The sequence below is a fragment of the Promicromonospora sp. NPDC090134 genome (genome assembly GCF_044746965.1).
Taxonomy (GTDB): Bacteria; Actinomycetota; Actinomycetes; order Actinomycetales; family Cellulomonadaceae; genus Promicromonospora.
In genome coordinates this window covers 1-57,259 of the sequence record NZ_JBIVCZ010000017.1, presented here as the reverse complement: position 1 = coordinate 57,259, position 57,259 = coordinate 1, and the positions used below count along the sequence as shown (strand labels likewise).

The 57,259-nt window shown below is 71.9% G+C and carries 52 protein-coding genes (1 of these 52 cut by a window edge); 16 read left to right on the top strand and 36 right to left on the bottom strand.

What is annotated here, in order from left to right; genetic code table 11:
* Positions 1 to 2,506, top strand: the 3' portion of a protein-coding gene (locus ACIPN7_RS29080; RefSeq protein ID WP_400550574.1) for a glycosyltransferase. Its footprint begins 221 nt before the window's first position; 2,506 of the gene's 2,727 nt are visible here — the last part of the coding sequence; its start codon lies off the left edge, out of view; it ends in the stop codon at positions 2,504 to 2,506.
* Positions 2,507 to 2,573: 67 nt separating this feature from the next.
* Here ACIPN7_RS29080 and deoC read toward each other — a convergent pair whose 3' ends face one another.
* The 11 genes from deoC to ACIPN7_RS29025 form a co-directional block, all read right to left on the bottom strand.
* Complete coding sequence (gene deoC / locus ACIPN7_RS29075) at positions 2,574 to 3,326, bottom strand: deoxyribose-phosphate aldolase (RefSeq protein WP_400550572.1); 753 nt, start codon at positions 3,324 to 3,326, stop codon at positions 2,574 to 2,576.
* Positions 3,323 to 4,480, bottom strand: coding sequence for an adenosine deaminase (locus tag ACIPN7_RS29070; RefSeq protein ID WP_400550570.1), 1,158 nt, complete (start codon positions 4,478 to 4,480; stop codon positions 3,323 to 3,325). Before ACIPN7_RS29070 ends, deoC begins: the two co-directional genes overlap by 4 nt.
* Before the next feature lie 59 nt (positions 4,481 to 4,539).
* Positions 4,540 to 5,457 carry a hypothetical protein gene (locus ACIPN7_RS29065; protein WP_400550568.1) on the bottom strand — a complete coding sequence of 306 codons (918 nt, stop codon included), beginning with the start codon at positions 5,455 to 5,457 and terminating at the stop codon, positions 4,540 to 4,542.
* A 95-nt stretch (positions 5,458 to 5,552) separates the two neighbouring features.
* The gene (locus tag ACIPN7_RS29060; protein ID WP_400550566.1) at positions 5,553 to 6,935 is read right to left on the bottom strand and encodes a thymidine phosphorylase; all 1,383 of its coding nucleotides are present in this window, start codon (positions 6,933 to 6,935) and stop codon (positions 5,553 to 5,555) included.
* Complete coding sequence (locus tag ACIPN7_RS29055; RefSeq protein ID WP_400550564.1) at positions 6,932 to 7,378, bottom strand: cytidine deaminase; 447 nt, start codon at positions 7,376 to 7,378, stop codon at positions 6,932 to 6,934. The genes ACIPN7_RS29060 and ACIPN7_RS29055 overlap by 4 nt, the downstream gene beginning before the upstream one ends.
* A 2-nt stretch (positions 7,379 to 7,380) precedes the next feature.
* Entirely contained in the window at positions 7,381 to 8,679 is a 1,299-nt protein-coding gene (locus tag ACIPN7_RS29050; RefSeq protein ID WP_400550562.1) for an ABC transporter permease, read from the bottom strand.
* Complete coding sequence (locus ACIPN7_RS29045; protein ID WP_400550560.1) at positions 8,676 to 10,028, bottom strand: ABC transporter permease; 1,353 nt, start codon at positions 10,026 to 10,028, stop codon at positions 8,676 to 8,678. Before ACIPN7_RS29045 ends, ACIPN7_RS29050 begins: the two co-directional genes overlap by 4 nt.
* Entirely contained in the window at positions 10,025 to 11,548 is a 1,524-nt protein-coding gene (locus ACIPN7_RS29040) for an ABC transporter ATP-binding protein (protein WP_400550558.1), read from the bottom strand. The genes ACIPN7_RS29045 and ACIPN7_RS29040 overlap by 4 nt, the downstream gene beginning before the upstream one ends.
* Before the next feature lie 134 nt (positions 11,549 to 11,682).
* Positions 11,683 to 12,765 carry a BMP family protein gene (locus ACIPN7_RS29035; protein WP_400550556.1) on the bottom strand — a complete coding sequence of 361 codons (1,083 nt, stop codon included), beginning with the start codon at positions 12,763 to 12,765 and terminating at the stop codon, positions 11,683 to 11,685.
* Positions 12,766 to 12,919: 154 nt separating this feature from the next.
* On the bottom strand, positions 12,920 to 14,149 hold the full coding sequence (locus ACIPN7_RS29030) for an amidohydrolase (protein ID WP_400550594.1): 1,230 nt from the start codon (positions 14,147 to 14,149) through the stop codon (positions 12,920 to 12,922).
* A gap of 160 nt (positions 14,150 to 14,309) precedes the next feature.
* Positions 14,310 to 15,443: a mannose-1-phosphate guanylyltransferase gene (locus tag ACIPN7_RS29025; RefSeq protein ID WP_400550554.1), complete on the bottom strand. Its 1,134-nt coding sequence runs from the start codon at positions 15,441 to 15,443 to the stop codon at positions 14,310 to 14,312.
* A gap of 270 nt (positions 15,444 to 15,713) precedes the next feature.
* Here ACIPN7_RS29025 and sdhC point away from each other — a divergent pair, with 270 nt between their 5' ends.
* From sdhC to ACIPN7_RS29005, 4 genes are all read left to right on the top strand, one after another.
* Positions 15,714 to 16,097, top strand: coding sequence for a succinate dehydrogenase, cytochrome b556 subunit (sdhC, locus tag ACIPN7_RS29020; RefSeq protein ID WP_400550552.1), 384 nt, complete (start codon positions 15,714 to 15,716; stop codon positions 16,095 to 16,097).
* A complete protein-coding gene (locus ACIPN7_RS29015) occupies positions 16,097 to 16,561 on the top strand; it encodes a succinate dehydrogenase hydrophobic membrane anchor subunit (RefSeq protein ID WP_285102741.1) in 465 nt (154 codons plus the stop codon). The genes sdhC and ACIPN7_RS29015 overlap by 1 nt, the downstream gene beginning before the upstream one ends.
* A 68-nt stretch (positions 16,562 to 16,629) precedes the next feature.
* A complete protein-coding gene (sdhA, locus tag ACIPN7_RS29010; RefSeq protein ID WP_400550550.1) occupies positions 16,630 to 18,462 on the top strand; it encodes a succinate dehydrogenase flavoprotein subunit in 1,833 nt (610 codons plus the stop codon).
* Complete coding sequence (locus ACIPN7_RS29005; protein WP_400550548.1) at positions 18,462 to 19,223, top strand: succinate dehydrogenase iron-sulfur subunit; 762 nt, start codon at positions 18,462 to 18,464, stop codon at positions 19,221 to 19,223. Before sdhA ends, ACIPN7_RS29005 begins: the two co-directional genes overlap by 1 nt.
* A gap of 83 nt (positions 19,224 to 19,306) precedes the next feature.
* Here ACIPN7_RS29005 and ACIPN7_RS29000 read toward each other — a convergent pair whose 3' ends face one another.
* Genes ACIPN7_RS29000 through sigE form a run of 7 tightly spaced genes read right to left on the bottom strand, consistent with a single transcriptional unit; the run spans position 19,307 to position 25,379 of the window.
* Positions 19,307 to 20,248 carry a YihY/virulence factor BrkB family protein gene (locus ACIPN7_RS29000; protein WP_400550546.1) on the bottom strand — a complete coding sequence of 314 codons (942 nt, stop codon included), beginning with the start codon at positions 20,246 to 20,248 and terminating at the stop codon, positions 19,307 to 19,309.
* Between the two features lie 10 nt (positions 20,249 to 20,258).
* Positions 20,259 to 20,798, bottom strand: a complete 540-nt coding sequence (locus ACIPN7_RS28995; protein ID WP_400550544.1) for a 2'-5' RNA ligase family protein — start codon at positions 20,796 to 20,798, stop codon at positions 20,259 to 20,261.
* Positions 20,795 to 21,868: a tryptophan--tRNA ligase gene (gene trpS / locus ACIPN7_RS28990; RefSeq protein ID WP_400550542.1), complete on the bottom strand. Its 1,074-nt coding sequence runs from the start codon at positions 21,866 to 21,868 to the stop codon at positions 20,795 to 20,797. Before trpS ends, ACIPN7_RS28995 begins: the two co-directional genes overlap by 4 nt.
* A gap of 40 nt (positions 21,869 to 21,908) precedes the next feature.
* A complete protein-coding gene (locus ACIPN7_RS28985) occupies positions 21,909 to 22,295 on the bottom strand; it encodes a twin-arginine translocase TatA/TatE family subunit (protein ID WP_400550540.1) in 387 nt (128 codons plus the stop codon).
* 56 nt (positions 22,296 to 22,351) lie between these two features.
* Positions 22,352 to 23,842, bottom strand: a complete 1,491-nt coding sequence (locus ACIPN7_RS28980; protein WP_400550538.1) for a trypsin-like peptidase domain-containing protein — start codon at positions 23,840 to 23,842, stop codon at positions 22,352 to 22,354.
* Positions 23,839 to 24,777, bottom strand: coding sequence for a zf-HC2 domain-containing protein (locus ACIPN7_RS28975; RefSeq protein WP_400550537.1), 939 nt, complete (start codon positions 24,775 to 24,777; stop codon positions 23,839 to 23,841). The genes ACIPN7_RS28980 and ACIPN7_RS28975 overlap by 4 nt, the downstream gene beginning before the upstream one ends.
* Complete coding sequence (sigE, locus tag ACIPN7_RS28970; protein WP_400550535.1) at positions 24,774 to 25,379, bottom strand: RNA polymerase sigma factor SigE; 606 nt, start codon at positions 25,377 to 25,379, stop codon at positions 24,774 to 24,776. Before sigE ends, ACIPN7_RS28975 begins: the two co-directional genes overlap by 4 nt.
* 175 nt (positions 25,380 to 25,554) lie before the next feature.
* Between sigE and ACIPN7_RS28965 the strand changes: the two genes are divergently transcribed.
* On the top strand, positions 25,555 to 26,127 hold the full coding sequence (locus tag ACIPN7_RS28965) for an O-methyltransferase (RefSeq protein WP_350224564.1): 573 nt from the start codon (positions 25,555 to 25,557) through the stop codon (positions 26,125 to 26,127).
* A 64-nt stretch (positions 26,128 to 26,191) separates the two neighbouring features.
* Here ACIPN7_RS28965 and ACIPN7_RS28960 read toward each other — a convergent pair whose 3' ends face one another.
* The 4 genes from ACIPN7_RS28960 to dapE form a co-directional block, all read right to left on the bottom strand.
* Positions 26,192 to 26,359 (bottom strand): DUF3117 domain-containing protein, encoded by a 168-nt coding sequence (locus tag ACIPN7_RS28960; RefSeq protein WP_084467633.1) that lies wholly within the window; start codon positions 26,357 to 26,359, stop codon positions 26,192 to 26,194.
* Between the two features lie 170 nt (positions 26,360 to 26,529).
* Positions 26,530 to 27,474: a dihydropteroate synthase gene (gene folP, locus ACIPN7_RS28955; protein ID WP_400550533.1), complete on the bottom strand. Its 945-nt coding sequence runs from the start codon at positions 27,472 to 27,474 to the stop codon at positions 26,530 to 26,532.
* 12 nt (positions 27,475 to 27,486) lie between these two features.
* Entirely contained in the window at positions 27,487 to 28,338 is an 852-nt protein-coding gene (locus ACIPN7_RS28950; RefSeq protein ID WP_400550532.1) for a TIGR00730 family Rossman fold protein, read from the bottom strand.
* Between the two features lie 9 nt (positions 28,339 to 28,347).
* Positions 28,348 to 29,496 carry a succinyl-diaminopimelate desuccinylase gene (gene dapE, locus ACIPN7_RS28945; protein ID WP_400550530.1) on the bottom strand — a complete coding sequence of 383 codons (1,149 nt, stop codon included), beginning with the start codon at positions 29,494 to 29,496 and terminating at the stop codon, positions 28,348 to 28,350.
* A gap of 42 nt (positions 29,497 to 29,538) precedes the next feature.
* Between dapE and dapD the strand changes: the two genes are divergently transcribed.
* Together dapD and ACIPN7_RS28935 are read left to right on the top strand one after the other, a co-directional pair.
* Positions 29,539 to 30,486 carry a 2,3,4,5-tetrahydropyridine-2,6-dicarboxylate N-succinyltransferase gene (gene dapD, locus ACIPN7_RS28940; RefSeq protein ID WP_400550529.1) on the top strand — a complete coding sequence of 316 codons (948 nt, stop codon included), beginning with the start codon at positions 29,539 to 29,541 and terminating at the stop codon, positions 30,484 to 30,486.
* Positions 30,487 to 30,575: 89 nt separating this feature from the next.
* Positions 30,576 to 31,544: a hypothetical protein gene (locus tag ACIPN7_RS28935; RefSeq protein WP_400550527.1), complete on the top strand. Its 969-nt coding sequence runs from the start codon at positions 30,576 to 30,578 to the stop codon at positions 31,542 to 31,544.
* A 65-nt stretch (positions 31,545 to 31,609) separates the two neighbouring features.
* Here ACIPN7_RS28935 and ACIPN7_RS28930 read toward each other — a convergent pair whose 3' ends face one another.
* The 5 genes from ACIPN7_RS28930 to ACIPN7_RS28910 form a co-directional block, all read right to left on the bottom strand.
* The gene (locus ACIPN7_RS28930; protein WP_400550525.1) at positions 31,610 to 33,427 is read right to left on the bottom strand and encodes an ABC transporter ATP-binding protein; all 1,818 of its coding nucleotides are present in this window, start codon (positions 33,425 to 33,427) and stop codon (positions 31,610 to 31,612) included.
* A 2-nt stretch (positions 33,428 to 33,429) separates the two neighbouring features.
* Complete coding sequence (locus tag ACIPN7_RS28925) at positions 33,430 to 34,428, bottom strand: ABC transporter permease (RefSeq protein WP_400550523.1); 999 nt, start codon at positions 34,426 to 34,428, stop codon at positions 33,430 to 33,432.
* A gap of 27 nt (positions 34,429 to 34,455) precedes the next feature.
* Positions 34,456 to 35,976, bottom strand: coding sequence for an ABC transporter permease (locus ACIPN7_RS28920; RefSeq protein WP_400550521.1), 1,521 nt, complete (start codon positions 35,974 to 35,976; stop codon positions 34,456 to 34,458).
* A 195-nt stretch (positions 35,977 to 36,171) separates the two neighbouring features.
* Entirely contained in the window at positions 36,172 to 37,986 is a 1,815-nt protein-coding gene (locus ACIPN7_RS28915) for an ABC transporter substrate-binding protein (RefSeq protein ID WP_400550519.1), read from the bottom strand.
* A gap of 234 nt (positions 37,987 to 38,220) precedes the next feature.
* Entirely contained in the window at positions 38,221 to 38,676 is a 456-nt protein-coding gene (locus tag ACIPN7_RS28910) for a cold-shock protein (RefSeq protein ID WP_400550517.1), read from the bottom strand.
* A 219-nt stretch (positions 38,677 to 38,895) separates the two neighbouring features.
* On the opposite strand from ACIPN7_RS28910, the gene ACIPN7_RS28905 reads away from it, so the two are divergent.
* Together ACIPN7_RS28905 and ACIPN7_RS28900 are read left to right on the top strand one after the other, a co-directional pair.
* Complete coding sequence (locus ACIPN7_RS28905; RefSeq protein ID WP_400550515.1) at positions 38,896 to 39,477, top strand: histone deacetylase; 582 nt, start codon at positions 38,896 to 38,898, stop codon at positions 39,475 to 39,477.
* A 9-nt stretch (positions 39,478 to 39,486) separates the two neighbouring features.
* Complete coding sequence (locus ACIPN7_RS28900; RefSeq protein ID WP_400550513.1) at positions 39,487 to 40,026, top strand: GNAT family N-acetyltransferase; 540 nt, start codon at positions 39,487 to 39,489, stop codon at positions 40,024 to 40,026.
* On the opposite strand, the gene ACIPN7_RS28895 is transcribed toward ACIPN7_RS28900, so the two are convergent.
* From ACIPN7_RS28895 to ACIPN7_RS28865, 7 genes are all read right to left on the bottom strand, one after another.
* Complete coding sequence (locus ACIPN7_RS28895) at positions 40,008 to 40,796, bottom strand: GNAT family N-acetyltransferase (RefSeq protein WP_400550511.1); 789 nt, start codon at positions 40,794 to 40,796, stop codon at positions 40,008 to 40,010. The two genes, ACIPN7_RS28900 and ACIPN7_RS28895, sit on opposite strands and share 19 nt — an antisense overlap.
* 43 nt (positions 40,797 to 40,839) lie before the next feature.
* Positions 40,840 to 42,681, bottom strand: a complete 1,842-nt coding sequence (locus ACIPN7_RS28890; protein ID WP_400550509.1) for a BCCT family transporter — start codon at positions 42,679 to 42,681, stop codon at positions 40,840 to 40,842.
* Between the two features lie 175 nt (positions 42,682 to 42,856).
* Entirely contained in the window at positions 42,857 to 43,819 is a 963-nt protein-coding gene (locus tag ACIPN7_RS28885; protein ID WP_400550508.1) for a carbohydrate ABC transporter permease, read from the bottom strand.
* Entirely contained in the window at positions 43,809 to 44,699 is an 891-nt protein-coding gene (locus ACIPN7_RS28880) for a carbohydrate ABC transporter permease (RefSeq protein WP_400550506.1), read from the bottom strand. The genes ACIPN7_RS28885 and ACIPN7_RS28880 overlap by 11 nt, the downstream gene beginning before the upstream one ends.
* A gap of 2 nt (positions 44,700 to 44,701) precedes the next feature.
* Positions 44,702 to 46,015 (bottom strand): ABC transporter substrate-binding protein, encoded by a 1,314-nt coding sequence (locus ACIPN7_RS28875; RefSeq protein WP_400550504.1) that lies wholly within the window; start codon positions 46,013 to 46,015, stop codon positions 44,702 to 44,704.
* A 27-nt stretch (positions 46,016 to 46,042) separates the two neighbouring features.
* A complete protein-coding gene (locus ACIPN7_RS28870) occupies positions 46,043 to 47,665 on the bottom strand; it encodes an FAD-dependent oxidoreductase (RefSeq protein WP_400550502.1) in 1,623 nt (540 codons plus the stop codon).
* Positions 47,662 to 48,780 carry a LacI family DNA-binding transcriptional regulator gene (locus tag ACIPN7_RS28865; RefSeq protein ID WP_400550500.1) on the bottom strand — a complete coding sequence of 373 codons (1,119 nt, stop codon included), beginning with the start codon at positions 48,778 to 48,780 and terminating at the stop codon, positions 47,662 to 47,664. The genes ACIPN7_RS28870 and ACIPN7_RS28865 overlap by 4 nt, the downstream gene beginning before the upstream one ends.
* A 284-nt stretch (positions 48,781 to 49,064) precedes the next feature.
* Between ACIPN7_RS28865 and ACIPN7_RS28860 the strand changes: the two genes are divergently transcribed.
* From ACIPN7_RS28860 to ACIPN7_RS28840, 5 genes are all read left to right on the top strand, one after another.
* Positions 49,065 to 50,777: a DUF1349 domain-containing protein gene (locus tag ACIPN7_RS28860; RefSeq protein WP_400550498.1), complete on the top strand. Its 1,713-nt coding sequence runs from the start codon at positions 49,065 to 49,067 to the stop codon at positions 50,775 to 50,777.
* Positions 50,778 to 50,843: 66 nt separating this feature from the next.
* Positions 50,844 to 51,875, top strand: a complete 1,032-nt coding sequence (locus ACIPN7_RS28855) for a metalloregulator ArsR/SmtB family transcription factor (protein ID WP_400550496.1) — start codon at positions 50,844 to 50,846, stop codon at positions 51,873 to 51,875.
* Between the two features lie 25 nt (positions 51,876 to 51,900).
* On the top strand, positions 51,901 to 52,326 hold the full coding sequence (locus ACIPN7_RS28850; protein WP_400550494.1) for an arsenate reductase ArsC: 426 nt from the start codon (positions 51,901 to 51,903) through the stop codon (positions 52,324 to 52,326).
* A gap of 77 nt (positions 52,327 to 52,403) precedes the next feature.
* Positions 52,404 to 53,129 (top strand): aquaporin, encoded by a 726-nt coding sequence (locus tag ACIPN7_RS28845; RefSeq protein ID WP_400550592.1) that lies wholly within the window; start codon positions 52,404 to 52,406, stop codon positions 53,127 to 53,129.
* On the top strand, positions 53,126 to 54,838 hold the full coding sequence (locus tag ACIPN7_RS28840) for an FAD-dependent oxidoreductase (RefSeq protein WP_400550492.1): 1,713 nt from the start codon (positions 53,126 to 53,128) through the stop codon (positions 54,836 to 54,838). The genes ACIPN7_RS28845 and ACIPN7_RS28840 overlap by 4 nt, the downstream gene beginning before the upstream one ends.
* Positions 54,839 to 54,883: 45 nt before the next feature.
* Here ACIPN7_RS28840 and ACIPN7_RS28835 read toward each other — a convergent pair whose 3' ends face one another.
* Positions 54,884 to 56,401: an FAD-dependent oxidoreductase gene (locus ACIPN7_RS28835; protein WP_400550490.1), complete on the bottom strand. Its 1,518-nt coding sequence runs from the start codon at positions 56,399 to 56,401 to the stop codon at positions 54,884 to 54,886.
* Positions 56,402 to 56,484: 83 nt separating this feature from the next.
* On the opposite strand from ACIPN7_RS28835, the gene ACIPN7_RS28830 reads away from it, so the two are divergent.
* Complete coding sequence (locus ACIPN7_RS28830) at positions 56,485 to 56,862, top strand: ArsR/SmtB family transcription factor (protein ID WP_400550488.1); 378 nt, start codon at positions 56,485 to 56,487, stop codon at positions 56,860 to 56,862.
* Positions 56,863 to 56,881: 19 nt separating this feature from the next.
* On the opposite strand, the gene ACIPN7_RS28825 is transcribed toward ACIPN7_RS28830, so the two are convergent.
* The coding region (locus tag ACIPN7_RS28825; RefSeq protein WP_400550486.1) for a chromate transporter at positions 56,882 to 57,259 on the bottom strand (378 nt) is incomplete at its 5' end.

The window sequence follows — 57,259 nt, the reverse complement described above, 5'->3', positions numbered from 1 at the left end:
GGTGTGGTCCGCCCCCGACCGCGCCGCGGACCGCCCGTTCCAGGAGCGTCCCGAACCCCTCTCCGGTGACGCCGTGGTCACCGCCGCCCTGCGCCGCGGCCTGCCGATCGACGAGGCCGTCACCACGTCCATCCGCACCGCCGGCAGCCTGGACACCGCCCAGTGGCGGTCGCTCTGCCACTCGCTCATGGCGCGTCCCGAGACGCGCCGCGCCGGGGTCGCCGGGGCCGCGCTGATCGCGCAGCGCGTGGGCCTGCGCGAGCTCGCCTGGGACCTGCTCCGCCAGCTCGGGCCGGACGACGCCGCCCGCCTCGCCCCGGCGGAGTACCTCCGGGCGGGCATCGCCATGGCCAGCCCCGACGTCGCCCGCACCGCGGCGACGTGGGTGCGGCACGGGATCGTGTCCGACGCCCCGGTGCTGCTCGACCTCGCGCGGCTGCTGTTCATCGCCGACGAGGCCGCGCTGGCCGCCGGGGCCCTCGACGCCGCACGCCACGGGGCAGGACTGTCCGACCAGGTCCAGGCCTCGATCGACCACCTGGCGCCCTGGATCGAGAAGGCGCACCGGCCGGCCGCACCGGCCCGGGTGCCGGCCGGGCACGTGTCGTTCGCCGTGCTCGACTACAAGGCGCCCGACGAGAACGTGGCGTCCACCAACATCGGCGACACGATCCAGACCGTCGCGAGCCTCGGCCACCTGCTGCGGCACGAGGGCCTGCGCCTGCACGGCGACGCCGCCGTCACCGAACCCGTCAGGCTCCTCGCCGACCGCGTGCGGCCCGCGCACGTCGTGCCGGGCCCCGGCGCGGACGTCGACCTGACGCTGGTCCAGCGGGACATGTCGCGGCTGGACGCCGTGCCCGAGAACACGTGGATGCTGGCGTACGGCTGGTACATGCACAGCCAGTTCGACCTGCGCTTCGACTTCCCGTTCCACGAGAACCTGCAGCCGCTGTTCGTGTCGTTCCACATCAACAAGCACGCCGTGCTCACGCCCACCGCCGTCGACTACCTCCGGGCCCACGGGCCGATCGGCTGCCGGGACTGGACCACGGTGCACCTGCTGCTCAACGCAGGCGTCCCGGCGTTCTTCAGCGGCTGCCTCACCACCACCGTCGACACCGTGTTCCCGGCCGGCTTCACGCCCGCGCCCGCCGGGGCGCCGGCCGTGTACGTGGACACGCCCGTCCCGGAGCACGACGCCGCGGGCGAGTCCGTCACGCACCTCTACCCCGAGGTGCGCCACAACTCCTTCGCCCGCAACGTGCGCGACGCCGTCGACCTGCTCGACGCCTACCGCAGCCGGTACTCACGCGTGGTCACGTCGCGCCTGCACGCGTTCCTGCCCGCGTGGTCCATCGGGGCCGACGTCGACTTCCGGCCCCGGAACGACGCCGACATCCGGTTCGCGGGTCTGCTCGACGCCGACGAGGCGGGCCGGCGCGCCATGCAGCGCCGGATCCGGGACGTCGTCGCCCCCGCGATGGCCAGGATCCTCGCCGGGGCCACCCGCGACGAGGTCTACGCGACCTGGGCTGCCACCGTGGCCCCCGAGGTCGAGCTGGCGCGGGCGGTGCACGCCACGCCCGTGGCGGTACCGCCCGGCACCTGTGACGTGGCCGGCATCGTCGCCGGGGTGCGTGCCACGCGAATCGTCGTCGAGGCCGTCTCGCCCCGGACCGGGACGGGTCCGGCGCTGAACGTCGCCGTGGCCCTCGACGGCAACCTGCGCTCCCAGATGGAGGTCGTGGTGGCCGGGGTGGTGCGGCACACCGACCGCCCGGTGCGGGTCGTGGCGCTCACGCGCGACCACACGCCGGCCGACCACGTCCGGCTCGCGGCCCTGTTCCCCGAGGTCACGTTCGAGTGGTACGCCTGCGACGGAACCGACTACGGGCCGGTGCTCGGCATGCTCAAGCACATCACGGTCGCCACGATGGACCGTCTGCTGCTGCCCGACCTGCTGCCGCACCTCGACCGCGTGCTCTACCACGACCTGGACGCGCTGTGCGTGGTGGACGTGGCCGAGCTGTACGACACCGACCTGGGCGGTGCGCCGCTGGCGGCCCGCCCGTCGATCTCGTACAACTACCGGCACGGCGTCGGGAACGTCATCCGGTCCACGCGGCTGCTCCAGCACGACCCGGGTGCCGCACGCGACCTGGTCCGGGCCATGATGCAGCGGCACCGGCACGGCTACCAGGGCTTCAACGCGGGCATCCTGGTGCTCGATCTGGCGGTGATGCGCGCCGACGGCTTCACCGCGGAGTTCGTGCCGTACGCGGAGCGGTACGGGCTCAACGACCAGGACGTGCTGAACGCCTACGCCGGGTCGCGCTACCGCGCCCTGGACCCCCGCTGGAACGCGTGGCCCACGCAGGAGCTCGTCGCCGAGCCCGGGCTGATCCACTGGGCCGGGCCGGTCAAGCCCTGGCACGAGGACCGGTACATCCTGCTCAAGGAGCACTGGGCCGCCGCGGAGACCTGGCTGGCCGCCCGCCGCTAGGCCGTCGAGTGCCGGGTATCTGCGCTTCTGGAGGGATCAGGAGCGCAGATACCCGGCACTCAGCGACTCAGTAGTCGGACGGGGCGGGGGGCGGTGTGTCGCCGTCCTGGTCGAAGCCCGCCAGGACCGAGGCCGTGCCCGACAGGCCCAGGCGGGTGGCGCCCGCCTCGATCATCGCGAGCGCCGTGTCGAGGTCCCGGATGCCGCCCGAGGCCTTGACCCCGAGCCGGCCGCCGCCCGCCGCGCCCACGGTGCGCGCCATGAGCGAGACGGCGTGGACCGAGGCGCCGCCGGCCGGGTGGAAGCCCGTGGAGGTCTTGACGAAGTCAGCTCCGGCGGCCTCGGCCGCCTTGCACGCGCCCACGATCTGCTCGTCGGTGAGGGCGGCGGACTCGATGATCACCTTGAGGACGCGGCCCGGCTGCACGGCGCCGCGGACCGCGGCGATGTCGGCCTCCACGACGTCGAAGCGTCCGGCGCGCGCGGTGCCGACGTCGATCACCATGTCGACCTCGTCGGCGTCGTCGGCCACGGCGCGGGCCGCCTCGAACGCCTTCACGTCGGTCATGTGCTTGCCCGACGGGAACCCGCACACCGTCGCGACGGCGAGCCGCCCGGCAGCGACCTCGACCGCGAGCGACACGAACGACGGCGAGACGCACACCGAGTAGACACCGAGGCCGGCGCCCTCCTCGACGAGCGCTGCGACGTCGGCGGCCGTGGTCTCCGGCTTGAGCAGGGTGTGGTCCACGAACGCGGCGAGGGCCACCTTGTCGCGCGGCACCCGGGCGGGCTGCGGCGCGTGGGTCTGTGCGGTCATACGAGGGCACCTTCGACTTTCTGGAATCCGGGCATGATGACCTGGTCGACCAGGTCGCGGCGCTCGTCGTGGTGCATGAAGGCACCCCAGGCGGCGGTGACGGTCACGTCGACGAGGTCGTCGATCGTCCAGCCGGCCTCGTCGACGAGCAGCTTCATCTCGTGCGTCATCGACGTGCGGGACATGAGGCGGTTGTCGGTGTTGAGCGTGACCGCGAAGTCCAGCTCCTTGAGGCGGGTGATCGGGTGCGTCGCGATCGAGTCGGCGACGCCCGTCTGCAGGTTCGACACGGGGCACAGCTCGAGCGGGATCTGGTGGTCGCGCACCCAGTGCGCGAGCCGGCCGAGGTCGGCCGAGCCGCCGCGGCCGTCGGCCGAGAGCGCACCGTCGGACGGGTCGTGGTCGCCGTCGGACACGAAGGCGATGTCGTCGATGATCCGGGCGCCGTGGCCCAGGCGGTCCGCCTGCCCGAGGTGCACGGCCTGCCCGATGGAGTCGAGGCCGGCGGCCTCGCCGGCGTGGATCGTCACGGGGACGTCGTGCTCGGCGAGGAAGCGCCAGATCCCGAGGTGGCGCGACGGCAGGAACCCGTCCTCGGGCCCCGCGATGTCGAACCCGACCACGCCGCGGTCCCGGTAGGTGACGGCGAGGTCGGCGACCTCCTGCCAGCGGTCGGCCTGGCGCATGGCGCCGACGAGCTGGCCGACCCGGATGATGTGACCGCCGGCCGCGGCGGCCGCGATGCCGTCGTCGATCCCGGCCTGCACCGCCTCGACGGCCTCGCCGAGCGACAGCCCGCCTCTCAGGTGCTGCTCGGGCGCCCAGCGCTGCTCGGCGTAGACGACGCCGTCGGCGGCGAGGTCGAGCACCGCCTCGCGGGCGACCCGGGCCAGGTTGTCGGCCGTCTGCATGACGGCGATGGTGTGCTCGAAGGTCTCGAGGTAGCGCACCAGCGTGCCGGAGTCGGCCGCGTCGCGGAACCAGGCGGCGAGGGAGCCGGCGTCGGTCGCGGGCAGCTCGTGCCCGGCGGCGTCCGCGAGCTCGAGGACGGTCTGTGGCCGCAGGCCCCCGTCGAGGTGGTCGTGGAGCACTACCTTGGGCAGGGCGCGGATCAGCGCCTCGCCGGGGCGCGCCCCGTGGTCTTGCGTGGTCATGCTGACAACCTACCGTCCGACGCCCACACCCGGCCGGTCCACCCGTCGGGAACCGCCCGTCAGTGGGCTTCCGTCGTCGCCCCGGTGGCGCCGCCCTGCCACCGGCCCGCACGCTTCGGCAGCACCACCCAGGCCACGTGCGGCCAGCCGCCGAGCGCCGCGGTGAGTGCCTTGCGCACGCGCGCGGCCGTGCGGTCCCCCGTGGTCTGCTGCGGCTCGGCCTCCCGCGTCGGGGCGGGCGGCGGGTCGAGCAGCACGGCCACCGGGACGGTGTGCAGGCCCGCCCCGGACGGCTCGTAGATCACCGCGTTGCCCTCTGTCCCCTCGCCGTCGGCCAGGGTGAGCAGCACCACGTGGCGCGGGACGGCGGCGTCCCACCCGCTCGTCACGTCGCCGCCCGTGTACAGAGGCACCGGGATGCCCGCGCGGGCCGCGGCGACCGCCGCCTCCAGCAGCCCGCGGGAGCCCGCGACCCGGTGGGTGTAGCGCACGCCGCCGTAGCTGGCGAACCGCGCGGCGCCCCACGGCGGCGTGCCGTAGGTGCGCGGCCAGCCCGCCACCACCAGCCCGTGCCGGTTCGTGGCCGCCTGGACGGCGTGCTGCAGCCGCACGAACCGCGCGGCGGGGTCGTCGCCGGCGATCCGCAGGGCCGCCCGCGGGTCGCCGGCCAGCCCGAGCATCGCGAGCACGGCCGACCCGCACGTGGTCTCGTCGACCTGCACGGCGGCGGCGGTGTCGCCGTCGAGCGACGGGAGGTTCAGCCGCCGGGGAAAGCCGACGGTCCCGGTGCCGCGCTCACGCCCGAGCGGGTCCAGGACGGACCGCCGGGCGCGGGACGTCACCGACTCCAGCCGGCGCTCGACGTCGTCCGGGATCGCGGGGCGCTCGAAGCGACCCCGCGGCGGCGGCGCGGGTACGGGCCCGGCGAATGCACGCATCGCGCCGAGCAGGGACGAAAGGCGCAATGTCGACTGCACGCTCGTCAGGCTAAGCCGCGCTCGGGCGACTCGCCGGTTCGCCACGCTGGGGAAGCGGGGCGACCTCTTCCGGTGGGTGAAAACAGCCTCCCACCTCAGACGATGCGGTCGAGCACCACCGATCCCCGCGACGCCAGGGCCGCGCCGACCAGCGCGCCGGCCCCCATGTCCATGCTCGCCAGCGCACCGGCGGCACCCCCGAGGGCCCCGCCCAGCACGCCGTTGCCGGCCGGGTCCACGGACCATCCGCCGTCGAGCGCCTCGCGGGCCCGGGCGAACCGCTCGGGCGTGTCGGTGTGCAGGGTCAGCAGGGGCTGCCCGGCGGTCACCTCCTCGCCCGGCTTCACGTGGATCTCGATGCCGGCCGCCGCCTGGACCTCGTCCTCCTTGCGGGCCCGGCCCGCGCCCAGGCGCCGGACCGCCACGCCCACCGCGTACGCGTCCAGCGAGGTGAGCACGCCGGACTCGGGCGCCACCACCGTCTCGGTCTCCTTGGCGACCGGCAGCGGCGCGTCCACGTCGCCGCCCTGCGCGGCGATCATGGCCCGCCACTTGTCCATGGCGCGGCCGTCGGCCAGCGCGGCCCGCACGTCCTCCTCCGGCCGGGGCCGGTCCGCCGCGGCGAGCATCTCCACGGCGAGCGCCACGGTCAGGTCGACGACGTCGGACGGGCCGCCGCCCGACAGCACCTCCAGCGACTCCCGCACCTCCAGGGCGTTGCCGGCGGTCAGCCCGAGCGGCACGGACATGTCCGTGACCAGGGCGACGGTGCGCACCCCGGCGTCGGTCCCGAGGTCCACCATGGTGCGGGCGAGCTCGCGCGCGCTGTCCAGGGTCTTCATGAAGGCCCCGGAGCCGACCTTGACGTCGAGCACCAGCGCGCCGGTGCCCTCGGCGATCTTCTTGGACATGATCGAGCTCGCGATGAGCGGGATCGCCTCGACGGTCGCGGTGACGTCCCGCAGCGCGTACAGCTTCTTGTCCGCCGGGGCGAGGCCCGCGCCCGCGGCGCAGATGACCGCGCCCACGGAGTCGAGCTGGGCCATCATCTCGTCGTTGGTCAGCGAGGCCCGCCAGCCCGGGATGGCCTCCAGCTTGTCCAGGGTGCCGCCCGTGTGGCCCAGGCCGCGGCCCGAGAGCTGCGGCACGGCGACGTCGAACACCGCGACCAGGGGTGCCAGGGGCAGCGTGATCTTGTCACCCACGCCGCCGGTGGAGTGCTTGTCCGCCGTGGGCCGGGAGAGCGCGGAGAACGACATGCGCTCGCCGGACCGGATCATCGCGGCGGTCCACCGCGAGATCTCCTGCCGGGTCATCCCGTTGAGCAGGATCGCCATGGTCATCGCGGACATCTGCTCGTCGGCCACCGCGCCGCGCGTGTAGGCGTCGACGAGCCAGTCGATCTGCGCGTCGGTCAGCGACTCCGTGTTGTCGCGCTTGACCCGGATCAGGTCGACGGCGTCGAACGGCTCGGTCATCGGTTTGCCTCCCGCACGTGGTCCAGGTCGCCCGGCCCGAAGGCCTGGGGCAGTACTTCGGTCATCGGCTGGATGCCCAGCGGGGTGTCCACCAGCAGCTCGGCGCCGCCGTGCTCCCACAGGAGCTGGCGGCACCGGCCGCACGGCATGATCGTCTCGCCGAGCGAGTTCACACAGGTGAACGCCGCCAGCCGGCCGCCGCCCGACATGATCAGGGCGCTGACCAGCGAGCACTCGGCGCACAGGGTGACCCCGTACGCCGCGTTCTCGATGTTCGCGCCCGTCAGGAGGCGGCCGTCGGCGGCGAACGCCGCCGCGCCGACCTTGAATTCCGAGTAGGGCGCATAGGCCTTGCCGACGGCGTCGCGGGCCGCGGCCCGCAGGCCGTCCCAGTCCACGACGCCGTCCGGGCGCACCTGTTCCACAGAGCTCACGTCCACCATCCTCACCCCTTGACGTACGGCTCGCCCGACGCGGCCGGCGGGCGCGAGCGCCCGACGAGACCCGCGACGGCGAGCAGGGTGACGACGTACGGGATCATGAGCATGAACTGGCTCGGTACGGGCGAGCCGACCACGGAGAGCACGTTCTGCAGGTTCGACGCGAAGCCGAACAGCAGGCCCGCGAAGGCTGCGCGCACCGGGTCCCACTTGCCGAAGATGACGGCGGCCAGGGCGATGTAGCCCGCGCCCCCGGTCATGTTCTCGCCGAACTGGCTGAGCTGGACGGTCGTGTAGAACGCGCCGCCCAGGCCCGCCACGGCACCGGCGACGAGCACGGCGTTGTACCGGGTGCGCACCACGTCGATGCCCACGGTGTCGGCAGCCTTCGGGTGCTCGCCCACGGCACGCAGGCGCAGGCCCCAGCGGGTGCGGTTCAGCGTGTACCAGACGGTGGGCACGGCGATGAACATCAGGTAGATGAGCAGCGGCTGGTCGAACAGGACCGGACCGATCACGGGGATGTCCGACAGCACCGGGATCGGGATGGACTGGAACCGCGTGGTCGAGTTCAGCGTCTCCGCGCTCGGCACCAGCACCTGCGAGTACAGGAAGCTGGTCAGGCCGACCACCAGCACGTTGAGCACCACACCGACGATCACCTGGTTCACGTGGTAGGTGATGGCGAACACGCCGAGCACGAGCGCCACGAGCGCGCCCGCGACCACGGCCGCGACCAGACCGGCCACCGCGCTGTTCGTGATCGAGGAGACGATCGCCGCGGTGAACGCCGCGCCGAGCAGCTGCGCCTCGATCGCGATGTTGACGACGCCCGCGCGCTCGCCGATCACGCCGCCCAGCGCGCCGTAGACGAACGGCACGGACCACAGCACGGCGCCGCCGAGCAGGCCCACGATCGACAGGTCGCGGGGGCTGCCCGCACCGGCCCAGGCCAGGAAGCCGAGCAGACCGGCCAGGGAGTAGAGCACGACGAGCCAGACCGACGTCCGGCGCCCGCGCGCCGTGAGCGCGAAGGCGACGGCGGTCACCGCCAGCATCACCGCGCCGCACACCCAGGCGAACACCAGCGCGGGCACCACGATCACCGGGATCTGGAAGAAGTCGCCGCGCTGGGACAGCAGGAACCTGGTGTCGCCCGAGTGCGGCACCGCGAGCAGCATGAGCGCGTACAGCACGGTCACGGTGAGCAGCACGCCCGCCGTCTTCCACGACACGACCGTCACGGTGCGCGTCGTCTCCGACAACGGCGCGTCGAGCTGGGTGGTCTGGTGGTCGGCGCTCACGCGGCCGCCTCCTTCCGGTTCCGGGCCGCCTTGGCCTTCTTCGGTGTCCGACGCCGGTTCGGGTCGGGCAGCCGGAAGATGGCCCGCACCAGCGGCGGCGCGGCGATGAACAGCACGATGAGCGACTGGACCACGAGGACGATGTCGCTCGGGACGCCCTCGGCGGCCTGCATGGTGGTGCCGCCCGCCTTGAACGCGCCGAACAGGATGCCCGCCGCGAGCACGCCCCACGGGTTGGACCCGCCGAGCAGCGCGACGGTGATGGCGTCGAACCCGATGCCGGCGTCGATGTCGGAGCTGAAGCCCGTCGTCACGGCGCCCAGCACCTGCGAGGCGCCGGCCAGGCCGACGAGGCCGCCGGCCACGAGCATGGAGTTGATGGTGGCGCGCCCGGTGTCGATGCCCGCCACGCGCGCGGCGCGGGGGTTCTCCCCCACGGCGCGGAACGCGAAGCCGGTCGACGAGCGGTTCAGGAGCCACCACACGCCGACGACGGCCAGCACCGCCAGGACGAAGCCCCAGGTCAGGTTGAACCGGTCGCCGAGCAGGTTCGGCAGCTGGGCGGACTCGGCGGTCGGCGGCGTCTTGGGGTTGGACGATCCGGGCGCCTGCAGCAGCCCCGGCGTCGCCAGGAAGTAGGAGATGAGGTAGTACGCGACGTAGTTGAGCATGATCGTGACGATCACCTCGTGCGCACCGGTGCGGGCCTTGAGCAGGCCCGCGATCCCGGCCCACACCGCGCCGGCCGCGATGCCGGCCACGAGGGCCAGCAGCAGGTGCAGCGGGAAGGGCACCCCGCTGACGCCGAAGCCCACCCAGCCGGCCGCCGCGGCCGCCACGAGCATCTGTCCCTGACCACCGATGTTGAACAGGCCGGCCCGGAACGCGAGCGCCACGCCGAGCCCCGCCGCGATGAGCGGGGTCGCGTAGCTGAGCGTCTCCGTGAACGGCCGGATCGCGGTGACGAAGTCCGGCGCCTGCAGGTTCACCACGGAACCGCGGAACAGGGCGGCGTATGCGCCGCCGACCGCCTGCCCGATCGCGACGAAGGTGTCGACCGGCCGCGCGAAGAAGTACACCGCGGACGCCTTCACCTCCTCGTCGGTGAAGGCGATCATGATCGAGCCCGCGACGACGGCGAGCAGCACGGCGCCGAGAGCCACGGTCCAGGAGCTGGTCATCGTCTGCTGCAGGGCCCTGGCCATGCGGCTGGCCGTGTCCTGCACCTCCTCGCCGGCGGGTGCGCCCAGCTCGCGGGCGCGCTCCTGCTCCAGCTCCTCGGCGGTGCCGGGGTCGAGGCCCGGCTCCTGCTCGGGGTTCTTCCCCGAGCTCGGTTCGGGCGCGCTCACGCGACCTCTCCCTTCGCGTCTTCCGGCGAGATCCCCGCCATCATCAGGCCCAGCACGTCACGCGGGGTGTCGGCGGGCACGATGCCCACCACCTTGCCGCGGTACATCACCATGATGCGGTCGGCCAGGGCCACCGCCTCGTCCAGCTCGGTGGACACCACCACCACCGGCACGCCGGCGTCGCGCGTGGCGACGATCCGCTTGTGGATGAACTCGATGGAGCCCACGTCCACCCCGCGCGTCGGTTGCGCCGCGACGAACAGCCGCAGGTCGCGGGACAGCTCGCGGGCGAGCACCACCTTCTGCTGGTTGCCGCCCGACAGCCGGCCCACCGGCGTCGTGATGCCCTGCGTGCGGACGTCGAACTCGGCGACCTTCTCGTCGGCGAACCGGTCGCGGAAGGCGAGCTGCAGCGCTCCGCCCTTCACGAACGGCGGACCGTCGGAACGGTCGAGCATGAGGTTCTCGGCGATGGTGAACTCGCCGATCAAGCCGTCGAGCGTCCGGTCCTCGGGTACGAAACCCACGCCCTCGTCGAGGATGCGGCGCACCGACCGGCCCACCAGCTCCTTGCCGTCGAGCCTGATGCTGCCGGACACGTCGCCCTCCAGGCCGATGAGGGCCTCGGTGAGCTCCGTCTGGCCGTTGCCCTGCACGCCCGCCACGACGAGCACCTCGCCGCCACGCACCTCGAAGGTGACGTCGTCGACCACGACCACGCCGGTCTCGCTGGTGACCACGAGGTTGCTGACCTGCAGCGCGTTCTCGCGCAGGGTGGGCACGTCCTTCTGCACGGTCAGCTCGACGGCGCGGCCCACCATCAGGGAGGCGAGCTCCGCGTCCGACGCCGTCGGGCTGGCCTCGCCCACGACCTTGCCGTGCCGGATCACCGTGATGCGGTCGGCCACGGCGCGGACCTCGCGCAGCTTGTGGGTGATGAACACGATCGCGGAGCCCTCGTCGCGCAGCTGGCGCATGATCGCCATCAGCTCGTCGGTCTCCTGCGGCGTGAGCACCGCGGTCGGCTCGTCGAAGACCAGCACGTCGGCGTTCCGGGAGAGCGCCTTGATGATCTCGACCCGCTGCTGCACGCCCACGGGCAGGTCCTCGACCACGGCGTCGGGGTCCACGTGGAAGCCGAAGCGGGCGGAGATCTCGCGTACCTGGGCGCGGGCCGCCTCCAGGTCGAGGCGGCCGCCGCCGCGCGTCTGCTCGTGACCGAGCATGACGTTCTCCGCCACGGTGAAGACGGGCACGAGCATGAAGTGCTGGTGCACCATGCCGATGCCCGCACCCATGGCGTCGCCCGGGCCGGCGAAGTCCTGGACGACGTCGTCCAGGAGGATCTCGCCCTCGTCGGCCTCGTACAGGCCGTACAGCACGTTCATCAGGGTGGACTTGCCCGCCCCGTTCTCGCCCAGGAGCGAATGGATCTCGCCTGGCTGCACCACCAGGTCGATGTGGTCGTTCGCGACGAGCGCGCCGAAGCGCTTGGTGATGCCGCGCAGCTCGAGCCGCATAGGAATCCTTCCCGACAGGGGGTCCTGCTCATGACAGGTCCCGGGGCACACGGCGTGCGCCGTGCCCCCCGGGACCATCTTGCGTCAAGTCTCGGCCGTCGACCGATCAGCCGTCCACGGCCGTGACCCGCGGGTCACTCGGCGAGGTAGGACTCCACCGCGACGTCACCGGCGATGATCGACTCCCTGAGGGCCTGGACCTCTTCCCACAGGGCCGGGTCCACCTTGTCCTCGAAGTTGTGCAGCGGCGCGATGTCCACGCCGCCGTTCTCGAGGGTGCCGACGTACGGGGTCGGGTCGAACTCGTCGTTGCCCGACGCGACCACGGCCTCCTGGGTGGAGACGTCCATCCCCTTGAGGATCGAGGTGAGGACCAGGTCCTGGGTGGTCGGGTCCGACTCGAAGAAGTCGGCGTCCACACCGATCAGGGCGACGTCCTCACCGGAGTCGGCGATGGCGTCCATGGCGGACTGGTAGATCGGGCCACCGACGGGGAGGATCACGTCGACGCCCTGGTCCAGGACGTTCTGCGCGGTCTGCTTGGCCGCCGGGTCGGCCGCGAAGCCGCCCGTGAACGAGCCCTTCTTGCCGTCCCAGCCGACGAGCTCGACGTTCTCGCCCTTGGTCTCGTTGTAGTAGTCGACGCCCTGCTTGAAGCCGTCCATGAAGATGGTGACGGTCGGGAAGTCCATGCCACCGAACGTGCCGACCTTGCCGGCCTCCGAGTAGCCCGCGGCGAGGTAGCCGGCGAGGAACGCGGCCTGCGCCGTGTCGTACAGCAGCGGCTTGATGTTCTCGGCGTCGGCGGTGCCGTCGAAGTCCGCGTCCGCGGCGTCGTCGACCAGGATGTAGTCGATGTCCGGGTTGGCCGTGGCCGACTCGACGGTGGTGGCGGACAGCGCGAAGCCGACCGTGACGATGGCGTTGCAGCCCTCGGCCACGAGGGACTCGACGTTGCCCTTGTAGTCGCTCTCGGACGTCGACTGGACGTCGACGAGCTCCGTGCCGAGCTCTTCGGCCGCAGCCGTCGCACCCTCGAAGCTGAGCTGGTTGAAGCTCTTGTCGTCGAACCCGCCGGCGTCCGAGACGATGCAGGGCTTGAAGTCACTGGCGGCGGCACTCTCGCCACCGGTGGACTCCTCCGGGGCGGCGCCGCACGCCGAGAGCGCGAGCGCCGTTGCTCCCGCAAGGGCGGTGAGCCAGACAGCCTTCTTCACTGGTGCTCCTTCGATGATCCTGAGGGCGACGTTCCAGACGGATCTGGAGCCCTATACCGCACCGAGGGTAGCCAGCGCATCTGGCATTTCGCGTTTCGAGACGGTAACCGGAGTAAGTCGTTACCGAAGCGTCATCGACAGCAACAGTTCTCGCTCAGGAGGCAGCGAACTGGGCGAGTGTCCTTACGCCCACGCCGATCGCCCGCTCGTCCACGACCAGGTCACCCTGGTGCAGGTCATAGGTGCGGCCGCCGGGCGTCCGCACGCCGAGCCGCGCCATGGTGCCGGGCACCTTGCGCAGGAACCAGGCGAAGTCCTCGCCGCCCATCGACTGCTCGGTGAGCTGCACGGCGTCGGGCCCGACGGCGTCCCGGATCGCCGCCTCGAGGTCGCCGGTGGCCTCCGCCTCGTTCTCGACGGGCGGCACGCCGTGCGTCACGGTCACCGAGATGTCCACCTGATACGGGGCCACGACCTGCTCCACGGCCTCGCGGACCAGCTCACCGGCCTTCTCCCACGCGCGGACGTCGAGGCAGCGCAGCGTGCCCTTCAGGATGCCGGTGGACGGGATCGCGTTGGGCGTCGAGCCCGCCTGGACCGCGCCCCACGTGAGGTTCACGCCCGAGCGGGGGTCCAGCCGCCGGCCGAGCACGGCGGGCGTCTGCGTGATGACCTGGCCGAGCGCGAACACGACGTCGCCGGTGAGGTGCGGGCGGGAGGTGTGGCCGCCGGGCGACGAGATGGTCACCATGACGGAGTCGCTCGCCGACGTGATGGGGCCGATACGGGTACCCACGTGGCCGACGTCGAACTTCGGGTCGCAGTGCAGCGCGGCCATGCGGTCCACGCCGTCCAGCTCGGAGGTCTTGTTGATGATGTCCTCCGCGCCGCCCGGGAAGACTTCCTCGGCGGGCTGGAAGAAGAGCCGGACGCCGCGGGCGAGCCGCCCCTCCTCCTGGAGGCGAGCGAGCACGAGGCCCGCGCCGAGCACCACGGTCGTGTGCACGTCGTGCCCGCAGGCGTGGGCCACGCCCGGCCGGGTCGAGGCGAACTCCACGCCGCTCGTCTCGTGCAGCGGCAGCGCGTCGAGGTCGGCGCGCAGGCCCACCCGGCCCTCGCCGTCGGGCCCGTGGTCGGGGCCGATGTCGCAGACCAGGCCGGAGCCCGTCGGCAGCGGGCGCGGGTCCAGCCCGGCGGCCCGCAGTCGCTCGACCAGCAGCGCGGAGGTGCGGATCTCCTGGCGCGACAGCTCGGGGTGCCGGTGCACGTCGCGGCGGAACGCGACCAGCTCCGCGTCGAACCCGTCGGCCAGCTCGCCCACGCGGGCCGCCAGGCCTGCGACGACGTCCGTCGCGTTCCCCCCGGGCACGTCCCCGACCGGCATCTGATCGTGCGAAACGATCTGATCGAAGTCGTCGATGCTGACGGGCTGCTGGGTCGGGTTCACGCACTCACGGTAGCGCCGTCCGCCCCGCGAGACACAGCAGCGGGCGATGCGTCCCACCATGCGGACAACTGTGAGACATCGGGGAAAGATCCTTGATTCAGAGCAGATCCTCCCTACCCCGTTCGCGGACCGCGGCGACCACGTCCTTGACCTGCTGCGCACGCGCGCGCGTGGTCACCAGGAGCGCGTCGGGCGTGTCCACGACGACGACGTCGTCCAGCCCCAGCACCGTCACCAGCCGGCCGGACGCCGGCACCACCACGGAGCCGGCGCTCTCGATGCGCAGCACGTCGCGCGGGTCGCCGAGCACCTTGGCGCCGCGGTCGTCGTCGGCCGGCAGGAGCACGGCCAGCGAGTTGTAGTCCCCGACGTCGTCCCAGCCGAACGTCCCCGGCACGACGGCGACGCCGCCCGCCTCGGCGACCGGCTCGGCCACCGCGTGGTCGATCGCGATCTTCTCCAGGCCCGGCCACACCTCCGCGAGCACCGCCGCGCGGCGCGGGGTGTCCCACGCGTCGGCGACGGTCCGCAGGCCGTCGTGCAGCGCGGGCCGCTGCTCGGCGAGGTGCCCCAGCAGCACGGAGGTGCGCGAGACGAACATGCCCGCGTTCCAGCGGTACTCGCCCGACGCGAGGTAGGTGCGCGCGGTGGCGGCGTCCGGCTTCTCGGTGAACCCGCGCACGTGCAGCGTGTGCGGCGCGCCCTCGATGCCGAGCGGCTCGCCCGAGCGCACGTACCCGAAGGCGGTCGACGGCCGCGACGCCGCGATCCCGACGGTGGTGACGTAGCCCCCGCGCGCGGCGGCCACGGCCTCGCGGACCGCCAGCTCGAACGCGCGCGTCCCGTGGATCACGTGGTCGGCGGCGAACGAGCCGATCACCACGTCGCCGTGCCGCTTCTCCAGGACGGCCGCCGCCAGCCCGATCGCCGCCATGGACTCGCGCGGCGACGGCTCGGCGAGCACCGCGTCGTCCGACAGCCCCGGGAGCTGCGCGCGGCAGGCCGCGACGTGCTGCTCCCCGGTGACCAGGACCACGCCGTCAGGACCCGCCAGCGGGCGCAGCCGGCGCTCGGTGGCCTGGAGCAGGGACTGGCCCGATCCCACGAGGTCGTGCAGGAACTTGGGCTCCCCGCCGCGCGACAGCGGCCAGAGCCGGGTGCCGGACCCACCGGCGGGTACCACTGCGAAGAAGTCGTCGATCGGGGACGATAGGGCGGCGGCCGAAGTCATGCCCCGCAGGATGTCAGTCGGACAAGGTTCCCGCAGCCAAAACTCGCCGAGATCCGGGCGAACCCTGGCTGATCCCAGGGGCGGGTCCGGGCAGCAACGCACGAGCAACCTGACGGGTGCCCGAAGCCACGACATCTCCCCTGTGGGATCAGTCACAAATGCCGTGTCTTGATGCCCGCGAGGGCTGCCGGGCGGCGATCGAGGCGAACCTTTGTCATTACAGTGGGGACCAGCCACCCCCCAGCCGGACAGCCATAGGAGGCTCCCGAAGTGCCCACCGCACCAGCAGGCACGTTGTACCGCGGCCGCGAAGGCATGTGGTCGTGGGTCGCGCACCGCGTGACCGGCGTGCTGATCTTCTTCTTCTTGCTCGTGCACGTGCTCGACACAGCCCTGGTGCGCGTGTCCCCCGAGGCGTACAACGCCGCGATCGGCACGTACCAGACCCCGATCATGGGGCTCGGCGAGGCCGGGCTCGTGGCCGCGATCGTCTTCCACGCCTTCAACGGCATCCGCATCATCCTGGTGGACTTCTGGGCCAAGGGCCCCAAGTACCAGAAGGTCATGCTGTGGGTCGTCGTCGGCCTCTTCGTCGTGACCATGGCGGGCTTCCTGCCGCGCCACCTCGTCAACGTCTTCACCGGGGGTCACTGATGGCACACGGAACCGCTGCGGTGGCCAAGATCGACTCCCCCCGCTCCCCGTACGCGCGCCGCAAGACGACGCGCGGCAACTACGAGCTGTACTCCTGGGTCTTCATGCGGGCGTCCGGTGTGGTGCTGATCGTCCTGATCTTCGGGCACCTGTTCGTGAACCTGATGGTCGGCGACGGAGTGCACGCCATCGACTTCGGCTTCGTTGCCGGCAAGTGGGCGAGCCCGCTGTGGCAGGTCTGGGACCTGCTCATGCTGTGGCTCGCGATGATCCACGGCACCAACGGCGTGCGCACCATCATCAACGACTACGCGACGCGGGACCTGACGCGCGGCATCCTCAAGGGCCTGCTGCTCCTCGCGTTCACCGTCGTGGTCGTGCTCGGCACCCTCGTGATCTTCACGTTCGACCCGTGCCCCCCGGACGCCCCCGCAGAGCTGCTCGCCTCCTTCTGCACGGCCTAGCGCTCCCGCACGACCGGCACACCCCCAGCCCCACACTCCGAACCTCATAGCAGGAGGCATCGAGCCCGATGCAGACCCATCAGTACGACGTCGTGATCGTCGGCGCCGGCGGCGCAGGAATGCGCGCCGCCCTCGAGTCGTCGAAGGAGGCCCGCACCGCGGTGATCTCCAAGCTGTACCCCACCCGCTCCCACACGGGTGCCGCCCAGGGCGGCATGGCCGCGGCCCTCGCCAACGTCGAGGACGACAACTGGGAATGGCACACCTTCGACACCGTCAAGGGCGGCGACTACCTCGTCGACCAGGACGCGGCCGAGATCCTCGCGAAGGAAGCCATCGAGTCGGTCCTCGACCTGGAGCGGATGGGCCTCCCGTTCAACCGCACCCCCGAGGGCAAGATCGACCAGCGCCGGTTCGGCGGGCACACCCGGGACCACGGCCAGTCCGCCGTGCGCCGCGCGTGCTACGCCGCCGACCGCACCGGCCACATGATCCTCCAGACGCTCTACCAGAACTGCGTCAAGCAGGACGTCGAGTTCTTCAACGAGTTCTACGTGCTGGACCTCATCACCGACCACGACCTCACCACCGAGGAGATCGCGGACGGCGAGGAGGTCAACGCCACCGGCGTGGTCGCCTACGACCTGGCCACCGGCGAGATCCACGTGTTCCAGGCCAAGGCGATCATCTTCGCCACGGGCGGCGCCGGGAAGATCTTCAAGACCACCTCGAACGCGCACACCCTGACTGGTGACGGCATGGCGCTGGCGTACCGCCGCGGCCTGCCGCTGGAGGACATGGAGTTCTTCCAGTTCCACCCGACGGGCCTCGCGGGCCTGGGCATCCTCCTGTCGGAGGCCGCCCGCGGCGAGGGCGGCATCCTGCGCAACTCCGAGGGCGAGCGTTTCATGGAGCGCTACGCCCCCACCATCAAGGACCTCGCGCCGCGCGACATCGTCGCCCGGTCCATGGCGAACGAGGTCCGCGAGGGCCGCGGCGCCGGTCCGAACAAGGACTACGTGCTGCTCGACCTGACGCACCTGGAGCCGGCGCACATCGACGCCAAGCTCCCGGACATCACCGAGTTCGCGCGCACCTACCTCGGCATCGAGCCCTACACCGAGCCCGTCCCGGTGTACCCCACGGCGCACTACGCCATGGGGGGCGTGCCGACCAACATCCTGGGCGAGGTGCTCCGCGACGGCGTCAACGTCGTCAAGGGCCTCTACGCCGCCGGTGAGGTCGCCTGCGTGTCCGTGCACGGTTCCAACCGCCTCGGCACCAACTCGCTGCTCGACATCAACGTGTTCGGCAAGCGCTCCGGCCGCGCGGCCGCCGCGTATGCCAGGACGGCGACGTTCCACGACCTCCCCGAGGACCCGACCGTCCGCGTGGTCGAACAGCTCGACGAGATGCGCAACCGGCCCCACGGCGAGCGTGTGGCGGACATCCGCAAGGCGCTGCAGGACACCATGGACCTCAACGCCCAGGTGTTCCGTACGGGCGACTCGCTGAACGCGGCCCTGGGCGACATCCGCGAGCTGCAGAAGCGCTACCGCAACGCGTCCGTCCAGGACAAGGGCAAGCTCTTCAACACCGACCTGCTGGAGGCGATCGAGCTGGGCTTCCTGCTCGACATCGCCGAGGTCACCGTGGTCGCGGCGATCAACCGCAAGGAGTCGCGCGGCGGTCACTACCGCGAGGACTTCCCGAACCGCGACGACGCCAACTACATGCTGCACACCATGGCCTACCGGCGCCCCACCGCGGCGTCCGACCAGGCCGAGGGTCACGTCGAGGGCTACTTCGACCACGTCGAGGAGTTCGACGGCTACAAGGTCGTCCTGGGCTCCAAGCCCGTCGTCCAGACCCGGTACGAGCCGATGGAGCGTAAGTACTGATGACTGCCACACTCGAAGCCGCCGCCCCCACCCCCGCCGCGGGCGAGATCCCCTCGTTCACCGTCACGCTGCGCATCCGGCGCTACAACCCCGAGGTGTCCGACGAGGCCACCTGGCAGGACTTCACCGTCGAGGCGCACGGCACCGACCGCATCCTCGACGCCCTGCACAAGATCAAGTGGGACGAGGACGGCTCGCTCACGTTCCGGCGCTCGTGCGCGCACGGGGTGTGCGGGTCGGACGCGATGCGGATCAACGGCCGTAACCGCCTGGCCTGCAAGACGCTCCTGAAGGACGTCAACCCGGACAAGCCGATCACGGTCGAGCCCATCAAGGGCCTGCCGGTCGTCAAGGACCTCGTCGTGGACATGGAGCCGTTCTTCGCCTCCTACCGCGAGATCATGCCGTTCCTCATCACCTCCGGGAACGAGCCGTCCAAGGAGCGCTACCAGTCCCCCGAGGACCGCGCCAAGTTCGACGACACCACCAAGTGCATCCTGTGCGCCGCGTGCACGTCGTCCTGCCCGGTGTTCTGGACGGACGGCCAGTACTTCGGCCCGGCCGCGATCGTGAACGCGCACCGCTTCATCTTCGACAGCCGCGACGAGGGTGGCACGCAGCGCCTGGAGATCCTCAACGACAAGGAGGGCGTGTGGCGCTGCCGCACGACCTTCAACTGCACCGAGGCGTGCCCCCGTGGCATCGAGGTGACGAAGGCGATCCAGGAGGTCAAGCGCGCCATGATCACTCGGGCATTCTGAGCTCTCGCGCTGCTTCCGCCGCGGGCGGAAGGTAGTGGCGGCCGGCCTCGCTCACGCGCCCCAGGGGGCGCTCCGCTACGGCTTTACGGCCGGCCGCCACTACCTTCCGCCCGCGGCTCTTCTGTCGGCGAGCCGTCCGCATCCCCTCGCCCGGCAGGAGGCTCGGGGTCGGCCATCCAGGCGCAGGCCATGAGCAGGACCCTGGCCAGCAGGTTGACCAGAACCAGGATGGTCACCACCACCGCGAACGACGCCAGCAGGGCGTTGCGGGCGGCGGCATTCGAGATCACCTCGGTGCCGAGGTAGCGCAGCGCGCCGGCAACGACTCCGACCGCGAGCGAGCCGAGCAGCAGGTCCCGCCAGGCGGGCCGCACGCCGCCCACGTACCGGACCACGGCGGCCACGACGATCGCGTCCAGCGCCAGGGTCACCAGCGCCCCTCCGACGCGTACCGCGAAGGACACCGCGCCACCGTCCAGGCCGAGGCTCTCCAGCGTCCAGGGCACCGCCGCCGAGACCGCCACGCTGGCCGCCGCCGTGACGAGCACGCCGACGCCGAGCAGCACGAACCCGAAGAGCTGCCGCAGGCGGTCGGTCACCGGGTTGCCGTGGCCGTCCGTCTCCCCGAACATCGCCTGCACCGACGTACGCAGGGCGCCCATGAAGTTCGTGGCGGACCACAGCAGCACCAGCGCCGCCACGGCCGAGGTCCAGCTCAGGCCGGTGGAGATCACGAGGTCCGTCGGCGACAGCACCCCGCCGCTGCCGGTGTCCACCAGCCCTGGGATCCACGTGTCGATCTGGTCCAGCACCGCGGCCCGCAGGTCGGCGTCGCCGCCGAGCACCCGCACGAACACGGTGTAGCCGATCGCGAGGGCCGCGAACAGGGAGAACAGGGCGGCGTAGGCCATGCCTCCGCTGAGCACGGCGCCGTTCGCCGTGTTGAACCGGGTCAGTGCCCGGCCGGGACGGGTCGCCTCCCAGCGCGCCCAGAGCGCCCGCCCCCACTCGATCAGCCGTCTCATCGCGACGAGACTAGACGCCGAGGGGGAACGCCGCCTGTGGTCGCCAGATCCCGTCGTCGCCGTGCTCGTACTGGTAGAACCGGTCGACGTCGAAGTCCGCGGAGTAGTCCGCCATCGCCTCGAACGCCTTGTCCAGGTCGGCGTCCGGCACCTCGTGCGCGATGGTCACGTGCGGGTGGTAGTTGAACCGCAGCTCGCCGTCCAGGATCCCCGAGCGCACGCTCGCCTCGAGCCGCTCGCACTCGGAGATGCCCTGGGCCAGGGCCACGAACACCACCGGCGAGATGGGCCGGAAGGTGGCCGTGCCGCGCAGCCGCACGGTGAACGGCGGCGCGGCGGCGGCCACCGAGGCCAGGTGGTCCCGCGCCTCGGCGAGCCGCCCGGCGTCGAGCAGCGTGGGTCCCAGCAGCGTGATGTGCGGAGGGATGAAGTTCGCGAGCGGGTCGTCGGCAGCCACCCGCGCCGCGCTGAGCTGCGCGGCGTAGGGCTCCGGGATCTCGATCGCGATCCCGATGCGGACCTGGCCCGGTCCGCGCTCGGGGAGGTTCACCGTTCGCCTCGCGCGGGCAGCAGCCCGAACCGTTCGTACATCCGGTCCAGCACCGGGCGGGCGATCGCGCGAGCCCGGTCGGCGCCGTCGGCCAGCACCTTGTCGAGCTGCGCGGGGTCCGCGAGGTACGTGTCGGCCCGGGCCTGGAACGGCTCGAGGAACGCGACGACGGCGTCGGCCAGGTCCACCTTGAGGTAGCCGTAGCCGCGGCCGTCGTACTCCTGGGCGATCGCGTCGATGTCGCGGCCGGTCACGGCCGAGAAGATCGTCAGCAGGTTCGAGATGCCCGGCTTCTCGGCGGGGTCGAAGCGCACGCCGTACGACTCGTCGGCGTCGGTCACGGCCGACTTGATGGCCTTGACCGCCTTCTTGGGGTCCTCCAGCAGCCAGACGACGCCCTTGCCGCCCGCGCTGGACTTGCTCATCTTGGCGCTGGGGTCCTGCAGGTCCTGGATCTTCGCCACGGCCTTGACGATGTGCGCGTCCGGCACGACCGCGGTCCCCGCGCCGAAGCGGGTGTTCAGCCGCTCCGCGAGGTCCCGGGTGAGCTCCAGGTGCTGGCGCTGGTCCTCGCCCACGGGGACCAGGCCGGCGTCGTAGAGCAGGATGTCGGCCGCCATCAGCACGGGGTAGGTGAAGAGCCCGACGGTGGTGCCCTCGCTGCCCTGCTTCGCGGACTTGTCCTTGAACTGCGTCATGCGCCCGGCCTCGCCGAACCCGGTCTGGCAGCTCAGCAGCCACGCCAGCTCGGCGTGCGCCGCCACGTGCGACTGCACGAAGAGGGTGGACCGCTCCGGGTCGATGCCGCCGGCCAGGTACTGCGCCGCGGTGCGACGGGTGCGCTCGCGCAGCAGCGCCGGGTCGGGGTTGACCGTCAGCGCGTGCAGGTCGACGACGCAGTAGAGCGCGTCGTAGGAGTCCTGCAGCGCGATCCACTGGGACAGGGCACCGATGTAGTTGCCCAGGTGGAGCGAGCCGTCGGTCGGCTGCATCCCGGAGAAGATGCGCTTCCGGGTGGGGTGGTCGGCCACGGCAGCAGTGTCCGGCGCGGTCGGGGTGTGGGACGACATGGCCAACATTCTGGCAGGTCCATGCGCGCTCACCGAATCCTCAGGTCGCTTCGTCGTCGTACGGCGCCTTCCCGGGTTCCGCGGCCGGTCCGGCCGACGTCGCTGACATGCCGTTGCGGGCCGCCACCCCGTCCGCGGCCCGCGCGGCGGCGGACCGGGAGTACTCGGACGGGCTGTCGTCCATCAGCGCGTCCCGCACGATCCTGCGCGGGTCGTACTGGCGCGGGTCGAGCTTGGACCAGTCGACGTCGCTGAACTCCGGCCCGAGCTCGTCGTCGACGCGGGCCTTGGCGTTCTGGAGCAGGTCGCGGCCGCGGCGCACCATCGCGCCGAGCTGCTCCGCGTAGGTGGGCAGCCGCTCCGGGCCGATGACGAGCATCGCGATCACGATGATGATCACGAACTCCCAGCCGTTGATACCGAACACGGGTCAGAGCCTACTCGCGTCGCGGGACGGCCCGGAGAACACCGGATGAATCCCGTTCACTGGCCGCTCGACCGCTCTTCGAGCACCACGCGGACCTCGCGCTCGTCGTTCCCGGAGCGCACCTGGAGGGTCACCGGGTCGCCGGGCGCCTTGGCGCGGATCGCGACGATGAGCTCGTCGGCCACCGACACGGGGCGGCCGTCGACCGCGAGGATGACGTCGCCCGGCTTGATGCCCGCCTGGTCGGCGGGACCGTCCGGCGTCACCGCGGGCGTGCCCTGCTGGGCCTCCTCGGACACCTGGACGCCCTCGCCCTGGTAGCTGGGGTCCAGCAGCACGCCGATGATCGGGAACGTCGCGGTGCCCGTCTCGATGAGCTGCTCGGCCGTGTGCCGCGCCTGGTTGGACGGGATGGCGAAGCCGAGGCCGATGTTGCCGGTCGCGGTGGCGGTGCCCGGCCCCTGCGCGATGGCCGAGTTGATGCCGATCACCTCGCCCGCCGAGTTGACGAGCGGGCCGCCGGAGTTGCCCGGGTTGATCGCGGCGTCCGTCTGGATGGCGTCGATGAACGCCGCCTCCGCGGACTCCCCCGCCTTGACCGGGCGGTGCAGCGCGCTGACGATGCCGGTGGTCACCGTGGCCTCCAGGCCCAGCGGCGAGCCGACGGCGAGCACCGAGTCGCCGACCACGACGTCGTCGGAGTCGCCCAGCACGAGCGGCTCCAGCCCCGTCTCCTCGACCCGGATGACGGCGAGGTCGTAGTCCGGCGTGGCCCCCACCAGCTCGGCGGGCTGCTCGTGGCCGTCCGAGAAGGTGACCGTCACGTCCGCCCCTGAGGCCGCCTCGGCGACCACGTGGTTGTTCGTGAGGATGTAGCCCTCGGACTTCAGGATCATGCCCGACCCGGTGGCCACGCCCTGCTGGGCACGCACCTCGATCGAGACCACGCTCGGCAGCGTCGCGGCGGCGATCGCGGCCACCGAACCCTCCGGGCGGTCCACGTGGGTGGTGCCCGCGGCGGGCCGGGGCAGCGCGGCGTCGGCCGGGCGCGCCGTCCCGCGGGCGTCCAGCAGCGCGTAGGCGCCGACGCCGCCGCCGGCACCGGCGAGCAGACCCAGCAGCACGACGGCGGACACCGCCCCCGCGCCGAGCCTGCTCCGGCGCGACCGGGGCGGCTGTGCCGTGCCGTACGGGGCGGATCCGTGGGGCCCCGTGCCGTGCGGGTCGGTCCCCGCGTGGGACGTGGACGGGTGCTCGGAGCCCGTGTGCGGCGCCTGCGCGTCCTGCCCGGCGGCCGAGGGCGCGGGGATCGTCGTCAGGTAGCCCGTCGCCGGAAGCTGCTGGGTCGGCTGGCCCTGCGTCGGCCGGCCCTGGGCCGGGACGTGCTGGGCCGGGAGCTGCTCCGTCGGGCGCTCGGCGGCCGGCTGGTCTGCCGGCGTCCCCGTGGGCGCGGGTTCGGGCGTGCGTCCCGCGGCCGGCGCCGGCTCGTTCGCGGGGGGCACTGCTGCGCGCGGTGTGGGAGGCGCGAACGGGTTCTCGTCGGTCATGGGCTTTCGATGGCTCCTGTCACGGTGTGCCACCCGCGGGCGATGCGGGGCAGGACCCCGGCATCGTAGCCATGCTCACCGAACGATGCCACGAGCTCGGTCAGCACCTCCTCCGGCGCGTCGGCGACGACGTCGACCACCATGTCCTCGGACTGCCACGCCACGTGGGCGGGCTCCGTGGCGAGCACCTGGACGCCGCCGACCGTCGTACCGCCCTGGGCGAGCTGCCCGGCGCGCTCGCGCACCACGGCGTGACCCGAGGGCCCGGTGAGGTCGATCTCCAGCGTCTGGCCCTGGTCGCCCACCAGGCGCATGGCCGAGACCGTGTAGCCGTCGGGCAGGTCGGCGGGCGCCACCCAGCCGTTGTCCGTGGCCCAGTCGAGCGCGGCGGGCGTGACCTGACCGGGGGCCACGTCGAGCTCCGCGAGCACGTCCTGGCCGGCCGCCGCGGCGTCGGGCCCCGTGCGGCCGAGCATCGTCATGCTGGTCTGCGCGGAGAGCTGCGGGGACACCACGGGCATGTCGCCGAGCGTGAAGAGCGCGAGGCCCAGGACGCCCGCGCCGCCGACGCCGAGCGCGGTGATCCGGGCGGTCCTGCGGCGGCGGGCCGGGCGGTCGATCCGGCCGTCGAAGTCGCCGAGCCCCGAGGCCTGCCACACCGGCGCGGCGAGTGGGTCCGGCCCGAGGAACGGTCGGCGCAGCGGGTCCTCGTCCGTGGACGGGATGCTGGCCTGGAGCGCCATGAGGCGGGCGGTGAGGGCCGGGTCGGGCACCACGTCGGCGGCCGACGAGAGCGCCCGCCGGGCGGCGCGCGCCGTGTCGAGCTCGCGGGCGCACAGGCGGCACATCGTCACGTGGGAGAGCGCGCGCTCCGTCTCTGCGGGCGAGAGCTGCCCGTCGGCCAGCGCGCTGACCAGGTCACCGAGGTGGCTCATCGCACGCCCCCGCGCGTCGGCGCGAGGTGCTCCAGCGCGTCGCGGAGCTGGGCGCGGGCGCGGTGGATCCGGGAGCGCACGGTGCCGAGCTTGACGCCCAGGGTCACGGCGATCTCCTCGTAGCTCAGGCCCTCGATGTCGCACAGCACCACGGCAGCTCGGTACTCGGGGCGCAGGGCGTCGAGCGCCTTCTGCACGTCCTCGTCGAGGTTGGCGTGCTCGTACCCGCGCTCCGGCCGGCCGAAGTCACCGGTGTCGGCGACGTGGCCGTCGTCGTCACCCATCGCCTCCATGCGGATGCGCTTCTTGCGGCGCGCCTGGTCCAGGAACAGGTTGGTGGTGATGCGGTGCAGCCAGCCCTCGAACGTGCCCGGCGTGTAGCTGGACAGCGAACGGAACACCCGGATGAAGGTCTCCTGCGTCAGGTCCTCGGCGTCCTGCTTGTTGCCGGTCAGACGGTAGGCGAGCCGGTAGACGCGCGCGGAGTGCTCGCGCACGATCTCTTCCCAGGTAGGCGGCTGCCAGGGCAGGTCTGCCGCGCCGGCCCCGGAGGGTACCGACGCGGCCGCGTCTGCTGCTGGGCGAGTGCTCACAGAAGTCATCGTCCTCTCAACGTACGTCAAAGCCCAGGCGTTCCCACGGGCTGTACCCTGACGCCGCACGTGATGTACACAACTGCCCGGTTCAGCGGAGGAAGCCATCAGCACAGCGGAGCCGTCAGGCCACGGCAGGGTCGCGGCCTGGGTCTACAGCGAGGCCTTCGTCCCCGAGGACGAGGTGCTGCTGCGCGCCCGCGAACGCGCCTCGGAGCTGGGCTGCACCGCCGTGCTGCCCGGGGTCGGGGCGGTGCTCCGGGTGCTCGCGGCCGCCACGAACGCGCACGCCGTGGTGGAGGTCGGCACGGGGGCCGGGGTGGCCGCGCTCTGGCTGCTGCGGGGCATGCCGCAGGACGGCCAGCTCACCACGATCGACCGGGAGGTGGAGCACCAGCGCGCCGCACGAGCGGCGTTCGTGGAGGACGGCGTGGCCCCGCACCGCACGCGGATCATCCCCGGGCGGCCCGGGGACGTGCTGCCCCGGCTGGCGGACGGCGCCTACGACCTGGTGCTCGTGGCGAGCGACCCGCTCGCATACCCCGAGTACGTGGACGAGGCCCTGCGGCTGCTGCGCCCGGGCGGCGTGCTCGCCGTCGACAGCGCCCTGCTGCGGGACCGGGTGGCGGACCCTGCACGTCGCGACGAACTCACCACCGTGGTGCGCGAGGTGGGCCGGACGCTGCGGAACGACGAGCGGGTGCTGCCCGCCATGCTGCCGAGCGGGGACGGGCTGCTGCTGGCCGTCCGCCGCTGACCTGCCGAGAGGCCGGTTCTCGCGACGGACGGCCGCCGAAAGACTGGAGACCGGGTCGGCCGGGTCAGCCGACGACGGTCTGGAGAGCGTCTCCGAGCTCGCTGGCCTCGGTCGCGTTGAGCTCGACGACGAGCCGACCGCCGCCCTCGAGCGGCACACGCATGACAATGCCGCGCCCCTCCTTGGTGACCTCGAGCGGTCCGTCACCCGTTCGCGGCTTCATCGCAGCCATGTGTGGCTCTCCCATTCCGTTGTCCGGTGTGTAGCAGCATTCATGTCTCCGGCGAACGCCGAGGGCACAGACCCATTCTAGTTCAAATGGCGCCCCTTACTTTCCACTCGCCCATTCGTCGTTCGTTCACCCGACCGGGTGCCCGGAAGGGAGTCGAATCGTGCGTGGGCTCAGGCAAGACCCCTCAGGGCTGCGGCCGGTGGCGCCTCGTCGCGCAGGGCCGCCACGAGGTCGAGCACCCGGCGCGTCGCGACCACGTCGTGGGCCCGGAAGACCCGCGCGCCGAGCCACGCGGCCACCGCCGTCGCGGCCAGCGTGCCCTCCAGTCGCTCCTCGGGCGGCAGGTCGAGCGTCTCCCCCACGAAGTCCTTGCGGGAGAGCGCCATGAGCAAGGGGAAGCCGAGCCCGGCGAGCGCTTCGGTGCGCCGCAGGAGATGCAGCGAGTGCCACGTGTTCTTGCCGAAGTCGTGGGTCGGGTCCACGAGCACGGACTCGCGCGGAACGCCGCACGCCACGGCCCGTTCCGCGGCGGCCCGCAGGGTCGCCACGACGTCGGCCACGAGCCCGTCGCGCCCGTCCTTCTCCCCCGCGCCGCCGGGCGGGGGGTACTCCACGCGGTACGGGTCGGTGCGCGGCAGGGCGCCGCCCGTGTGGGAGCAGACGACGCCGACGCCGGCGGCGCCCGCCACCTCCACGAGGCCGGGATCGTGCCCGGCCCAGGTGTCGTTGACGAGGTCGGCTCCGGCGTCGATCGCGGCGCGGGCCACCCCCGCACGCCACGTGTCGACCGAGACCAGCAGGTCGGGCACGGTACGGCGCACGGCGGCCACGAACGGCACGACGCGCCGGATCTCCTCGGCCTCGTCGACGGGCGCACCGTTGCCCGCCCGCACGCCGCCGACGTCCAGGATCTCGGCGCCGTCGGCCCAGGCGCGCTCCGCGGCGGCCAGCGCCGCGGCGTCGTCGGGCACCCGGGCGGGTGCGTAGAACGAGTCGGTGGTGCGGTTGAGCACCGCCATCACGACCGGGCGCACCTCGCGGCCGGCCCGCCCCACCTCGCGCCCGCGCAGCACCAGCCGCTCGGACGGCGGCGGAACCGCCGTCCCGGGAACCACCGCGCGGTCCACCTAGGAGTTGCCCACGACGGCGTCGTGCCGGCCCGCGACCGACGCCTGCTCGGTGGCGCGCTCTGCCGCGACAGCCGCCTGCAGGGCCGCCTGCTCCGCCGCGATCTGGTGGGCCCGGTCGACGACGTGCCGCACCGCGTCCGCCGGGTCGTCGGTCAGGTGGATGATGTCGAGATCGGCGGCGCTGATGACACCGTGCTCCAGCGCCGTCGTCCGGACCCACTCCAGGAGCCCGCCCCAGTACTTCTTTCCCACCAGGACGATCGGGAACTGGGTGACCTTGTGCGTCTGCACCAGGGTGACGGCCTCGAAGAGCTCGTCGAAGGTACCGAAACCGCCCGGCATGACGATGAATCCCTGCGCATACTTCAGGAACATCGTCTTTCGCGCGAAGAAGTAGCGGAAGTTGATTCCGAGATTGACGTACTCGTTCACGCCCTGCTCGAAGGGCAGCTCGATACCGAGGCCCACGGACGTGCCGCCCGCCTCGGCGGCGCCCTTGTTCGCGGCCTCCATGATCCCGGGCCCGCCACCCGTGATGACGGCGTAGCCGGCCTCGACCAGCAGCCGGCCCACGGTCTCACCGGCGGCGTAGTCCGCGTGCCCCGGCTTGGTGCGCGCCGAGCCGAACACCGAGACGGCCTGGCCGAGCTCGGCCAGCGCGCCGAAACCCTCGACGAACTCGCTCTGGATGCGCAGCACCCGCCACGGGTCGGAGTGCAGCCAGTCGGTGTCCTGGTCGGAGGCCAGGAGTCGCTGGTCCGTCGTGGTGCGCGGGATCTGGTTCCCGCGCAGGAGCACCGGACCACGGCGATAGCCGCGGCCGGACTGTGGAATGCCGTCGTCGCTCATGCGTCCAAACTAGTCGTCCAGGAGCCAGGCTCGCAGCGCGTCCCGGCACTGCGCGAGCTGCGCGACCGGCAGGTGCTCGTCGTCCTTGTGCGCGAGCAGCGGGTCACCGGGCCCGAAGTTCACCGCGGGCACCCCCAGCTCCGAGAACCGGGCGACGTCGGTCCACCCGTACTTGGGGGCAGGGGCGCCACCCGTCGTGGCCAGCACCGACTTCACGAACTGCGCAGCCAGCGGGTCGTCGAGACCCGGGCGGGCGCCGCCGGCGGCGTCGGTCACGAGGACCTCGAAACCGTGGAAGACCTCCCGCAGGTGGGCCTCCGCCTCCGCGACGGAGCGCGAGGGGGCGAATCTGTAGTTCACCTCCACCGTGCACGCGTCCGGGATCACGTTGCCCGCGATGCCGCCCTCGATCCGCACGGCGTTGAGGCCCTCGCGATAGACCAGACCGTCCACCTCGACCTCACGCGGCTCGTAGGCCGCCAACCGGGTCAGCACCGGCGCGACCGCGTGGATCGCGTTCTGCCCGGTCCAGGCCCGCGCCGAGTGCGCGGCGACGCCGTGCGTGCGCACCTCGACGCGCATCGTGCCGTTGCAGCCGCCCTCGATCCCGGCGTTCGAGGGCTCCCCCAGGATCGCGAAGTCGCCCCGCAGGAGCTCGGGGTGGCTGCGCGCCAGCCGGCCCAGGCCGTTCAGCGCGGAGTCCACCTCCTCGTGGTCGTAGAAGATCCACGTCAGGTCGTGGGCGGGCGCGGTGCCGGGCGCCCCGAGCTCGGCCGCCAGCGCGAGGGCCACGGCGACGCCGCCCAGCATGTCGACGGTGCCGCGGCCCCAGAGGACGGCGTCCAGCCCGCCGTCGGTGCCCGCGCCGTCCCGCTCGACCAGCCGGGTCGGCAGGTTGTCCGCGATCGGCACGGTGTCGATGTGCCCGGCCACGACGACGCGCCGGTCGCGGCCGAGGTGCGTCCGGGCCACCAGGGCGTCGCCGTCGCGCAGCACCTCCAGGTGCGGGAGGCCCCGCAGGACCGCCTCGATCGCGTCGGCGAGGGCCTTCTCGTCGCCGCTGACGGACGGGATGTCGCAGAGGATCCGGGTGAGGGCGACCAGGTCGGCACCCTCACCGGACGGGTCGAGCAGGGCAGGGTCGATCGCGGTGTCCACAGGGCAAGCCTATGGGCTCCGCGTGGCCGTTAGGCTGGACGCATGACGACCGCATGGGGCTTCGGCCTTGCCACGATCGCCGACGACGGCACCACCCTCGACACCTGGTACCCGGCGCCCGCCCTCGGCGACGCGCCCGCCGGCGCCACGCCGCCCGAGTCGCTCGCCGCGGCCGCCGGCACGGACGACGTGCGGCGGGTCCGGCTCGAGGTCGTGACCACGCAGATCGACCTCGCCGACCCGCCCACGAGCGTCTCCGACGCGTACCTGCGGCTCCACCTGCTGTCCGCCCGCCTGGTCCGCCCGCACGGGCTCAACATGGACGGCATCTTCGGGGCCCTGACGAACGTGGTCTGGACCAGCGCCGGCCCGTGCGCCGTGGACGGCTTCGAGGAGACCCGTCTGCGCCTGCGGACGCGCGGCCACGTCACCGTGTTCGGCGTCGACAAGTTCCCCCGCATGGTCGACTACCTCGTCCCGTCGGGCGTCCGCATCGCCGACGCCGACCGCGTCCGCCTCGGCGCGTACCTCGCACCGGGCACCACCGTGATGCACGAGGGCTTCGTCAACTTCAACGCGGGCACGCTCGGCACGTCCATGGTCGAGGGCCGCATCTCGGCGGGCGTCACGGTCGGCGACGGGTCCGACGTCGGCGGCGGCGCATCGATCATGGGCACCCTGTCCGGCGGCGGCAAGCAGGTCGTGTCGCTCGGCGAGCGCTGCCTGCTGGGCGCCAACGCGGGCCTCGGCATCCCCCTCGGCGACGACTGCGTGGTCGAGGCCGGCCTGTACCTCACGGCGGGTACCAAGGTGACGGTGCTCGGCGCGGCGGCCGACCCGTACGGCGACGGCACCGCCCCCGTCAAGGCGCGCGACCTCGCAGGCCGCAGCAACCTGCTGTTCCGGCGCAACTCCACCACGGGCGCCGTCGAGGTGCTCGACCGGACCGGCGTCGGCATCGAGCTCAACGAGGTGCTGCACACCAACTGAGGCACGCGTCCCCGTTTTGCACCATCCCTGACCAGGCGGATTACAATTCGTGGCCCTCCTGATACCGCCCCGGACGACAGGGAGCTCGTATGGCCCTCCTGGCTGAGACCGGTTCGTCGGTCCCGCCACCCGCAGACGGCTCCACGCCGCCGCGGTCGGTCGGGCGCGCCCTGAAGTACGTCGTGGCGGTCGGGGCCGTGTGCGTGGTCGCGACCGTGGGCGTCGTCGTGGGGCTGAACCGCCTCGCGGGGTCCGGCCCCGTGACCGAGCGCTGCACGGCGGTGCTGGAGGACGCGAACTGGTACCTCTCGCCCGACCAGGCGGACAACGCGGCGCTCGTGGCCGGCACCGCGGTGGCCCGCGGCCTGCCCGCCCGGGCGGCCACGATCGGCCTGGCCACGGCGCTGCAGGAGTCCAAGCTCATCAACATCGACTACGGCGACCGCGACTCCGTGGGGCTGTTCCAGCAGCGGCCGTCCCAGGGCTGGGGCACCGTCGACGAGATCCTCGACCCGGCCTACTCGACCAACGCCTTCTACGACGTGCTGGTCGAGGTCGAGGGGTACGAGGACATGGAGGTGACGGACGCCGCGCAGACCGTGCAGCGCTCCGCCTACCCCGACGCGTACGCCCAGCACGAGACGCGGTCGCGCGCCTGGGCCTCGGCCCTCACGGGCAACTCCCCCGCCGCCCTGTCCTGCGAGCTCGCCCCGGTGGCCGACGGCGACCAGATCGCCCCCGAGGCCGCCCGCGACGTCGTGGCGGGCCGCCTGGGCCGGGACCTCGGGCTCGCGCCCGCGACCGGTGCGGCGGACCCCAACCGGCAGGACCCGGCGTCGGCGACCGTGACGGTGGACGCGACGCCGCTGACGCCCGACGACCCGGTGCGCGGCGCCTGGGCCACCGCCCAGTGGGCCGTCGCGACGGCCCAGGCCACGCAGGCGGTCGAGGTGCACGTGGACGACCAGGTGTGGCTGCGCGACGAGGCCGCCTGGACCGAGGCCGAGACGCGGCTGAACCCCGGCGAGGTCCGCATCACGGTGGACGCCGCGGAGTAGCGGAAACGTGTCAGACCCTCAGGTCACCGGGGTGACCTGAGGGTCTGACACGTCTACGGGGCGGGTCAGTTCCCGCCGTCGGCCATGAAGCCGCTCAGGCCGGAGGGGTTGCCGCCCTCGTCCTGCTTCGGCCGCGGGCGCTCGTAGTCGTCCTCGATGTGCAGCTCCGCGACGTCGTCGCCGAGCTTGTTCAGCAGCGCGTGCCGCGCCTCGCGACGGCGCCGCTGCTCCAGCGGCTCCGGCACGGGAGCCGCCGCGATGAGGCGCTGCGTGTACTCCTCGCTGGGGTGGTGCAGCACCTCCTCGCGCGGGCCCTGCTCCACGATCCGGCCGTTCTGCAGCACCACCACGCGGTGGGCCAGCAGGTCGATCACCGCGAGGTCGTGGCTCACGAAGAGGCAGGCGAACTTGTACCGCTCCTGCAGCGCCGTGAACATCTTGAGCACGTTGGCCTGCACGGACACGTCCAGGGCCGACGTCGGCTCGTCCGCGACCAGCAGCTCGGGGTCGAGCGTCAGGGCGCGGGCGATGCTCACGCGCTGGCGCTGGCCGCCGGAGAGCTCGTGCGGGTACCGGTTGAAGGCGCTGCGCGGCAGCTCGACGGCGTCGAGCAGCTCCAGCACCCGGCGCCGGCGCGACCGGTCGTCGCCCTCCTTGTGCACCACGAGCGGCTCGGCGATCACGTCACCGATCGGCAGGCGCGGGTTGAGCGACGACGCCGGGTCCTGGAACACGACGCCGATGCGCTTGCGCAGGGCCTTGAGCTCCTTGCCGCGCAGCTTGCCGAAGTCGGTCCCGAGGATCGACACCGAACCGGAGGCCGCGGGGATGAGCCCCAGCGCGCACTTGGCGATGGTGGACTTGCCGGAGCCCGACTCCCCCACCAGGCCCACGATCTCGCCCTGCGCCACGGACAGCGACACGTCGTCGACGGCCCGGAAGGTGGGCTTGCCCACCCGGTGGTACTCGATGACGAGGTTGCCCAGGTCGAGCGCGGGCAGGTCCTCGGGCGCCGCCTCGACCGGGGCGACGTCGCCGAACTGGCCCGGCCCGGACCCCAGGTGGGGCACGGCGGCCAGCAGGCGCTTCGTGTACTCGTGCCGCGGGTGGTTGAGCACCTGGTCGGCGGTGCCCGTCTCCACGAGGTCGCCCTTGAGCATGACGGCGACGCGGTCGGCCATGTCCGCCACGACGCCCATGTTGTGGGTGATCAGCAGGATGCCCGTGTTCAGCTTGTCCTTGAGCGAGCGCAGCAGGTCGAGGATGTCGGCCTGTACGGTCACGTCGAGGGCCGTGGTGGGCTCGTCGGCGATGATCACCTTGGGGTCGCACGCGATGGCCATGGCGATGACCACGCGCTGGCGCTGACCGCCGGAGAGCTCGTGCGGGTACTGCTTGAGGCGGCGCTCGGGCTCGGGGATGCCGACCATGGCGAGCAGCTCGGCCGCTCGCGCCATGGCCTGCTTGCCGAACGCGATGCCGTGCAGCTGCAGGCCCTCGGTGAGCTGGTCGCCGATCGTGAGCACCGGGTTCAGGGCGGTCATGGGCTCCTGGAACACCATGGCCACGTCGTTGCCGCGCATGTTGCGCAGGCCCCGGCCGTCGAGGCCGCTGACCTCCTTGTCACCCACGCGGATCGTGCCGCCGACGCGCGCGTTGCGGGGCAGCAGGCCGAGCGCCGTCATCGAGGTGACGGACTTGCCCGAGCCGGACTCGCCCACGAGCGCGACGACCTCGCCGGGCCGGACCTCCAGGTCGATGCCCTTGACGGCGTGCACGTCGCCGAACTCGGTCTTGAACGTGACGTTGAGGTCCTCGAAGGAGAGGACGGCGTCACCGGTCGCCGAAGCAGAGCCCGGCACGCTGATGTCGAGAGTGGTCATTCTCAGTCCTTGCTCCGGTTCTGGCGGGGGTCGAACGCGTCGCGCAGGCCGTCGCCGATGAAGTTCACGCACAGGGCGATGGCGAGGATCATCAGGCCCGGCCACCAGAACAGCCACGGCCGGGTCGTGAACGCGGCCTGGTACTCGGAGATGAGCGTGCCGAGCGAGGTGTCGGGCGCCTGGACACCAAAACCGAGGAAGCTCAGCGAGGTCTCCAGCAGGATCGCGCTGGAGATCGAGAGCGTGGCGGACACGATGATCACGCCGACGGCGTTGGGCAGCACGTGCTTGCTGATGATGCGCCACGGGCTCGTGCCGACCGCCTGGGCGGCGAGCACGAAGTCGCGCTCACGCAGCGAGAGCACCTCACCGCGCACCAGGCGCGCCAGGCTGGTCCAGGTGACCAGGCCGAGCACGAGGGCCAGGCCCCAGATCCCCCAGCCCGACGCCGTCTTGCCGAGCACGGCCGCGACAACCAGCAGGGGGATGACGATGAAGACGTCCGTCAGCCGCATGAGGACCGACTCGACCCAGCCGCGGTAGAAGCCCGCCAGGGCCCCGATCAGCGTGCCCACGACCGTGGAGATGATGCCGACGGCGAAGGCGATGATCAGCGAGAACTGGGTGCCGCGCATGACCAGGGCGAAGTAGTCCTTGCCGCCGGTGTCCTGACCGAAGGGGTACTGCCAGGTGGGTGCGCCGTCACCGATCTTGTCGTACTGCAGCGTGTAGCTGTTGGGCCACCACCCGGGGATCGGGCCGATGCCGATCGACGTGAAGGCCACGATGATGATGATGCCGAGCACGATCATCGAGCTGAGCGCCGCCCGGTGCCGGAAGAACCGGCGGGCGACGAGCTGGCCCTGGCTGTAGGACTTGTCCTCGCCGGGCAGCGGGGCCGCCGAGCCGCCGGCCGCAAGGCCGATCGCGTCGGTGCTGGCCACGGACACCTGGGGCTCGTAGTCCTCGCCGCCAGGGTTGCTGTTCCTGATGTCACTCATGTCTGTGTCTCCTGCCGTGGCCCGCGCTCAGCGCCGGATCCGGGGGTCGAGGGCCGCGTACGCGATGTCTGCCAGCAGGTTCATCAGCACGGCGGCAACGCCCGTGACGAGGAAGAACGCCATGACCGGCGCCGGGTCCACGGCGTTCAGGCCGTCCTGGAACAGCGCGCCCATGCCCTTCCAGCCAAACACCTGCTCGGTGATGACCGCGCCGCCGATGAGGGCCGCGAAGTCGAACGCGACGATCGTCGTGATCGGGATCAGCGCGTTGCGGAAGGCGTGCTTGACGATGACCTCACGCTCCGACAGGCCCTTCGACCGGGCCGTGCGCACGTAGTCCTGGTTCAGGGTCTCGAGCATCGACGAGCGCGTGTACCGCGAGTGCGTCGCCACGGAGACAAGCGTGAGCAGGATGGTCGGCAGCAGGATCTGCGTGGCCATGTCGAGCACCTGCTCCCAGAACCCGCCGGTGAAGTTCGGGGTCTGCGAGCCGATCGTCGAGATGGGTCGCGACTTGACGCCCAGGAAGCTGGCCCAGTGGGCGATCAGGAGGTCCGCGAAGACCATGAGGCTGGTGATGACGCCGGTGATACCGGTGACGAGCATCGACTGCTTGCGGGCGTAACCACCCCAGGCGGCGCCGATGGCCACCGAGACGACGATCGCGAGCACGAACAGCCCGGCGAGCAGCGCCCAGGACGGCTGGTTGACCAGGAGCGGGGCAAAGGCGAGGTAGGCGACAACGCCGACGACGACGGTGGTGAGTGCCGCGTAGAGCGCGCGCCGGTTGCGCAGGCCCGCGACGAGCGCGGTGACGAGCACGCCCGCCGCGGCCGAGACCAGGAGCACGCCGCCGATGCCGAACATCGGGTTGCGCCACCAGTCGAGGGCGTTGAAGACGAACAGCATGATCGTGACGAACGCGAAGACCGCCGCCGCTGTGACCAGCCGGCGTTTCCTGCTCCCGCCCAGCACCGCCTGGATCAGGAATCCCGACACCACGGCGATGATGACTATGGTCCATGGGGCGTACTGGCCCACCGCGATCCAGTTGTTGTACTGGATGGCCGCGTACTCCTTGAGCAGCGTCGCCGCCCAGAAGACCGGCAGCGAGAAGAAGAGGAACGCGCTGAAGGTCACCGAGTAGTCGAAGCCCGAGTACTGGCGGATCGCGGTGAGGATGCCCAGCGCGATGCCGACGACGATGGCGAGCAGCGTGGACACGGTGATAAGGCGCAGCGTCGACACCGCCGCCTGCTGGGTCAGGCCCAGCACGTCGACGCCGTTGATGGTGACGCCGAGGTCGCAGTTCCCGGTGAAACAGCCTCCGACACCCTTGAGCCAGTCCCAGTACCGCTCGTACCACGGATCGTCGAGCCGCATCAGCGCGATCCGCTGGTCGATGAGCTGCTGCTTGTTCTGGACGTTGGACTCGCGCAGGTCCTTGAGCGGATCGCCAGAGTTGATGGTCAGGACATACATGAGCAATGAGGCGCCCAGCAGGACGAGCGCCGAGGCGCCGATGCGCCGGAGGATGAACTTGAGCACGGGTTGGCCCTTCGAGGCGGACGCAGCACGGCGTCTGCTGGGGAATGCGATCAGCGTGTCACTATAGGACACCGGATGAAAATTGCCGCCATTCGCCCAGGTCGGGACGGGAAATAGTCCTGACCTGGAGCGAACAGCCCTACGGGGAAGGGGACCAGAGGCACCCTTCCCCGCAGGTCTTGCGTCAGGCTCGCGTCAGGAGGCGCGGGCCCACTGCTCCGAGTTCCACACGACGCCGCTCTGGGCGGCGGTGTTGCGCACGTTCTCCAGGCTCGAGCTGCTGGCGATGACGCCCGGGTGGGCGAACAGCGGGATACCGAAGAGCGTGTCCCACAGCTGCTTCTCGATGATCACGGTCTGCTCGGCGTGCACCGCCTCGTCCGTGGTCCCGGCCAGCGTCTTCCACGCCTCGTCGACCGTCTCGTCGGAGTAGCCGCCGTAGTTCTGCTGACCCGTGGTCGAGTAGATGTTCTCGCCCGAGGCGATCTGGCCCGAGCCGGCCCAGGCGAACAGCGCCACCTCGTAGTCACCGTTCGGCAGGTCCTTGTCGAAGAAGTCCGGCGCGGCGTTGTCGACGATGTCGAAGCCGACCTGGTCGCACGAGGACTTGATGGCCTCGACCTCGGCGGCACGACGCGGGTTCGGCGCGGCGTAGCCGATGCGAACCTTCTCGCCCTCCTTGAGGCCCGCGGCAGCGAACTTCTCCTTGGCGGCGTCGAGGTCGACCTCGTCGTACTGACCGTTGTAGGACTGCGAGACGACGTCCTCGTAGTTGTCCTGGAACGGGAAGACCTCGCGGGCGTCCATGACGACGGCCTCGGGGGCGATCGGCTTGATCAGGTCGTCCACGATCTTCTGGCGCGGCACGCAGAGCGCGAACGCCTCACGGGCCTCCAGCGAGTCGGAGAAGATGCCCGAGTTGAAGTTGAAGTCGAGGTGCTCCCAGGTCAGGTTCTGGTTGGTGTCCACCGTGACGGCGTCACCGAGCTGCTCGAGCTGCGTCACCGTGTCGACCGTGGGGCCGTTCGGCTGGATGACGTCGAGGTCACCGTTGGCGAGCGCCTGGATCTGGGCGTCGGCGGCGACGAAGCGGATCGTCAGCTCCTTCGTGGCGGCAGGCGTGCCCCAGTACTTGTCGTTCGCCTCGAGGGTGATGTACTGACCGGCCTCCCAGCCGTCCGCCTTGAAGTTGTACGGGCCGCTGACCGGGGCGATCGCCGGGTCCGGAACCTCACCCGGCTGCGACAGCCAGCCCTCGTTCCAGAACTTGGCGGCCTTCTTCAGGACGTCGAGGTCGAGGTCCTGGATGGCGGTGACGAGCTCCTCGGTGGACACGCCGGCCTGCTCGGCGACGACGTGTGCGGGGAACGGCGAGCCGATCTGGATCTTCCAGTCGGCGTACACGCGCTCGTAGTCGTAGGTGAACGACTTCGCGTCCGGGGAGTCCGCCTGCGGGCCCTCGGGGACGTAGTCACCCAGGGTCAGGCCGGAGATGTGGTTGAACAGCGGGACCTCGGAGCCGTCCTTGGTGACCTTGCCGTCCTCGGTGATCGCCTGGACAGCCCAGTCGAGCAGGTAGTCGGCGTAGGTGATCGGGGTGCCGTCGGACCAGGCAGCCTCGTCGTTGAGGGTGTACTCGACCTGCAGCGGGTCCTCGGACAGCGCCTCGTAGGTGCCGTACTCCTCGTCGGTGCAGATGGAACCGTCGTTGCCGAAGTACCAGAAGCCGCCGAAGAGGCGCTCGGTCACCGCGCTGTTGTAGGTGGAGTAGGTCTCCGGGGTGTTCGAGTTGTAGCCGAGGAACTCGTCCTCGACGGACACCTTGATCTCACCGTCGGCGGTGGTGACTTCCCCGAGATCCGCCTTGCACGGGCCGTCGGCCGAGGCCGAGGTCGCAGTGGCTTCACCTTCGGCCGGGTCGTCGCTACCCGCGGGGCTGGTGCACGCCGAGAACAGCAGCGCGCCACTGGCAGCCACCGCGACGGCGGCGCTCAGTCGCCTGATCTTCAATGTTCCTCCTCAGGGGAATGCCGGCGCCGTAGTCACCCCCGACACGCCGCAGCGCTCGGGGGTGAGATGTCCGTCACCGTCATGGTTTCCGCTCACGCTACTCACGCGATGGGAGGGTTTGCCCTACTTCGCCGTTTGCCGGAACTGATCGTTACCGACCTGATATCGCTCCGTAGCGGCACCGTCGCCGCGCATCAAGGACGGAAACAGGGCGGTAACACCTCGGGTGAAATTTCACACCCATCCGTGCGAACGCGCCACCGCGACGAACGCACCCCGGGTCGCGAGCACCTGTTCGGCGGTCAGCGTCGGCACCGCGGCGAGCAGCACCTCGGTCACCTCGACCGCGAGCTCACGCTCGGACGGGCCCTCGCCGTCGGGCCGCGACCCGGCGTCGGGCAGAGGCGGGAGGAAGGTCGGGACGGGCGTGGTGGTCGCACCCGCGCCGACGGCGGCCGACGCCATCGCCGGGGCCAGGGCGGGCGCCGGTGTCACCAGCGTGACCGTCGAGGCCTTCAGGCCCCGGTCGCCGTCCTCCACCGCGAAGTCCACGACCGCGCCCACCGCGAGGTTGCGCTTGTCGAACTCGAGGTCGTTGACGTGGATGAACACGTCGTCCCCACCGGTGTCCGGGGCAACGAACCCATAGCCGCGAACCTCGTCGAACCTGATGACCTTGCCTTGAACCACGGCACACACTCCACCTCGTGAGAAACGCTCCAACTTCGAGTCTAGGACGCTTGTCCAACTCCGCCTGGGCAACGTACACGGCGCTTCTCGCGTTCCGCCCGGGGCCCGTCGTCCCGGGCCGTCGACGGCCGCCGCGGTTCCCAGCCGGTGGCATACCACGTAGCGTGTTCCGGACCCCCGGCACCCGAGGAGCGTCCGCTGAGTACAGAGGTCTGGTACGTGAGCTACGGGTCCAACATGGCCCGGGCCCGGCTGGCCTGCTACCTCGAGGGCGGGTGCCCGCCCGGTGCACGACGCCGCTACCCCGGGGCGCGCGACGGCACCATGCCGCGCGAGGACCGGGCGGTCGAGCTGCCCGGACGCCTCTGGTTCGCGGGCGACTCCGCCGTCTGGGGCGGCGGCACGGCGTTCTACGACCACGACGCCGTGGGTCCGACGCCGGCCCGCGCCTACCGGATCACCGCCGCCCAGCTCGCCGACATCGCGGCCCAGGAGATGCACCGCGTCCCCGGCCTCGACGATCCGCTGGAGGCCACGCTCCGCTCGGGTATCGCGCGGCGCCACACCGCGGGGCCGGGGCGGTACGAGACGCTGATCGCCGTCGGGCGGCTGGACGGGCTGCCGATGCTCACCTTCACCGCGCCGCACGGGCACGCCGGGCGGCCCCACACGGCGCCGTCCCCCGCCTACCTCGCGACGATCGCCGCGGGCCTGCGCGAGGCGTATGGCTGGTCCGACGCCGAGGTGCGAACCTACCTGGCGTCGGTCGTCCCTCGCGACGGCGCCGCCCGGCGGCGCTAGCGTGCGCACATGACGATCCGCGCGCTGGAGACCTCCGAGGTGCTCCGGCGCGCCGACGAGATCGCCGGGGTGTTCCAGCGGGCGTTCGGCTACTCCGACGAGCGGCGCGACCACTTCCGGGACACCCGGCTCGCCTACCTGCCGCTGTACGACGGCGCGCTGACGCTCGGCGCGTTCGAGGGCGAGGCGCTGGTGGGGTTCGTGTACGGGTTCGACTACCAGCCCGGCCACTGGTGGCCGCAGCAGGTGGGGCCGGCGCTGGAGCGTGCCGGGCACGGCGAGTGGACCGAGGACGCGTTCGAGCTGAACGAGCTGGAGGTCCTGCCGGAGCACCAGGGGCGAGGCCTGGGGACGGCGCTGATGCGGGAGCTGCTCGGCCGGGCCGCGCACCGTCACATCCTGTTGTCCACCACCGCGGACCCCGCCGACCGGGCCAAGGTGCTCTACCGCCGTCTCGGCTTCGTGGACCTGGTGCCCGGGTTCCGGTACGCCGGCGTCACCGAGCGGGCGAACATCATGGGCCGACGGCGTCAGCGCTCCCAGGAGTAGGGCGTCGTGGTGGACACCCGGGCGAAGCCGTAGCGCTCCAGGATCGGGCGGGAGTACTCGGTGGAGTCGCTGTGGATCAGGGTCTTGCCCTGGGCGAGGGCCGAGCGCGCGCGGGCCGCCGTGAGCGCCCGGTAGATGCCCTTGCCCCGCCACTCCGGGCGGGTGCTGCCGCCCCAGATCCCGGCGAAGTCGGTACCCGGCACGGGCTCCAGCCGGCCCGCGGTCACGATCTGGCCGTCGGCGTCCGCGACCCACAGCTCCATCTCGGGGTCGATCGCCTGCCGGCGCAGGATCGCGTTCGCCGTCCTGTCGGACACCGGGCTGCCGAACACCTCGTCCTGCATGGCGCACATGGCGCGCACGTCCGGCTCCTCGGTGACGCGGCGCAGCGTGACGCCGTCGGGCAGCGGGACGTCGACCGCGAGGGCCGCGGCGTCGCCGATCATGATCGACTCGGGCTCCTCGGGGACGAACCCGTGCTTCAGCAGCGCCTCGTGCAGCCCCGGCGCGTGGTCGTGGCCGCGGGTCTTCCACTCGACCTTCGTGATGCCGCCGTCGGCCCGGAAGTGGGCAACGGCCTCCTCGACGAGCTCCTGCACCCGTGCCTCGTCGGCCCCGCCGAGGTCGCGGTAGGTGACGAAGCCGCGCCCGCCCAGGAAGGTCACCAGGCGCACGGGCCCGAGAAGGGTCACGGAGATCGCGCTCGGCGTCTCGGCGTCGGTGCGGAGCTGTTCGTCGTAGGCCTGGAGCAGGCGCGAGGTGTCGGTCATAGGGCGATGTTCCGTTGCCGGGCCGGAGCCCGGCAACGGAATATCAGTCCTTGACGACCGTGCCGCCGTCGGCGACGAGCGGCACCCCGTTCTCCGGGGTCGCCGGGGTGTCGTCCGCATCCGCCTCGGGGGCCGACGCCGACGTGGAGAGCTCGAACGGCTCGCCGTCGTGCTTCTCGACGCCGGCGTCGACCGTCTCGGCCAGCACCTGCACCGCCAGCTCCCGTTTGAGGACCAGCGGGTCGCTGGAGAGGTCCTTCCACAGCGCCACGCAGAGCACGAGCATCACCACGACGAACGGCAGGGCCGAGACGATGGTGATGTTCTTCAGGCCGTTCAGCGCGGCGGCCGGATCGTCGCCGCCGGCCAGCAGCATCGCCGCGGCCACGGCGCCGGTGCTGACGCCCCAGAAGATCACCGACTTCTTGGTGGGGTTCTCGGCGCCGTTCTCGGACAGCCCGCCCATGATGATCGAGGCCGAGTCGGCGCCGGTGACGAAGAAGATCGCCACGAGCACGACGGCGAGGATCATCAGCGCGATCCCGACCCAGCCGGGCACCGGCAGGGCGCCGAGCAGCTGGAAGAAGATGAGGTCGAAGTTGATGTCGGCCCCGCCCTGACCGATCGCGGCGAGGGCCGCGCCCGTGTCCTGCGCCTGCTCGGCGCGCTCCTGCAGGCCGATGGCGCCGCCGCCGAAGATCGCGAACCACACCGTGGACACGATCGAGGGCACCAGCAGCACGCCGGTGACGAACTGGCGCACGGTGCGTCCGCGCGAGATGCGGGCGATGAACGGGCCGACGAACGGCGTCCAGGACACCCACCAGGCCCAGTAGAAGATGGTCCACGAGCCCATCCAGTCCGCGAGCGCCTGGTCGCCCGACGCCGCGGTCCGCGAGGCCATCTCCGGCAGGTTGCCGACGAAGGCGCCGAGGGAGGCGGGCAGCACGTTGAGGATGAACAGCGTGGGTCCGCCGATGAAGACGATGATCGCGAGCAGGAGCGCGAGCCACATGTTGGCGTTGGACAGCCACTGGATGCCGCGCTCGATGCCGGAGACGGCCGAGAGGACGAACAGGCAGGTCAGGATGGCGATGATGACCACGAGCGTGGCCGTGCCGACCGACTCCATGACGCCTGAGTGCTGGATGCCGCCGCCGATCTGCAGGGCGCCGAGGCCCAGGGAGCAGGCGGAGCCGAACAGGGTCGCGAGGATGGCGAGGATGTTGATGACCCGGCCGCCCGCGCCGTTGACGGCCTTGCGGCCGAACAGCGAGGTGAACATCGAGCTGAACAGCTGCGCGCGGCCCAGACGGTAGGTGCCGTAGGCCATGCCGAGGCCCACGATGGCGTACATCGCCCAGGGGTAGAGGGTCCAGTGGAACAGGGTCTGCCCCATCGCGGTGGACGCGGCTGCGGGGGTGGACCCGTCGACGGTGCCGGGCGGGGGCGCCATGTAGAAGTAGAGCGGCTCGCCCACGCCGTAGAACATGAGGCCGATGCCCATGCCGGTCGCGAACATCATCGCGATCCAGGACGGGGTGGAGAACTGCGGCTTCTCGCCGTCCTGGCCCAGGGGGATCTTGCCGAACCTGCCCATCGCCACGACGATCACGAAGATCGTGAAGATCGTGGCCGCGCTGACGAACAGCCAGCCGAAGTTCTTCAGGACGCCGCTCAGCGCGCTGTCGGCCACCGAGCCGAGGCTGTCGGGGCTGACGAAGCCCCACACGATGAAGGCGAGAGCGATCAGCCCGGCGACGCCGAAGACGATCCGGTCGGTGCCGACGCGCTGGTCCTGAGGCCCGAGAGCAGCCCGTTCGACCCGGCGTGCGGCGTGCTGGACACGCCCCAGCAGAGTCTTGGTGGTTTCTGAAGTACTCATCACAGCGGCCCTCCTTTCCGCCCGGGTCTGCCGGGTGGTCACACGGGAGGGCCAGGACTCCTTTACACATGAAGCGGCGATTTACAGAGCGCTTCACGTTAGCATCACACCTGCTTTTCACCCCGGCGAGGGGAGGCGAGGACGGCGGCACGCCCCGGGAGCGCGCCGCCGTCGGTCAGCCCTTGAGGCCGCTGTGCGCGAGCCCCTGGACGAACTGCTTCTGCGCCACGAGGAACACGGCCAGGACGGGCAGCACGGTGAGCGTCGTCGCTGCTAGCTGGACGTTCCACATGGGGCCGCCGTAGGCGTCGACGTACTGCGTCAGGGCCTGCGGGAGCGTGAAGTTCTCCTTGCTGGACAGGTACACGACGGGTTCGAGGTACAGGTTCCAGGACTTGAGGAACGTGAAGATCGCCACGGCACCCAGTGCGGACCGCGACAGCGGGACGGCGATGCGCCAGAAGACGCCCCAGCGCCCCAGGCCGTCGATCCGGCCCGCCTCCTCCAGCTCGGTCGGCAGCCCCAGGAAGAACTGGCGCATGATGAACACAGCCAGGACGGCGGGCGCCCCGAGCACCGGGATGACGATCAGCGGCCAGTGCGTGTTGATGAGCCCGAGGCTGTTGACGATGCGGAACAGGGGGACAATCGTCACCTCGGACGGCACCAGCAGGCCCACGAGCACCAGCACGAACAGGGCGTTGGCCCCGGGGAAGCGGATCCGCGCGAACGCGTAGCCCGCCATCGCCGCCACGAGCATGGTGCCGACCGTGACCAGCAGCGCGATGTAGAGCGAGTTCCAGTACTGCTGCGCGAACGGCTGCAGCGTGAACACCCGCCCGTACGCCTCCAGCGACGGGTCCTGCGGCCAGATGGTCGGCACCCGGCGCAGGATCTCGCTCATCGGCTTGAGGCTGGAGGTCGCCATCCACCAGGTGGGGAAGACGAACGGCACGCTCAGCACGGCCAGGAGCAGCACGAGCAGCCAGCGGGTCAGGCTGCGGCGGGCCCTGGCGCCCAGGCCGCGGCGCGGCGCCTGGCCACCGGTCGTGCCGTCCCGGGTGTCGTCCGGCGGCACGGCCGGGGCGCTGGGCCCGGGCCGGCCGGGGGCGGGCGCGGGCATCACGTCAGACTTCATGGAAGACCCACCTCTTGCGCGACTGCCACTGCAGCAGCGTCAGTACGAGGACGATGAGGAACAGCAGCACCGCCAGCGCGCTGGCGTAGCCGAACTCGTTGAACCGGAACGCCTGCTGGTACAGGTAGTAGACGAGGACCGTGGTCGAGTTCCCCGGACCGCCGCCGGTCAGCACGTCGATCTGCGCGAACACCTCGAGCGAGCCGACGATCGTGATGATCGAGACCAGCAGGATCGTCGGGCTGATCAGCGGCAGGGTGATCGAGCGGAACCGCCGCCACGCGCCGGCCCCGTCCAGCCGGGCCGCCTCCTGCAGCTCCTCGGGCACGCCCTGCAGCGCGGCGAGGAACAGGATCATGTTCAGCCCGACGTTCTTGAACACCTGGACGATGATCACGGCGATCATGGCCGTGGTGGGGTGCCGCAGCCAGTTCGGCCCCTGGACGCCGACCTGCTCCAGGAACCCGTTGATGCCGCCGTCGGCCTGGAGCAGGAAGCTCCAGACGATGGTCCAGGCGACCAGCGAGACGACGACCGGCGAGAAGAAGAAGGTCCGGAACGTGGTGGTGCCGGGCAGCTTCTGGTTGAGCAGGACGGCGAGCAACAGCGCCAGCGCGATGTTCACCACGACGAGCCCGATCGAGAACCACACGGTCGCCAGGAGCGCGTCCCCCAGCCCCGGGTCGGACGCCATCCGCTGGTAGTTCTCCGCCCCGACGAACGTGAAGGTGTTCGCCAGGACGTTCCACTCGTGCAGGGAGTACCAGACCACCATGCCGAGCGGCAGGACGACGAACGCGAGGGACCCCAGGACCACCGGGGCGACCATGGTGTACCCGACGAGCCAGTCGCGGCGTACCGCCGCTGACGCCGTTGCCACGATCAGTCCTCCAGCAGCGGCGTGATCGCCGAGCAGGTGTCGGCCAGGACGGCCTCGACGTCGGCGTCCTCGACCCAGAGCGCGTCGAGCTCGGCGCGCACCGTCTCCGACAGCTTGGCGAAGTTCTTGTGCGCCGGCTTGGTCACCGCGTCCTCGACGCCCTCGACGACCACGGCCTCGAGCTGGTCGGCGGTGAGCTTCGGGTTGGCGGCGGCCAGGCTGTCCCCGTTGAGCAGGGACTGGCGGGGCGGCGGGAAGTAGGCGGCGAGCTGCTCGGCGTTCTCCGGGTTGGTGAAGTACGCGAGGAAGTCGGCGGCGACGTCCGGGTGCTCGCTCGCGGCGAAGACCCCGACCCCGGCCTGGCCCACGACGTTCTGCTTGCCGGCCGGGCCCTCGGGCATCGGCACGATGTCCCAGTGGAAGGAGTCGTCGAGCGACGACGCCCGGCTGATCTGGGTGATCGTCATCGCGGCGTCACCGGCAAAGAAGTCGGCGGTGGTGCCCGGCGTCGGCAGGGCGCCGTCGGTGAACACGGCGTCGTGGAACCAGGTCATGGCGTCGACCATCTCCGGCTCCGTGAAGGTGCACTGCGTCCCGTCCGCGCTCCACGGGGCCGCCTTCCACCCCGACCAGACCGTGGCCAGGTTCTCCCACGCCTGGTAGTCGAAGTCCCGCACCACCAGACCCTGCTTGCCGGAGTCCGCGGCCGTCGCCGCGGCGATGTCCCGGGCGGCGTCGAAGGTCCACGTGCCGTCCGCGACCAGGTCGACCGGGTTGGGCTGGCCCGCCGCCTCGATCTGGTCGGTGTTGACGAACATCGCGAAGGGGCTGTTGGAGAAGGGGTAGGCGTACAGCCCCTCGCCGTCCTGCCACAGCGACAGGGCGCTGGGCACCAGGTCGTCGTACGCGTAGCCGTCGGTGCCCTCGAGCACCGGGGCCAGGTCCACGAGCGCGCCGCTGGCCACGAACTCCGGGGCGTTGCTCTCGAAGATCCACGCCAGGTCCGGGGCGTTGCCGCCCGCGAGCTGGGTGGTCAGTGCCGTCGTGTAGTCCTCGAACGGGATGGTCTCGAACGTCACGCTCGAGACCAGCTCCGGGTTGTCGGCCACGTAGGCGTCCGCGATGGACTGGAAGAGGTCGAGCTGGGTCTCGTCCGCCGTCCAGACGGTCATCCGCAGGTCGACCGGCTCGGACGGGGTCTCGGGCTCGCCCACGGGCGCGTCGGTCCCGCCCGCGCACGCGGTCAGGGCCAGGGCCGTCCCGAGGACGGCGGCGGTTCCCGCCGTCCTGCGGGTCCGGGGGTGCAGTGCAGACATCAGTTCTCCTTTGAACAGTGGGGTGCGTCAGTAGGGGTGGGCCTCAGCCGGCCAGCGGAGCTCGACGCCGGAGGCGACGAGCTCGGTCTGGTAGTCGGCGAGCAGGTCCGGCTCGGACTGGACCGCGTGCGGGGTGCGGCCGGTGGCGAGGCAGTGCGCGGCCAGGTGTCCGGCGGCCTCGCCCACGTTCCACTCGACCGGGTGCAGCCGGTAGCACCCGTTCGTGATGTGGGTGGTGCCGATGTTCTTGTTGCCGGCGAGCAGGTTGGTCGTGCGCCGCGGCAGCAGGGCGCCGAGCGGGATCTCGAACGGGGTGGACGGCACGTCGATGTAGGTGTCGCCGCCCGTGGAGGGGTGCAGGTCGATCCGGTACATGCCCACGCCGACCGAGTCCGCGTACCGGGTGGCGCCCCGGTCGCCGCGCACGGCGTAGGAGACGTCGTTCTCGGTGACCGTCGTGACCGCCTTGATGCGACGGGACTCGCGGTGGTAGGCGGCCTGGGCCAGCCCGTCCGCGTTGCCCATGACGTCGGGGCGCAGGCGCAGGCCCGGGAACCCCGTGCCGCCGTCGGGCCGCGGCGCCTCGGTCTGCATCCAGTAGAGCATCGAGAGGCTGAGCTGCCGCGCGTCGGCGATCCGCGCCTCCTCCTCCTCGCGCGGCACGTCCAGCACGTGGCCCAGGAAGTAGTCGATGCTCGGCCAGTTCACCAGGCACAGGTCGCTGGCATAGAACCCCGGCGCGTGCAGGTCGCGCGCGGCGATGCGGCGGAACAGCCACAGGTTGCCGTCGCCGGCGTTCTTCGACTGGTCGGCGTCCACGGCGAGCGGGTCGTCGCCCGGGTTGGGGGTGAACGACCGCTTCTCCAGCGCGAGCGTGCGCGGGTTGGGCGCCGTCCACGACAGGAGCTGCTCGCCGCCCCAGGCGGCGGGCGCGTAGGTGCGCCAGAAGTCGTAGCGCTCGGGCTTCTCGATGGTGTGGTCGCCGTCCGCGTGCTCGACGACGAAGCACACGCTCAGGGCCTGGACGTTGTCCGGCTGGGCCTCGTCCGGGGCGCTGGGCTCCCCCGTCTCGTGCCGGGACTCGAACCCGGTGACGTACTCCGTGCCGGTCAGCGGCAGGAGCTCGCCGGTCTCGGTCGCGTCGATCGTGTAGGCCGCGACGACCGTCACGTCCTCGCCGTCCACGACGGACCGGAGCGTCACCGAGGTGACCCGGTCGCCGTCGGTGGTGGCCGACGTCGGGCGGACGCGCTCCAGCATCCGGATGCGACCCGCCGAACGGTAGGGGGCGAGCATCTCCTCCAGCACGCCCACCGCGACCCGCGGCTCGTGGCACAGCTTGGACACCCACCCGGCGCCCGGGTTGAGCTCCGCCCAGTCCCGCGCCCCGCCCGTCAGCGGGTAGCGCCGGCGGTAGACGTCGCGGATGCCGTCGCGCAGCGCGCGGTAGCGGGCCGTCACGCCGAACCGCTCGACCCAGGGGTGCTCGTCCGGCGGCACGCCCTGCGACGTCAGCTGCCCCCCGATCCACGGGTGCTCCTCGGTGAGGACGACGCTCGCGCCCCGGTCGGCGGCGGCCAGCGCGGCGGCGATGCCGCCGAGGCCGGCGCCCACCACGAGCACGTCGGTCTGCAGGTCTTGATGGGTCACGCGTGGTCCGTCCTGTCGTCTGTGTCGGTTCGGGAGCCTGTTCCGGTGCTTGGGGGCGGCGGCGCGACGGTGGCGCCCTCCACGTCCGGACACACGAGGACCTGGTGCAGCTCGGCGTCCGTCACGGCGGCGGGCCGCCGGGTGTCGCGCTCCCGCCGCGGCTCGTCGTCCGACACGAGGCGCGAGAGGAGGTAGAGCGCGCGGGCGCCCATCTCCTCGCGGGGCACGGAGAAGCCGGACCACTGCCGGCCGCCGCGCCGCGGGTGGTGCGGCTGCCCGAGCAGCAGCACCGAGACGTCGTCGGGCACGCGCCGGCCGCGCCGTTCGAGCTCGTCGGCGAGCTCCTCGGGGTGGTTCTCCGGGGCCACGACGACGGCGGTGAAGCGCTGGTCGACGATCTCGGCCGCGGTGGCGGCGACGTCCTCCAGCTCGACGAACCGCGTGGTGAGCCCGTGGGTCTTCATCGCGGTGCGGTAGCCCTCGACGCGGTCGAGCGTGGGCTGGTCGGTGCCGCGCATCCCCACGTAGCCGATGCGCTGGTGACCGTGGGCGACGAGGCGGTCGATCTGCCGCACGGTGCCGCCCACGTAGTCGGCGCCCACGTAGGGCAGCCGGCCCCCGTCGCTGCCGCGCTTGCCGATGAAGACGAACGGGTAGTTGGTGTCGAGCAGGTGCTGCAGCTCGCCACGGTGCTCGTGCTGCCCGAGCAGCAGGCAGCCGTCGGCCACGCCGAGCCGCTGCCAGCCGTCCCGGGTGAGCCGGCGACGGCCGTCCGCCACGGGGGCGCTGGTGAACAGCAGGATGTCCACGCCGAGCCGCTCGGCGGCGTGCTCGATCCCGGTCAGGAACGGCCCGTAGAAGTCGCGGCTGGCACGCGGGAACGTGGCCTCGTACGTGAACACGCCGAGGATCTGGGCGAGCCCGCCCGCGAGGCGCTGCGCGGCCGGGTTGGCCGTGTAGCCCGTGATGCGGATGGCGTCCAGCACGCGCTGGCGCGTCTCCTCGCTGATCCGCACGCCGGCCGGCGTGCTGCCGTTGAGCACGAACGAGACGGTGGCCTGGCTGACGCCCGCCATGGCGGCGACGTCCGTCTGGGTGATGCGACGACGTGGCACGGCTCCTCCTCGAACGCCCGGTCGGGTCATCGTTGACCCCGGGAGTCTCACGGGACGCCGAGCGTGCGGTCAATCTGATGATGCGCATTATTAGCAACCCGCCCCGGCGGGCCCGTGCGGGCGCGAACGGGCGCCTGGGCCGCCACCGGCGCCGGATGTGGCGCATTATCAGCGGCCGTGTCGATGGACTTGATTACCACCCTTGACCGGCCGTCCGGTGCGCCCGAAGGCTGGCGCGGTCGTGACACACGACGTCATGGCACTGCGACGAAGGAGTACGCATCATGGCTGTTCTCACCGCGCGCCGAGCCCTCGCCGGCGCCGCGCTCGCCCTCGTGGTCGCGCTGATACCCGGGGTGACCCAGGCGGCGACCCCACCGCCGTCCGCGGAGCCCGCGCACGGCGCGCCCGGGGCCGCGCTGCCGGTCTTCACGTCGACCGGCGCGATCGTCGACCCGCTCGACGACACGCTCCCGCACAACCCCAACCAGGAGTTCATCTTCCCGTCGGTGTTCCATGCCGGGGCACACCTGAGGGACCCGCTGGGCGAGTGGTACGTCTACTACGCACCGCACGACGACCCGGGCGGCATCAACCTGATGTACGCCGACTCCCTCGACGGGCCGTGGACCCAGTACGAGGGCAGCCCGGTGGTCTCGAACCAGTGGGAGGGCATCTACGACGTGCCGCACGTCTCCTCTCCCGACGCGGTGTGGAACGCCGCCGAGCGCCGGATGTACCTGTACTTCCACGGCGACAACACGGTGACCCGCTACGCGACCTCGACCGACGGCGTGACCTTCGACTACGGCGACGAGGCGGTCACCACCGAGATGGTCGACGCCGCCCAGCCCGGCCGGCACGCCACCGAGACGTCGTATGCGCGGGTCTTCCCCAACCCCGACCGGTCGTCGCCGCAGCGCTGGGCGATGCTGTTCATGACCAACTACGACACGAACGTGCGGCACATCAACCTGGCCTATTCGCGGGACGGGCGGGACTGGCAGGTCGAGCCCGAGCCCATCGTGACGCCCGGCCCGGCGGAGGGTACGAACGTGTCGGCCGCCGACCTGTGGCGCTGGAAGGGCCGCAACTACATCGTCTACGGCTCCACCGTCGGCACGATCTTCGCGCGCCAGGTGGACCGGACCCTCACCGACGTGGGCGAGCCCGAGCCGCTGTTCGTCCCGCGCCCGGCGCCGCCCGAGGCCGGACGGGCGTCGTCCCCGCAGATCGTCACCGACCGCGGCAGGACGCACCTGATCTACGAGTACGGCGAGCGGTCGCACACGACGGTCGGGCACGCGGTGCTCGACCCCGACGGCGTCCGGGACCCGCTCAACACTCGCCCCGAGGACCCGATGTACGCGCAGTGCACCGGCGCGGGCTCCGACGAGCTCGACGGCGACGCGCTCGACCGCACCCTGTGGTCGACGTCGGTGCGGGGCACCCTGGACCGCTCGCTCGTGGCCGACGGCGCGTGGCGCATCCCGACCTACCCCGGCAACTCGACGTCGGCCCCGCTGCTGCTGCAGCCGGTGCCGGGAACTCCCTGGGAGGTGACCACGCAGGTCACGCTCGATCCGCAGGTCAACTTCCAGCAGGCCGGCCTGATCGTGCGGCGCGACGACGCCAACTCGGTGCGGATCGACATCTCGCACGTCGACGCCGGCAAGCGGTTCGACTTCGTCTGGCGCAACAACGGGGTGGACCAGAACAACGCGTGGACGGCGGAGGACTCCGCGCTGGCCCCGCCGGAGACGGGCGACACCGTGTGGCTGCGGATCACCCACCACGGCGAGTGGCTGACCGCGTCGTACAGCGTGGACGGCGCGACGTTCGTCAACCTCGGGCGTGCCACCCCGGCCGGCCAGCTCGACGCGACCGACGTCGGGCCGTTCGCCTACCGGGGGCCGGCGGCCACGCCCGAGCTCACGGCGGCCTTCGACTGGATCCGGTTCACGCCGGACGAGGACGAGCTGGCCGGCTGCGCCTGACCAGACTTGCCGTCCTGTATCGACAACTGTCAACATAGACACCAGTCGATATACCGGAGGACGGCGATGACTGCACTCACCCCGTCAGGCGCGCGCGGGCTGGAGTCGCACGCGATGGGCGTGGACGCCGCGACAGCCGTGGCGTCCACGCTCAAGGCCCTGGCCGAACCGCTGCGGCTGCGCATGCTGTCGGCCATCGCGACGAGCCCGGACGGCGAGGTCACCGTGGGCGAGCTCGCCACGCTGACCGACGTGTCGCAGCCCACGGTGTCCCACCACCTCAAGGTGCTGCGCGACGTCGGCCTGCTGACCGCGGACCGGCGGGGCACCTCGGTCTGGTACCGCATCGAGCCGGCCTACCGCGGCGCGGTGCACACGCTGCTGGACCGGTTCGCCCCGGCGGCGGTCGACGTGGCGGGCCGGGCGCACCTGACCGCGCTGGAGAACGTCGATCCGGCCCTCGACCGGCTCGCCGCCTCGCTGGCCGAGCGATTCCCGGCGACGCCGCGGGGCGAGTGCGTGCGGGTGGTCCGCGAGTCGTACACCGCGCTGGCCCGCCGGGGCGGCGAGGCCACCCACCTGGTCCCGCTCACCGAGCACTTCGCCCGGCAGCGCATCGTCGACGCGGAGCAGGCGCACGCGCGCGAGACCGGCGCGGACGGCGCACGACGTCCGCCGCAGGTGCTGTTCGTCTGCGTGGCCAACGCCGGGCGGTCCCAGCTCGCCGCCGCCCTGATGCGGCACCACGCGGGCGACCGGGTGGTGGTCCGCTCCGCCGGCTCGGCCCCCGCGGCCGACGTGCACGCCGGCGTCCGCGGGCTCCTGGAGGAGCTCGGCGACGCCGCGGCCGCCGACGAGGTGGACGACGTGACCCGCTTCTACCCCAAGCCCCTGACCGACGACGCGGTCCGCGCGGCCGACGTCGTGGTGACCATGGGCTGCGGCGACGTCTGCCCGGTGCTGCCCGGCACCCGGTACGAGGACTGGATGGTGGGCGACCCCGCCCTCGCCTCCCCCGCCGGCGTCGCCGCGATCCGCGACGAGCTCGACGAGCGCGTGCGCGCCCTGCTCGCCGACCTGTCCACCCAGGCCGCCTGACCCACCGCAAGAGCCGGAGAACCTCATGAGCAGCACCGAGACCAGCAAGCCGTCCGCCCTGTTCGTCTGCGTGCACAACGCGGGCCGCTCCCAGATGGCCGCGGGATTCCTGCGCGAGCTGTCCGGGGACGCCGTCGAGGTGCGCTCGGCCGGGTCCATGCCCGCGCAGATGATCAACCCGACCGCCGTCGAGGCCATGCTGGAGCGCGGCATCGACATCCGCGCCGAGCAGCCCAAGGTGCTGACGGACGAGGCCGTGCGGGCCTCCGACGTCGTCATCACCATGGGCTGCGGGGACGCCTGCCCCTACTACCCCGGCAAGGACTACCAGGACTGGGAGCTCGACGACCCGGCCGGCCAGGGCATCGAGGCGGTGCGGCCCATCCGCGACGAGATCGAGCACCGCGTGCGCGGCCTGCTGGCGCAGCTCGGCGTGGAGCCCACCGCGTGACGCACGACCTCTCGGCACGTACCGCCCGACGGGTCGGGCCCGAGCCCGCCGCGCCGGACGCCGCAACCCGGCCGGAACTGTGGCGTCGCGCCCTCGCCGAAGCCCTGGGGACGGGACTGCTGGTGGCGATCGTGGTCGGGTCCGGTGTCGCGGCGCAGAGCCTGTCCCCGGACGACGTCGGGCTGCAGCTCCTGCAGAACAGCCTGGCCACGACCCTCGGGCTCGCGGTGCTGATCGCGGTGCTCGGCCCGGTCAGCGGAGCACACCTCAACCCGGTGATCACCGGCGTGGACTGGTTCACCGGTCGCCGCGACGGTTCCGGCGTGAGCGCAGGGCACGGCGGCGTCTACGTCCTCGCGCAGGTCGCGGGGGCCGTCGGGGGCGTCCTGCTGGCCAACGCGATGTTCGGCGTCCCGGCGGGCCTGTCGACGAACGACCGCGCGACCGGCCCGCACCTGCTCGCGGAGGTCGTGGCGACCACGGGCCTGGTGGTGGTGATCCTCGGGCTGCAGCGCTCCGGACGTACCGGCTGGATCCCGGCGGCGGTCGGCGCCTACATCGGCGCGGCCTACTGGTTCACCTCGTCGACGTCGTTCGCCAACCCCGCCGTGACCCTCGGGCGGATGCTCAGCGACACCTTCGCCGGTATCGCCCCCACCTCGGTGCTGCCGTTCGTCGCCGCCCAGCTGGTGGGCGGGGCGCTCGGCGTGCTGATCGCCGCGGCCCTGTTCCCCCGGACGCCAGTCCTGCAGATCGAGAACAACGGGCCGACCGCCGCCCGTCAACCAGAGGAAACCCTGTGAGCACCTCGCCGTCCCCCAAGATCGTCGTCGTCGGATCGGTTGCGGCGGGCACCTCGGCCGCCGCGAAGGCTCGGCGCAACACCGAGACCGCCCGCATCACCGTCTACGAGCGTGACCACGACATCTCCTACTCCGGCTGTGGCCTGCCCTATTTCGTGGGCGGCGAGGTCGAGACCATCGACGAACTGACGCCGCGCGACGCCGAATGGTTCAAGGCCCGGTATGACGTCGACGTCCGCACCGGACACGAGGTGATCGCCGTGGACCCGGCGGCGCGGAGCGTCACCGTGCGTGACCTGGCCTCGGAGGTCACGTTCGAGGACTCGTACGACGAGCTCGTCCTGGCCACCGGCGTGCGCAGCGTGGTCCCGCCCCTGCCCGGCGTCGACCTTCCCGGCGTGTTCACCGTGCGTAACCCCACGGACGCGCGGGCGATCCGCGACTGGATCGAGTCCCGTCAGGCGCGCCGGGCCGTCGTGGTCGGCGCCGGGTACATCGGCCTGGAGATGACCGAGCAGCTGACCGGGCGCGGCATCGCGGTGACGGTGGTCGAGGCTCTGGAGCACGCCATGCCGCGGATGGATGCGGACATGTCGGCGCGCGTGGACGCCGAGCTACGCCGCAGCGACGTCGACCTGCGCGTGTCCGCTCGGGTCGCAGCGATCGAGGGCGACGCGGACGGCGTGACCGGTGTCCGCGTGGGCTCACCGGACGACGGCGAGTCCGTGCCCGCCGACCTGGTGATCGTCTCGGTGGGCGTGCGGCCGAACCTGGAGCTTGCCCGGCAGGCCGGTGTGACGATCGGACCGACCGGAGCGGTCGCCGTCGACCGGCAGGGGCGCACCGACGTGCCGCACGTGTGGGCCGTGGGTGACGTGGCCGAGTCGTTCAACCTGATCACCGGTGAACCGGCCTGGGTGCCGCTGGGGTCGACGGCGAACAAGATGGGCCGTATCACCGGCGATGCGATCACCGGCGGCACCCTGGAGCATCGCGGCATCCTGGGCACCTCGATCGTGCGGGTCTTCGACGTGGCGGTGGCCCAGACCGGACTGACGGAGGACCAGGCCCGTGCGGCCGGGTACGACGTCGAGGTGCTGCACAACATCAAGCCCGACCGGCCGGAGTACCTCGGCGGCAAGCCTCTGCTGATCAAGGCGGTCGCCGACCGCGCCTCCGGGCGGCTCCTGGGCGCCCAGGCGATCGGCGGGTCCGGGGCGGACAAACGGATCGACATCCTGGCCACGGCCATCACCTTCGGCGCCGACGTGGCCGACCTGTTCCACCTGGACCTGGCCTACTCCCCGACGTACGCGACCACGAAGGACCCTGTGCACTACACGGGCATGGCGCTGACGAATGCAATCCACGGGAGTGCGCCGCTGATCACGCCGTCCGAGCTGGCCCGGCGTCGGGCGGACGGCGAGAAGATCCAGGTCGTGGACGTGCGCTCGGCCAAGGACCGGGCCAAGGGCTTCGTGGACGGATCACTGCACATTCCGCTCGCAGAACTGCGGGTTCGATCGAGCGAGCTGGACCCGGCCGTGCTGACGGTGACGTACTGCAACAAGGGCGTGACGGGGAACGCGGGACAGAACGTGCTGCGCAACCTCGGGTTCGAGCAGGTCTACAACCTCTCCGGCGGCAACAAGAACTACCAGGCCTGGGCCACTGCTCACCAGCCGAACGGCGAAGACGGGAGGGTGTGAGCCCGGGCAACGCGCCCGGGCTCACACCCTCCCGTCATCGCGGGATCACTCGTCTCCGGAGCGGCCGTGCTCGACTCCGGTCGCGAACCCGACCTTGACCGGCTCGGGCGCGGAGTCACAGCTCGACGTCGACCCGGAACCACCGCCGCAGTCGCCCGCCGAATCGGCGGGCGCACCCAGGCCGAGGGTCACCGCCTGCGGGCCGGCCGGCGCACCGCAGCAGCCGCCGCCTGACACGTCCGCCAGCGCCAGGGCCGCCGAGGAGACCACGCCGTCCGCGTCCGCGGCGAACGCCAGGTCCGAGGAGCAGACGCCGGTCTGCGGCAGGTCCAGCTCGACGGCGTCGGCCGCGGCGCGGTCCCCCGCCAGGGCCGCGACCACGGACCGCACCTGCTCGTACCCGGTGGCCAGCAGGAACGTCGGCGCCCGGCCGTAGGACTTCATGCCGACCAGGTAGAACCCGTCGTCGGGGTGAGCCAGCTCCGTCTCGCCGTGCGCGGGCACCGTGCCGCAGGAGTGGAGATTGGGGTCGATCAGGGGCGCGATGGCGCGCGGCGCCTCGACCACGGGATCCAGGTCGAGGCGCACCTCGCGCAGCATGCCCAGGTCGGGCCGGAACCCCGTGGCGTTGACGATCATGTCCACGCGCAGGTCCAGGACGCCGTCGGCGCCGTCCTCGCGCGACGCGCCCAGCACGCGCACGGCGCCCGACTCCACGGGCTCGAGCCGTTCGATCTCGACCCGGGTCAGCAGCCGCACGCCGCCGGCCTCGACGGCGTCGCGCAGGCGGGTGCCGAGCAGGCCGCGGGCGGGCAGCTCGTCGTCCGACCCGCCGCCGTACAGGCGCCGCGGGGAACCCCCGCGGATGGCCCAGACGATCCGCGTGGCGGGCTCGGCCTGGGCCAGCTCGACCAGGCCGAGCAGGGTGTTCGCCGCGGAGTGGCCCATGCCCACCACCAGGGTGGTGCGCCCGGCAAAGCGCTCCCGGTCGGCACCCAGCACATCGGGCAGGGCACCGCTCAGGTGGCCGTCCGCCGATTCCTCGCCGATCGCCGGGAGGCCCGACAGCCCGAGCGGGTTCGGCGTGCCGAAGGTGCCCGAGGCGTCGATGACCGCGCCGGCCCGGGTCTCCCGGACCTGCCCGCCGGCGGTGTACCGCACCAGGTAGGGACGGCGCTCGCGGCCCAGCGACCGGGACCGGTCCGCGCCGTCCCGGGCGACGTCGGTGACGCGGGCGTCGTAGCGGACGCGGTCGCCGAGGGCGTCGGCCAGGGGCGTCAGGTAGTTCTCCACCAGGTCACGACCGGTGGGAAGCGCGTCCGGGTTGGGCTCCGACCAGCCCGTTCCCGTCAGCAGCCGGCGGGCGGCGGCGTCGACGTCGTACCGCCACGGGGAGAAGAGGCGCACGTGGCCCCACGACGCGACGGCGGCGCCGGGGCCGCCGCCGGCCTCCAGCACGAGCGGCTCCAGGCCGCGTTCCAGCAGGTGCGCCGCGGCAGCGAGGCCGACCGGCCCGGCGCCGATGACGACGACGGGCAGGTTCTCGCGGGACGTCTCGGACATGACCCACTCCTCAGATCGAAGTTTCTCGATGGGTTGACGTGTGCAACATATCCATAATCTTCGATGCGTGGCAAGATGGGGGCATGGTCACCACTCTCACCCTGACGGACACGTCGCGCACCAGCCCGGATGCGGCGTCGGGCGCATGCTGCGCGCCCCTCGTGCGCGAGGCGGCGGACCCGCAGACGGCCGCCGAGCTGGCCCGGGTGTTCAAGGCTCTCGGTGACCCCACCCGAGTGCGCCTGCTGTCGATCGTCGCGGCGCACGACGGTGGCGAGGCGTGCGTCTGCGACCTCACCGAACCGGTCGGGCTGTCGCAGCCCACGGTGAGCCACCACCTCAAGCTGATGGTCGACGCCGGCCTGCTCACCCGCGAGCAGCGCGGCAAGTGGGCCTACTACTCGGTGGTGCCGGGAGCGCTGAACCGGCTCGGGGTGCTGCTCACGGAGGCGACGGTCTGATCCTGCCCGGCCGAGGCGGTCAGACCAGCCCGGCCAGCCCGAGGGCGAGGCCGAGCACCGCGCACACGCCGAGGGTGCGCAGCACCGACCAGCGGACGACGAAGAGCAGCAGCGCGGCCAGGGCGGCGATGCCGAGCGCGACCGGTTCCAGGCTTGTGACGTCCGGGATGTCGAGGCTCAGCGGTCCGGCGGTCCAGGTGGTGGAGCCGGTGAACAGGGTGTGCGTGGTGAAGTACAGGGCGAGGTTGGCGATGACGCCGACCACCGCCGCCGTGATCGCGGTGAGCGCGGCGGACAGGGTGCGGTTGCCGCGCAGCCGCTCGACGTAGGGCGCGCCGAGAAAGATGAACAGGAACGAGGGCACGAACGTGACCCAGGTGGTCAGCAGCGCGCCGAG

Bases quoted from the DNA above. Each gene is read 5' to 3' on its own strand.
- deoC (WP_400550572.1), bottom strand. From the start codon at position 3,326: ATGACCGCACAGACCCACGCGCCGCAGCCCGCCCGGGTGCCGCGCGAC.
- ACIPN7_RS29070 (WP_400550570.1), bottom strand. From the start codon at position 4,480: ATGACCACGCAAGACCACGGGGCGCGCCCCGGCGAGGCGCTGATCCGC.
- ACIPN7_RS29060 (WP_400550566.1), bottom strand. From the start codon at position 6,935: ATGACCGAGCCGTTCGACGCCGTCGACCTGATCCGGGTCAAGCGCGAC.
- ACIPN7_RS29055 (WP_400550564.1), bottom strand. From the start codon at position 7,378: ATGGTGGACGTGAGCTCTGTGGAACAGGTGCGCCCGGACGGCGTCGTG.
- ACIPN7_RS29040 (WP_400550558.1), bottom strand. From the start codon at position 11,548: ATGCGGCTCGAGCTGCGCGGCATCACCAAGCGCTTCGGCGCGCTCGTC.
- ACIPN7_RS29030 (WP_400550594.1), bottom strand. From the start codon at position 14,149: ATGCCGGTCGGGGACGTGCCCGGGGGGAACGCGACGGACGTCGTCGCA.
- ACIPN7_RS29025 (WP_400550554.1), bottom strand. From the start codon at position 15,443: ATGACTTCGGCCGCCGCCCTATCGTCCCCGATCGACGACTTCTTCGCA.
- ACIPN7_RS29015 (WP_285102741.1), top strand. From the start codon at position 16,097: ATGGCACACGGAACCGCTGCGGTGGCCAAGATCGACTCCCCCCGCTCC.
- sdhA (WP_400550550.1), top strand. From the start codon at position 16,630: ATGCAGACCCATCAGTACGACGTCGTGATCGTCGGCGCCGGCGGCGCA.
- ACIPN7_RS29005 (WP_400550548.1), top strand. From the start codon at position 18,462: ATGACTGCCACACTCGAAGCCGCCGCCCCCACCCCCGCCGCGGGCGAG.
- ACIPN7_RS29000 (WP_400550546.1), bottom strand. From the start codon at position 20,248: ATGAGACGGCTGATCGAGTGGGGGCGGGCGCTCTGGGCGCGCTGGGAG.
- trpS (WP_400550542.1), bottom strand. From the start codon at position 21,868: ATGTCGTCCCACACCCCGACCGCGCCGGACACTGCTGCCGTGGCCGAC.
- ACIPN7_RS28980 (WP_400550538.1), bottom strand. From the start codon at position 23,842: ATGACCGACGAGAACCCGTTCGCGCCTCCCACACCGCGCGCAGCAGTG.
- ACIPN7_RS28975 (WP_400550537.1), bottom strand. From the start codon at position 24,777: ATGAGCCACCTCGGTGACCTGGTCAGCGCGCTGGCCGACGGGCAGCTC.
- sigE (WP_400550535.1), bottom strand. From the start codon at position 25,379: ATGACTTCTGTGAGCACTCGCCCAGCAGCAGACGCGGCCGCGTCGGTA.
- ACIPN7_RS28960 (WP_084467633.1), bottom strand. From the start codon at position 26,359: ATGGCTGCGATGAAGCCGCGAACGGGTGACGGACCGCTCGAGGTCACC.
- ACIPN7_RS28950 (WP_400550532.1), bottom strand. From the start codon at position 28,338: ATGAGCGACGACGGCATTCCACAGTCCGGCCGCGGCTATCGCCGTGGT.
- dapD (WP_400550529.1), top strand. From the start codon at position 29,539: ATGACGACCGCATGGGGCTTCGGCCTTGCCACGATCGCCGACGACGGC.
- ACIPN7_RS28935 (WP_400550527.1), top strand. From the start codon at position 30,576: ATGGCCCTCCTGGCTGAGACCGGTTCGTCGGTCCCGCCACCCGCAGAC.
- ACIPN7_RS28930 (WP_400550525.1), bottom strand. From the start codon at position 33,427: ATGACCACTCTCGACATCAGCGTGCCGGGCTCTGCTTCGGCGACCGGT.
- ACIPN7_RS28925 (WP_400550523.1), bottom strand. From the start codon at position 34,428: ATGAGTGACATCAGGAACAGCAACCCTGGCGGCGAGGACTACGAGCCC.
- ACIPN7_RS28900 (WP_400550513.1), top strand. From the start codon at position 39,487: ATGACGATCCGCGCGCTGGAGACCTCCGAGGTGCTCCGGCGCGCCGAC.
- ACIPN7_RS28895 (WP_400550511.1), bottom strand. From the start codon at position 40,796: ATGACCGACACCTCGCGCCTGCTCCAGGCCTACGACGAACAGCTCCGC.
- ACIPN7_RS28890 (WP_400550509.1), bottom strand. From the start codon at position 42,681: ATGAGTACTTCAGAAACCACCAAGACTCTGCTGGGGCGTGTCCAGCAC.
- ACIPN7_RS28885 (WP_400550508.1), bottom strand. From the start codon at position 43,819: ATGAAGTCTGACGTGATGCCCGCGCCCGCCCCCGGCCGGCCCGGGCCC.
- ACIPN7_RS28875 (WP_400550504.1), bottom strand. From the start codon at position 46,015: ATGTCTGCACTGCACCCCCGGACCCGCAGGACGGCGGGAACCGCCGCC.
- ACIPN7_RS28860 (WP_400550498.1), top strand. From the start codon at position 49,065: ATGGCTGTTCTCACCGCGCGCCGAGCCCTCGCCGGCGCCGCGCTCGCC.
- ACIPN7_RS28855 (WP_400550496.1), top strand. From the start codon at position 50,844: ATGACTGCACTCACCCCGTCAGGCGCGCGCGGGCTGGAGTCGCACGCG.
- ACIPN7_RS28850 (WP_400550494.1), top strand. From the start codon at position 51,901: ATGAGCAGCACCGAGACCAGCAAGCCGTCCGCCCTGTTCGTCTGCGTG.
- ACIPN7_RS28835 (WP_400550490.1), bottom strand. From the start codon at position 56,401: ATGTCCGAGACGTCCCGCGAGAACCTGCCCGTCGTCGTCATCGGCGCC.
- ACIPN7_RS28830 (WP_400550488.1), top strand. From the start codon at position 56,485: ATGGTCACCACTCTCACCCTGACGGACACGTCGCGCACCAGCCCGGAT.